Source organism: Bacillus sp. EKM206B (assembly GCF_011066015.1).
In the GTDB taxonomy this organism is placed as follows: Bacteria; Bacillota; Bacilli; order Bacillales; family Bacillaceae; genus Bacillus; species Bacillus velezensis.
Map to the genome: position 1 here is coordinate 604,383 of NZ_JAAMNL010000001.1, position 55,560 is coordinate 659,942.

Here is a 55,560-nt window from a genome sequence, read left to right on the forward strand (position 1 = left end):
AAAACACGTAAAACTTATGATATTCACTTTAAGAAAAAAGTTGTTGATCTTCGCCTAAATGATAGGATGGGTTATCAGACAGCTGAAGCAGTTCAAGAAGCAGTATGTAAATATATTCATTTTTACCAATCATCAACGGTTCCAAAAGAAGTGAAACAACCTGAGCCCATATCAATACAGGACTCAGGCTGCTTCGTGTCTTTTTAACACTGTCTGCTTGACAGGGGTCACTTCATTCGGCCGGGGTTTGTTTTTATATAAACGCGTTAATGATCATGATAAAACAGATCGCACTGACAGAAATAATCGTTTCCATCGCCGTCCATGTCAGGAACGTTTCTTTTACCGTCATTCCGAAATACTCTTTAATGAGCCAGAAACCGGAGTCATTGACATGTGACAGAATCAAAGAGCCCGCTCCCGTTGCCAAAACGAGAAGCTCACTGCTGACGCCCGGCATGACAGATGCAATCGGTGCAACAATGCCGGCCGCCGTCATCATGGCGACAGTCGCTGAACCCGTGGCGACACGGATGACCGCCGCGATCGTCCAGCTTAAAAGAACGGGAGAGAAGCTTGAATGCTTCGCCATGTCAGCGATATACGTGCCGACGCCTGAATCAATCAGGACGTTGTTAAAAGCGCCGCCGGCTCCGATCACAAGCAGAATGGAAGCGATCGGCCCGAGACAGTCATTGCTGAATTTTAAAATGCTTTCTCTGTCAAAGCCCTGATAAAAACCAAGGCTGAAAAAGGAGTAAACCGTGGCGATCAAAAGCGCCGTGACAGGGTCGCCGATAAATTTAAAAGTTTCATAGAGCGCGCTTTTTTCCGGAAGCGCAATTTCGGCAAGCGTTGCCATAAGCATCAGGATCACCGGTACCAATATCGTAAACAATGTATTTGCGAATCCCGGAAGCTTGCGTTTTTCATTCCGTTCAATAAATTGTTTTTTCAATAGTTCGGGAACGGGTTTATGAATGCGCTTACCAATCCATTTTCCGTAAAGCGGCCCCGCGATGATGGCAGTCGGAATGCCGACGATTAAAGAAAACAAAATCGTTTTTCCGACATTGGCGTGATAAATGCCGACAGCCGCCATCGCCGCCGGGTGGGGCGGAACCAATCCGTGCACGACGGAAAGTCCCGCAAGGAGCGGAATCCCGATCGTCACTAATGAAACGCCGGTTTCAATCGCAATCGTAAACAAAAGCGGCACGAGCAGGACGAAACCGACCTGGAAAAAGACCGGGATGCCGACGATAAAAGCGACGGCCATCATCGCCCAATGCACTTTCTTTTTGCCGAAGCGGCCGATCAGGGTGTGGGCGATACGCTCCGCACCGCCTGATTCAGCCATCATTTTTCCGAGCATCGTACCGAGGGCCAGCACGATCGCAAGCAGCGACAGCGTATTGCCGAGACCGGTTTTCATCGAAGCGATAATGTCCGGCAGATTCATGCCCGTTGCGAAACCGACAAGGATGGATGTAATCAAAAGACTGATAAACGGATTTAATTTAGCGACCGTAATCAATAAGAGTAAAACGATAATAGCGGCAATGACAATAAACAGTAACATGACCTTTTCACCCTTTCAAAGAAGAATTAACGGCTTTGTTTGAGCTGAAATTCACTGATGACGTCAAATTCATCTTTGAGCTTGTCATACAGCCGCTCGTATAAGTAAAACAGCTCAATATATGTTTCGCTGTTTTTGACGTTCGGTTCATGGCGGTGAGAAATTCTGATCCAGTCCTGAACATCCTCGATCCGTTCCATTTCGCCAAGGCTGTGCAACGCGAGAACGGCCGCTCCGAGCGCCGAGGCTTCGTAACTTTCCGGAACGAGGACTTCCCGTCCCATCGTATCGGACAAAATCTGCCTCCACAGCGGCGATCTCGCAAATCCTCCCGAAGCCCGCACGTCTTTTGCGGGGCCCGCCAAATCTCTCAGTGCGACACCGATTGAAAAGACGCTCATGATGACGCCTTCCAGCACCGCTCTGATAAAATGCTCCCGTTTATGGCGGAGGCTGATGCCGAAAAACGTTCCGCGGGCATTCGGATTCCAAAACGGCGCGCGCTCCCCAGATAAAAACGGCAGAAACAGCAATCCCTCAGAGCCTGCGGGCACTTTATCAGCGATATCAATCATTAAATCATACGGATCAATGCCGAGCCGCTTCGCCGTTTCGACTTCCGGAGAAGCGAATTCGTCTCGAAGCCAGCGCAGCATAATGCCTCCGTTATTCGTCGGGCCTCCGATGACCCAATGCTTGTCAGTCAGCGCGTAACAGAATGTCCGCGCTTTTTCATCCGTAATCGGCGCATCCGTCACCGAACGCACGGCTCCGCTTGTTCCGATCGTAACGGCCACTTCGCCTTTGCCGATGGCGCCGACTCCAAGGTTGGCGAGCACGCCGTCATTTGCGCCGATAATAAACGGTGTATCCGCATGAATGCCCATCCGTGCAGCGATTTCCGGCGCAAGGCCGCGCAGCTGATGAGTGGTCGGCACGATGTCCGACAGCTGATCTTCCCGGATTCCGGCAATCCGGAGCGCTTCTTCATCCCAGGAAAGCGTATCTAAACGGAACAGCCCCGTTGCCGAAGCGATCGAATAATCGACGACATAAGTTCCGAAAAACTCGTGCAGAATATATTCTTTAATACTGATGAATTTGGCGGTTTTCGCGAATGTCTCCTTGTCCTGTTCTTTCATCCACACAATTTTGGAAAGCGGAGACATCGGGTGAATCGGCGTACCCGTTCTTTTATAAATATCAAAACCGTTCATTTCTTTTAAAATCCGTTTTGATTGCTCGGCGCTGCGGTTGTCCGCCCAAATGATGCTTTTGGTCAGCAGGCCGCCGTTTTGATCGACAGCTATCAATGAGTGCATGGCGGTGCTGATGCCGATTGCAAGCAGATTGTCAGGGCTCAGTCCGGCCTTTGTGACGGTGCCCCTGATGCTTCCGATAACCGCTTCCAGAATGTGCTCAGGATCCTGCTCGGCCCATGCCGGCTTTGGCTGTATTAAATCATAGTGAACCGAATGCTTGGCTAACACTTTGCCTCTTGGTCCGAACAGAACGGCTTTCGTACTGGTCGTGCCGATATCCAGACCGATAACAGCTTGGGTTTCCTTCATAATATATCCCGCCTAATCTGATTGAATAATAAGATAGATTGATAATGTATGCCCTTACAAAGTCAATTATAGGAATAATTTTTTTATAAATCAACGATGAAGAAGAAAATTTTTTTCATAAAATTGCCTCAATTCCCGCTGTATCGGCATTCTCTCTTTTGAAAAATAAATATTACAAACGTTTGTGCGCGATCATTTTTCTGATTTGCTGCAAGTTGGCGAGCGTTTTCTCCTGCCGCAGCCGGGCCGTGGCGAAATACAGTGTATCAATGACCGAAAGCTGGGCAAGCCTTGCGGACATTGCTTCCGTTCTGAAAGCCGTTTCCCTTGTTGATGTATACAGCACCACGTCGGAAATCTGGGTGAGCGGCGACTTTTGGTAGCTTGTAATGCCGATCGTGCCGGCGCCGAGCGATTTGGCCGTTTTCACCGCGTCGAGCACGTCCTTGTTGCTTCCCGAATGAGAAATGCCGATGACTGCGCTTTCGGGACCGAGAAGACCCGCTGACATCGCCTGAAAGTGAGAATCCGTGTGCGCGATGCAATTTATACCCGTACGCATAAATTTATGATATGCGTCTGTGGCGATCAGCCCGGAACCGCCGTTTCCGTAAAATTCGATTCTGTCTGCACGGTGGATCATTTCTACCGCTTTTTCAACGTCGGCCGGATCTAATAAATGAAAGGTATCGGTCAGACCGGAAATGTTTGTGCGGAAAACTTTCCGGATGATGACTTCGATATCGTCGTCGGGGCTCATTTCTTCATGAATGTGCTGCACCGGCTCCTGAACGATCTCCTGAGCAAGCGCGATTTTTAAATCCTGATAGCCGGAAAAACCGAGCCGTTTGCACAGCCTGAAAATCGTCGCTTCAGAGCTTTTCGTTTTTTCCGCCAGCTGAATGATGGAAAGGTGAATCACGTCTTTCGGTTCCTTCACGATATGGTCTGCAATCGCTCTTAATTTTGGCGACAAACCTTTGCTGGCCGCCTGAATCTTCCCGATGCTGCTTGAATTCACAGGGGTCATGCTATAACCTCCCTACTCGAATGTAAACGCATACTTTTATGATAAAGCAAGTTTCAATATAAGGAAAACAGAATTTTAAAATTGTTTTTTCAATTTGGCGTATAAAAAAAGAGAAAAAGCCGCCGATGATAGAAAGTGAGGAGGCATCTGGATGAAAAAAGCATGGATTCTCGTCATATCATTCGGCATTGCGCTTGCGCTGTTTTTATACGCAAACACAAAGGTGAAAGCGGAAAGCGCGGCGCCCGGAAAGCAAAGCCTTGTGTCCGGATTTCAGCTGAGACTTTCGAATGACCGGGAAGGACAATAGACGGCAAAAATTAGTATTGACTTTGAAAATAGAAGACTGTATATTATGTTACTATATTCAGAAAATAAAAACTCAAGAGATTCATTTAACATAAAACACTGTGAACGGGAGCAGTAAAAGAATCCAATCAGAAAAAGAGAGCCGCGGGTTGGTGCAACGCGGACTGATTGTTCTTTGAACTCGCCCGGAAGTGGCAGGGCGGAACGGAATTATCGGAATATTCCCTATGTCCTAACGGCTGACCTTCGTTAAAAGGTTTTTAAGCTGGATTCCGGATATTCGGGATCAACAAGAGTGGTACCGCGGCTGCCTGAGGCACGCCGTCTCTTTTCTAAAAAGAGGCGGCGTGCTTTTTTATGTGATGAACACTTTTTGCGAGAGGGCGTGTGATAGATGGAAAAGGACAAGCAAACGTTAAAACGGACGATGTCGTCCAGACACATTATGATGATGGCGCTTGGAGGCGCAATCGGGGCCGGGCTCTTTAAAGGCAGCAGCACGGCGATTGATGAAGCGGGGCCGTCCGTGCTGCTGGCCTACCTCCTCGGCGGAATCATACTGCTGTTTATTATGCAGGGGCTGGCCGAAATGGCAGTCAGAAACAAACATGCAAGGACGTTCCGTGATTTGGTTCAGCAGTCTCTCGGGTCGTACGCTGCATACTTTTTAGACTGGATCTATTGGAAAATGTGGGTGCTCAATATTGCCGCGGAGGCGGTCGTAGCCGCCATTTTCATTCAATATTGGCTGCCGGAATGTCCGATATGGATATTGGCTTTGATCATTTCCATTGTGGTGACGGTCGTAAACATGCTTTCTGTGAAACTGTTTGCCGAGACGGAGTACTGGCTCGCGCTCATTAAAATTACAGTGATTGTCATCTTTATTTTATGCGGGATTCTGCTATTATTTTTCTCATTCGGCAATCACACGGCGCCGGGGCTGTCTCATTTAACGGATCACGGAGGGTTTTTCCCGCATGGAGCGGGGGGTGTCATTACGGCGATGCTCGTCGTGATCTACTCATACGGCGGAACGGAAATCATCGGCGTCACGCTGGCGGAGACAAAAAACCCCGAAAAAGTGATCCCGAAAGCTGTCCGAAGCACGTTAACGCGGATTGTCGCTTTTTACTTGCTGCCGTTTTTCATCATCGTCAGCCTGATTCCTTGGAATCAAGTCAACAGTGTTCCCGAAAGCCCGTTTGTCATAGTATTTAAGATGATCGGAATTCCGGGTGCCGACCATATTATGAATGCCGTCATTCTTCTTGCGATTATCTCGTCTATGAACTCGGGACTGTACGGATCATCCCGCGTCTTGTTTACGCAGGCTTCTGACGGCCGGCTGCCGAAAATCTTTTCAAAACTATCGAAGAAAAAGGTTCCTGTCTATGCGATTCTGACTTGTACGTCATTTTTATATGTAGGCGTCCTGATTTCATTATTCGCAGGAAGCCAGACGTTTAATTATTTGATGGGTTCCCTTGGCTATACCGTGCTGTTCATCTGGCTGATTATCGGATTCGCCCATTTGAAATCAAGAAAACATTCAACAGAACAGCCGGCTTATTACGTCAAATGGTTCCCGTACACGACATGGTTTGCGGTGCTTGCGCTTTTGGCCATCCTGATCGGCGTAATTGCGACGACATCCATCGTCATCACATGCATCACTGCGGCCATCTATCTCCTCATTACGGCTGCGTATCTCGTGAAAGGGAGACGACAATAAATAAAAAAACTCTTGCCCCGCGGCAAGAGTTTTTTTAATGAACGGCCTTTTTTTCTGCGGCCAGAGCAGGTGTTTTCAGTTTCTTCGGTGTTATATTCACAAAACAAATGCTTGTGACGATCAGAAGCAGTCCGGCTAAAAGGCTGACGGTCAGCGGCTCATGCAGGAATATCGAGCTGACGACAATGGATATGAGCGGGATCAGGAAGGTGTAAGAGGCAACCTTGCTTGCTTCCCCTGAACCGACAAGCGTAAAAAAGGCGAGCCAGCCGAGCGCGATAACAAAAACTGAAATGAACAGAAGGCTGAGAATGAACGGAGCTTTCCATTGAATCGCTGAAAAGCTTTCTGAAAAACTGCCGGAGCTGACAAGCAGCACGCCGCCGATCAGAAGCTGAAGAGCGACCATCCAGATAGAGTCCGCGCGTCCCCCCGTTCTTTTCACATATACCGTGCCAAGCGCCCAGCTGACCGCGGAGCCTAAGGCCAAAAGAATGCCGGCGATGGAAATATGGCCTCCGAAACCGGCTGCGCTGATGACGGCGACACCGGCAAAGCCCAGAATAAGACCGGCTATTTTTAAAGGATACATCGATTCCCCGAGCCACAGCCAAGAAAAAACGCCCATTAAAACCGGCTGGAAAAACACGATAGCTGAAAATAGGCCGGCAGGCAGGTAATTCAAGCCGACCGTTTGCAGGCCGTAAAATAAAGTAATATTTAAAATGGCAGAAATAAGATAGATCGGCCACGTTTCTTTAAAACGCAGCTTTTTAAAACGGGGCAGCGCCACCATTAATAATAGAAGTCCGCCGATCAGCGTGCGGATTCCGGCAAACAGAAGAGGCGGCGAATAGGCAAGCGCGGCCTTTGTCAGCGGCCAGTTAATTCCCCACACCGTGACTAGAAACGCCAGCATAAGAGCCGTCTGTATTTTCGAAAGCTGTTTCACGTCGTTCACTCCTTGTAGAACAATTCCATCATATGATACGGTAATCAGTAAGATAAATAAAATGAATCTTTTTTATAAGGAGCATAAGTAAAACGTTATGACAGTTACACAACTGCGGGTTTTTGTTCAAATCGCTGAAACGGGAAGCTTTACAAAAGCGGGGCAGGCGCTGAATATGACGCAGCCCGCCGTCAGCCATGCCATCTCTGCGCTTGAGTCAGAGCTCGGCATCAAGCTGATCATCCGCGAGCGCCGCAACGGCGTAAGGCTCACGGACACGGGCGGAAAAATTCTCGTCCATATCAGAGAGGTGCTCAAAGGCATAGAAAAAGCCGAGCAGCTGGCGGCCGCGGAAAGAGGGCTTGAACAGGGAACGATTCACATCGGCACATTTCCGGCCGCTTCCGCTTATTTCATTCCAAAGCTGATCAGCGTCTTTAAAAAACGGTATCCGAAGCTTGAGCTGGTGCTTCATGAAGGAACGGCGGACGAAGTAAAAGAATGGCTGCAATCCCGGTTGATTGACGCGGGCATTCTGCTGTTCCCGACAGAGGATATGGATTACTTTCTGCTGAAAAAAGACAAAATGGCAGCGGTTATGCATAAAGATCATCCTCTCGCCTCACGCTCAACCGTAACGATAAAAGATCTGGACGGTGAACCGATGGTGGTTTGCGAAGGCGGTTACACGTCACCTTTTGCAGGCCTGTTTAAACAAGCCGGTGCCGAACTTTGCGCCGCCTTTACCGTGTTTAATGTCAGCACGTCCATCAATATGGTGCGGGAGGGGTTGGGCATGGCAATCTTATCCGATATGTCCATGGCTGGCAATCCCCTCCCGGAAGAAGTGATGATTAAAGAGTTTACGCCGGATGTATTCAGGGAGGTACAGCTGGCGGTTCCTTCCATGAAAGACGCATCACTTGCCGCCAAGCTTTTTATTGATGTCGCCGAGGAGCTGTTCATCCGTAAGAAAACCGCCGCTGACTGATTGTTCGAAGATCATCGAATCAAATTGTTTAACTCACGGGAAAAGCTGTGGTAAGGTGTGTGGTAGAGACCTTGTTTAAGATCTGCTTACACTAAACCATAAAGGAGAAAACGATGGCTGAACATACATTGAAAGATACTGCGTTTTCCGTATTGAATTTATCGCCGGTCGTACAGGGGGGAACGGTTGCTGAATCGTTCCGCAACAGCATGGATTTAGCGCGCCGCGCCGAGGAGTGGGGCTATAATCGCTATTGGCTTGCGGAGCATCATAATATAGAAGGAGTTGCCAGCTCGGCAACGGCGGTGCTGATCGGCCACATCGCCGGCGGCACGAAAAAAATCCGCGTCGGCTCTGGGGGTATTATGCTGCCGAATCATTCTTCACTTGTGATCGCGGAGCAATTCGGAACCCTTGAAACGTTGTATCCGGGCCGGATTGACCTGGGGCTCGGACGCGCGCCGGGGACCGACCAATTAACGGCGAGAGCCTTACGAAGAAACATAAACAGCGGGGAAGATTTTCCGGAGCAGCTTGAAGAATTGAGAAATTACTTCAAACCGACAGGCAATGTGCGCAATCAAGTCCGCGCCATTCCGGGCGAAGGGCTGGACGTGCCGATCTGGCTTTTGGGCTCAAGCGGCTTCAGCGCGCGTCTTGCGGGAGAGCTCGGGCTTCCGTTCGCCTTTGCGGCTCACTTTTCACCGAAAAACACCGTGCCCGCCCTTGAGCTGTACCGCAGCTCCTTCCGTCCATCAGACGTACTGGATCAACCGTACGCGATGGTCGGCGTCACCGTCATTGCCGCCGATACGGACGAAAAGGCGGAGCATCTGGCAACATCGCATTATCAAAGATTTTTAGACCTCGTCCGCGGCACGCCGAACCAGCTGAAGCCTCCTGTTGAAGACATGGATCAAATCTGGTCGCCGTATGAAAAAGCGATGGTCAATGAACAGCTCAGTTCAACGATCGTTGGCGGACCGGAGCGTGTGAAGGAAAAGCTGGAAAGCTTCATCCGGACAACACAGGCGGATGAAATCATGGTGAATTCAGAAAGCTTTGAGCATGCCGACAGAATGAGATCATTTGAAATCATCGCCGAATTAAAAAACAGCTGAGCAAAAAAAGCAATGTGCCGTGCACATTGCTTTTTTTATTCACCGATCCGCCTGACTGAATTCCGGATGACGAGTTCCGGTTCATACACGACGTCATCCTTCTTCGGTTTTTTATGCTCTAAGCAGTCGATGACGTATTTTGCCGCCGCTTTCCCCATAATGGATTTCGGATGCTTGACAGAGGTGAGCTTCACCTCGGAAATCTGGGCGAAATGTGAATCGTCATAGCCCATGACCGATACGTCATCAGGCACCTTTAACCCGAATTCCCTGAGAAGATTAATCGTCTTCAGCGCAATTTCGTCATTGTAGCAAAGAATGGCCGTCGGGTGTGATCCGCTGTTTTGCTCAAGGGTATGCTTAATTTTTTGGAGAAGCACGGTTTCTTTTTCTTCAGTCGTGTAAGTGACGATCATGTCCGGAGACGGGAAAATCCCGCGCTCCCGATGCGCCTGCAGATAGCCGTTCATCCGTTTGACGCCCTGCGTGTCATCTGCTTTAAAGATTCCCATAATGTGCGTGTGGCCGAGGGACATGACGTATTCGCAAGCCATCATGCCGCCTTTGACATCATTGACGGAAAAGCTTGGTGCGGCCAGCTCCGCATAAGAGGCGTTAATCATGGCAAACGGAATGCCGTTTTTCTCCAGATTGAGATAGTAGCCGATGTTGGGCGTCTGCAGCGCGCTTTTCGTAGGCTCGACAATCAGCCCGTCTATATTTTTGGACAGCAGGTTTTCAAGACCGCGCCGTTCACTTTCTGTATTGTTGTTGGTGCTCGTCAGCAGCATGGAATAGCCCTGTTCGCTTAAATAAGATTCGATTCCCCTGATGATGCTCGGGAAAATATAGTCTGATATGTACGTTGTAATGACACCGATCGTTTTGTTTGAATGCATGGCTGATTTCGCCGTGCGTGAAGCGACAAAGGTGCCTCCGCCCTGAACGCTGTACAGCAGCCCTTGCGAGACCAAATCTCCGATCGCCTTTCTGATGGTATGGCGGCTGACGCCGAACTGCTGCATCAGCTCATTTTCCGTAGGCAGCTTTTCGTCCGGCTGTATTTTTCCTTGATTCAGCCATGAACAAATTTCTTCTTTTACTTGAGCATATTTCGGTAGCATATCAATTCCTCCAAAATGTATACGGACAAATTCCAGTATAACATAGTAAGCCCTTTCATCAAGCTGTAAAAATAATTGACAGATTATGAAAAACTGCTTATTCTTTATTTGTACGTACTAATTTTCCTCATTTTTAGATAAAATTCTTCATAAGTACGTACAAATGTGGCGGTTCTGAAGAAAACAAAGCAACATCAAGCGCCGCACTCAGATTTGTAAGCGTTTTTATTCTATTATTCGCGGGAGGGTAAAATTCATGAAGAATCACCCGGCACCAATTGGCTCAAATGTACCTGTCACTCGGCAGCATTCCAAGTGGTTTGTCATTCTCATCTCATGCGCGGCCGGACTGGGAGGGCTTTTGTACGGTTATGACACGGCGGTGATTTCCGGCGCTATCGGTTTCCTGAAAGATTTGTACCGCTTAAGTCCTTTTATGGAAGGGCTCGTGATTTCAAGCATTATGATCGGCGGTGTTTTCGGCGTCGGGATTTCCGGATTTTTGAGTGACCGTTTCGGACGGAGAAAGATTTTGATGGCAGCGGCGCTGTTGTTTGCGGTGTCAGCGGTTGTCTCTGCGCTTTCTCAAAGTGTGTCTTCCTTAGTGATCGCCAGAGTCATCGGCGGTCTGGGAATCGGCATGGGCTCCTCGCTTTCTGTCACGTATATTACCGAAGCGGCTCCGCCGGCCATACGCGGCAGTCTGTCTTCACTGTATCAGCTGTTTACGATATTAGGGATATCCGGCACTTATTTTATTAACCTCGCCGTCCAGCAATCCGGCTCATATGAATGGGGAGTGCACACCGGCTGGCGGTGGATGCTCGCTTACGGCATGATTCCGTCCGTCATCTTTTTTATCGTGCTGCTTATCGTGCCGGAAAGTCCGCGCTGGCTTGCGAAAGCGGGGCGCCGGAATGAAGCCCTCGCCGTGCTGACGCGCATTAACGGCGAGCAGACCGCGAAAGAAGAAATCAAACAAATCGAAACGTCTTTACAATTAGAAAAAATGGGTTCATTGTCTCAGCTGTTTAAACCGGGGCTGAGAAAAGCGCTTGTGATCGGGATTCTGCTGGCTTTATTCAATCAGGTCATCGGCATGAACGCAATTACGTATTACGGGCCGGAAATTTTCAAAATGATGGGCTTCGGACAGAATGCGGGGTTTATCACGACATGCATCGTCGGTGTCGTTGAAGTGATTTTCACCATTATCGCGGTTCTTTTAGTCGATAAGGTGGGCCGGAAAAAGCTGATGGGGGTCGGATCTGCCTTTATGGCGCTGTTCATGATCTTAATCGGGGCATCCTTTTATTATCAGCTGGCGAGCGGTCCGGCTTTAGTCGTCATCATATTGGGATTCGTCGCCGCTTTCTGCGTATCAGTCGGGCCGATTACGTGGATCATGATTTCGGAGATCTTTCCGAACCACCTCCGCGCACGCGCCGCCGGTATTGCGACGATATTCTTATGGGGGGCCAACTGGGCGATCGGCCAGTTCGTGCCGATGATGATCAGCGGGTTAGGGCTCGCGTACACCTTCTGGATATTCGCCGTCATTAATATTCTCTGTTTCTTGTTTGTCGTGACGATTTGCCCTGAGACGAAAAATAAATCATTAGAAGAAATAGAAAAACTCTGGATAAAATGAAAGCGTTTTACGACAAAAGTCCGCTCCGGCGGGCTTTTGTCTGTCACCTTCATTCCGTTTCTGTATATAATGACTGTATCAAGGAGATACTGGAAAATCCTGCGAAGAATGTCGAGGAATTGACCTTTAACAGTTGAATTAACAATGTCATCCTGTTAAAATAATTAAAGAAAGCAGACATAATTTTTTTTGGCTATGATGGGACGTTTTTTGTCATAGCGGGACATTTTCTGTCCAGTATGAATAGGAAGGAACGTTTGAGTCATGAACCAGTTAATACAAGCTCAAAAAAAATTATTGCCTGATCTTTTGCTTGTGATGCAGAAAAGATTTGAAATCTTGCAGTATATCAGGCTTACCGAACCGATCGGCCGCAGAAGTCTTGCAGCCAGTCTCGGATTGACCGAGCGCGTTCTCAGAAGCGAGGTTCAGTTTTTGAAAGAACAGAATCTCATCGATATTAAAACAAACGGCATGACAATGACGGAAGAGGGCTATTCACTGCTTTCGATTCTGGAAGATACGATGAAGGATGTTTTAGGGTTGACGCTTTTGGAAAAGACATTAAAAGAGCGGCTTAATCTGAAAGACGCCATTATCGTTTCCGGAGACAGCGACCAATCTCCTTGGGTCAAAAAAGAATTAGGGAGAGCGGCCGTTGCATGTATGAAAAAGAGATTTTCAGGCAAAAATATCGTCGCTGTAACCGGCGGTACGACAATTGAAGCCGTCGCCGATATGATGACGCCGGATTCAAAAAACCGCGAGCTCCTGTTTGTGCCCGCAAGAGGCGGTTTAGGCGAAGATGTGAAAAACCAGGCGAACACCATATGCGCACATATGGCGGAAAAGGCTTCAGGCACTTACCGGCTTTTGTTCGTTCCCGGGCAGCTGTCACAAGGCGCCTACTCATCTATTATTGAAGAGCCTTCCGTAAAAGAGGTGCTTCACACGATTAAATCAGCGAGTATGCTCGTTCACGGAATCGGCGAAGCTAGAACAATGGCGGAGCGAAGAAACACGCCTTTGGAAGATTTGAAGAAAATAGATGACAATCATGCGGTGACAGAGGCATTCGGCTACTACTTTAATGCGGACGGAGAAGTCGTTCACAAGGTGCATTCAGTCGGAATGCAGCTTGATGACCTCGATGCCATTCCCGACATTATCGCAGTAGCGGGCGGATCATCAAAAGCAGAAGCAATCGAAGCTTATTTTAAAAAGCAGCGAAACACGGTCCTCGTCACGGACGAAGGAGCCGCAAAGAAGTTATTAAGGGATAACAGTCCCTCAATATAAATATCTCTCACTTATTTAAAGGAGGAAATAATCATGGCAGTAAAAGTCGGTATTAACGGTTTTGGTCGTATTGGACGTAACGTATTCCGCGCAGCATTAAACAATCCTGAAGTTGAGGTAGTAGCGGTTAACGATTTAACAGACGCTAACATGCTTGCTCATCTTTTACAATATGATTCCGTACACGGAAAATTAGATGCAGAAGTTAAAGTTGACGGCAGCAACCTTGTTGTTAACGGCAAAACAATCGAAGTTTCTGCTGAGCGCGATCCTGCGAAACTCAGCTGGGGCAAACAAGGCGTTGAAATCGTAGTTGAATCTACTGGTTTCTTCACAAAACGCGCAGACGCTGCGAAACACTTAGAAGCAGGCGCGAAAAAAGTTATCATCTCTGCACCTGCTAACGAAGAAGATATCACAATCGTTATGGGTGTTAACGAAGACAAATACGATGCGGCTAACCACGATGTTATCTCTAACGCATCTTGCACAACAAACTGCCTTGCGCCGTTTGCAAAAGTACTTAACGACAAATTCGGCATCAAACGCGGTATGATGACAACTGTTCACTCTTACACAAACGATCAGCAAATTCTTGATCTTCCGCACAAAGACTACCGTCGTGCGCGTGCAGCAGCTGAAAACATCATTCCTACATCAACTGGTGCTGCTAAAGCAGTTTCCCTTGTTCTTCCTGAACTGAAAGGCAAGCTGAACGGCGGAGCTATGCGTGTGCCGACTCCAAACGTTTCTCTTGTTGACCTAGTTGCTGAACTGAACAAAGACGTAACGGCTGAAGACGTAAACGCAGCTCTTAAAGAAGCGGCTGAAGGCGATCTTAAAGGAATCCTTGGCTACAGCGAAGAGCCATTAGTATCCGGAGACTACAACGGCAATGCTAACTCTTCTACAATCGATGCTCTTTCTACAATGGTTATGGAAGGCAGCATGGTAAAAGTAATCTCTTGGTACGATAACGAAAGCGGCTACTCTAACCGCGTTGTTGACCTTGCAGCTTACATCGCAAAACAAGGTCTTTAATTCATAGCTCCCGGAAAGGGCCGGACTTGGTTCTTTCGGACAGAAACGCTATAATGAAAGCGGACAAGGGAAGGGGACGGACTCCCTTTCCCTTTTTCCATGAGAACCGGCTTTCAGAAAGCGCCGGATTGCTGCAGAACGTCCGCGTTTTGAAGTTTCCGCGGCACTTTCGTTTTCTGAGCCGCCTGCCCTGGCTCAGAAAACGATCTGCCCCGTGCCCGGAAGTTGCAATCTGCCCCGCGGCGGAAGCATCATGAGGCGGTTTCACGTTTCACGTTTTTCGTGCTATGCAAACCATTTTGAAGGAGGATCTCCTAAGGCATGAATAAAAAAACAGTAAAAGACATCGACGTAAAAGGCAAAGTCGTATTCTGCCGCGTTGACTTTAACGTTCCAATGAAAGACGGGGAAGTAACAGACGATACTCGTATCCGCGCTGCGCTTCCAACAATCAAACACCTTGCAGACCAAGGCGCGAAAGTCCTTCTTGCGAGCCACTTAGGCCGCCCGAAAGGCGAAGTGGTTGAGGAGCTTCGTTTAACTCCTGTCGCTGCACGCTTAGGCGAACTGCTCGGCAAAGAAGTGAAAAAAGCGGATGAAGCTTACGGCGATGCTGTAAAAGCACAAATTTCTGATATGAAGGACGGAGACGTTCTTGTATTGGAAAACGTACGTTTCTACGCTGGTGAAGAGAAAAACGATCCTGAGCTTGCTAAAGCATTTGCTGAGCTTGCGGATGTATATGTCAATGACGCATTCGGTGCTGCCCACCGTGCTCACGCATCTACAGCCGGAATTGCCGAGCATCTGCCGGCGGTTGCAGGATTCCTGATGGAAAAAGAGCTTGACGTTCTCGGCAAAGCCGTGACAAATCCTGAGCGCCCGTTTACGGCAATCATCGGCGGCGCGAAAGTAAAAGACAAAATCGGTGTAATCGAAAGTCTGCTTGATAAAGTGGACAACTTGATCATCGGCGGAGGTCTTGCTTACACATTCGTAAAAGCGCTTGGTTATGAAGTCGGTAAATCTCTTCTTGAAGAAGATAAAATCGAACTTGCAAAATCATTCATGGACCGCGCGAAAGAAAAAGGCGTTAAATTCTATATGCCGGAAGACGTTCTCGTTGCTGATGATTTCTCTAACGATGCAAACGTCCAAATCGTGCCGATCTCTGAGATCCCAAGTGATTTAGAAGCGATCGACATCGGAACGAAAACCCGCGAAACGTACGCTGAAGTTATCAAAAACAGCAAACTTGTCGTATGGAACGGACCGATGGGCGTATTCGAAATCGACTTGTTCGCTCAAGGCACAAAAGCAGTGGCTGAAGCATTGGCAGAGGCAAACGATACATACTCTGTCATCGGCGGAGGAGACTCTGCGGCAGCCGTTGAAAAATTCGGCCTTGCTGACAAAATGAGCCATATCTCAACAGGCGGCGGCGCATCCCTTGAATTCATGGAAGGCAAAGAGCTTCCGGGTGTAGCTGCGCTGAACGATAAATAAAAACTGCTATAAGGAAGTGGAACAGATGAGAAAACCAATTATAGCCGGTAACTGGAAAATGAACAAAACACTCGGCGAAGCTGTCAGCTTCGTTGAAGAAGTGAAATCTTCCATTCCAGCAGCAGACAAAGCGGAAGCCGTTGTTTGCGCACCAGCTCTTTTCTTAGAAAAGCTGACTTCTGCTGTTAAAGGAACTGACCTGAAAGTCGGCGCCCAAAACATGCATTTTGAAGAAAACGGTGCGTTCACAGGTGAAATCAGCCCGGTCGCTCTGAAAGACCTTGGCGTGGATTACTGCGTCATCGGCCACTCTGAGCGCCGTGAAATGTTCGCTGAAACTGATGAAACAGTTAACAAAAAAGCGCATGCCGCTTTCAAACACGGCATTGTGCCGATCATTTGCGTAGGTGAAACGCTTGAAGAGCGCGAAGCCGGAAAAACAAATGATCTTGTTGCCGATCAAGTGAAAAAAGGTCTTGCGGGTCTTTCTGAAGAGCAAGTTGCTGCTTCTGTTATTGCGTACGAGCCAATCTGGGCAATCGGAACAGGCAAATCTTCTACAGCGAAAGATGCTAACGACGTCTGCGCGCATATCCGTAAAGTCGTTGCTGAAAGCTTCAGCCAGGAAACTGCTGACAAGCTCCGCATTCAATACGGCGGCAGCGTAAAACCTGCAAATATTAAAGAATATATGGCAGAGTCCGATATTGACGGTGCTTTGGTCGGCGGCGCAAGCCTTGAACCGCAGTCATTCGTTCAATTATTGGAGGAAGGTCAATATGAGTAAAAAACCAGCTGCACTCATCATTCTTGATGGGTTCGGATTACGCAATGAAACAGTCGGAAACGCAGTCGCACAAGCGAAAAAACCGAATTTCGACCGTTATTGGAACCAATACCCTCATCAGACGCTGACGGCATCAGGCGAAGCAGTCGGACTGCCTGAAGGACAGATGGGGAACTCTGAAGTCGGTCATTTGAATATCGGCGCAGGACGTATTGTGTACCAAAGCTTAACACGCGTGAACGTTGCCATCCGCGAAGGCGAATTCGAACGCAATCAAACGTTCCTTGACGCCATCAAAAACGCGAAAGACAACGACAAAGCGCTGCACCTGTTCGGCCTTCTTTCTGACGGAGGCGTACACAGTCATATCAATCATTTATTCGCGCTGCTGAAGCTTGCGAAAAGTGAAGGACTGACGAAGGTGTATATTCACGGTTTCCTCGACGGCCGCGATGTAGGTCCGCAAACAGCGAAAACTTACATTCAGCAGCTGAATGAGCAAATCGAAGAAATCGGTGTCGGCGAAATCGCCAGCATTTCCGGACGCTACTACTCCATGGACCGCGACAAACGCTGGGACCGTGTGGAAAAAGCGTACCGCGCAATGGCTTACGGCGAAGGCCCGTCTTACCGCAGCGCGATGGATGTAGTCGACGATTCTTATGCGAACGGCATTCATGATGAATTCGTCATTCCGTCCGTCATCACAAAAGAAAACGGTGAACCCGTTGCGAAAATTCATGACGGCGATTCTGTGATTTTCTATAATTTCAGACCAGACCGCGCCATCCAGATTTCAAACACGTTTACCAACAAAGATTTCCGCGATTTCGACCGCGGTGAAAATCATCCGAAAAACCTGTATTTCGTCTGCCTGACTCACTTCAGTGAATCTGTTGACGGATATGTGGCTTTTAAACCGGTAAACCTTGACAATACGGTCGGTGAAGTATTGGCACAGCACGGGTTAAAACAGCTTCGCATTGCAGAAACTGAAAAGTATCCGCACGTTACGTTCTTTATGAGCGGCGGCCGCGAAGAAGAATTCCCGGGCGAAGAGCGCATCCTCATTAACTCGCCGAAGGTCGCGACATATGACCTGAAGCCTGAAATGAGCGCGTATGAAGTGAAGGATGCTCTTGTAAAAGAAATCGCGGCTGACAAGCACGACGCGATCATCCTGAACTTTGCAAACCCTGACATGGTCGGCCACTCCGGAATGGTCGAACCGACGATTAAAGCAATTGAAGCAGTGGACGAATGCTTAGGCGAAGTGGTTGACGCCATCATCGCTAAAGGCGGACATGCCATCATTACCGCTGATCACGGTAATGCGGACATTCTGATTACAGAAACAGGCGAACCGCACACTGCCCATACGACAAACCCAGTCCCTGTCATTGTGACGAAAGAAGGCGTGACGCTGCGCGAAGGCGGAATCCTAGGCGACCTCGCACCAACGTTATTAGACCTTCTCGGTGTTGAAAAACCGAAAGAAATGACCGGAACATCTTTAATTCAAAAATAAGCGTAAATCAAAAGGAGAGACAAACTCATGCCATACATTGTTGATGTTTATGCACGCGAAGTCCTTGACTCCCGCGGCAACCCAACAGTTGAAGTTGAAGTATATACAGAAACAGGAGCTTTCGGCCGCGCATTAGTGCCAAGCGGAGCTTCTACAGGTGAATACGAAGCGGTTGAGCTTCGTGACGGCGACAAAGACCGTTACCTTGGAAAAGGCGTGTTAACTGCTGTTAACAACGTAAACGAAATCATTTCTCCAGAGCTTCTCGGCTTTGACGTAACTGAACAAAACGCAATCGATCAGCTTTTAATCGAGCTTGACGGAACTGAAAACAAAGGCAAACTCGGTGCGAACGCAATCCTTGGCGTATCTATGGCTTGTGCGCGCGCAGCTGCTGATTTCTTACAGATTCCTCTTTACCAATACCTTGGAGGATTCAACTCAAAAACGCTTCCTGTACCGATGATGAACATCGTAAACGGCGGAGAGCATGCTGACAACAACGTAGACATTCAAGAATTCATGATCATGCCTGTAGGCGCGCCTAACTTCCGTGAAGCGCTTCGCATGGGCGCTCAAATCTTCCACAGCCTGAAATCAGTTCTTTCTGCTAAAGGAATGAACACAGCTGTAGGTGACGAAGGCGGATTCGCTCCGAACCTTGGTTCTAACGAAGAAGCGCTTCAAACAATCGTTGAGGCGATCGAAAAAGCCGGCTTCAAACCTGGCGAAGAAGTGAAACTTGCGATGGATGCTGCATCTTCTGAGTTCTACAACAAGGAAGACGGCAAATACCATCTGTCTGGCGAAGGCGTTGTGAAAACATCTGCTGAAATGGTTGACTGGTACGAAGAAATGGTTTCTAAATACCCAATCATCTCTATCGAAGACGGACTTGACGAGAACGACTGGGAAGGCCACAAACTTCTTACAGAGCGTCTTGGCAAAAAAGTTCAGCTTGTCGGTGACGACCTTTTCGTTACAAACACGAAAAAGCTTGCTGAAGGTATCAAAAACGGCGTAGGCAACTCTATCCTGATCAAAGTAAACCAAATCGGTACATTGACTGAAACATTCGATGCGATCGAAATGGCGAAACGCGCAGGCTACACTGCTGTTATCTCTCACCGTTCAGGTGAAACTGAAGACAGCACAATCGCTGACATTGCTGTGGCAACTAATGCAGGACAAATCAAAACAGGTGCTCCGTCCCGTACGGACCGTGTTGCGAAATACAACCAGCTTCTTCGCATCGAAGATCAGTTGGCTGAAACTGCTCAATACCACGGTATCAACTCTTTCTATAACTTGAATAAGTAATGGAATGGACGCCGGGAGATATTCTCCCGGCGTTTTTTTATGCTCCCGGGCTTTTCCCTCCTTTTTCATCATCTTCATTTGGTCAATAATATTCATTTTTCCCCTTTTTAAAGGAATCAGTGTACTTCAATCGAAAGGGAAGAGGTGTTAATAAGAGGAGGGATTATGATGAAATTTTCATTTATGTCAGCCGCGGTGGCAGCAAGCGTCATATGGGGCGCGTCTGCCGGGCCGCTGTCCGAAACTCATGCTTATTCAACTGTGACCGCGCCGGTTTTTGATGCTGATGAGGCATTGGACACTATGCATGATCTGAGTGAAACCATCGGTCCGCGGGAAACCGGAACTGCGAAAGAAAAGGAAGCGGCTGAATACATATCGAATCGTCTGCGGGCTCAAGGCGCTAGTGTCAAAGTACAATCATTTCCGTTGAAAAAGTACTTTTCAGGTTCAGTCACAGCGGGAGATCATGAATTCCCGCTCCGCTCCGCTGATCAATCCGCTGTTGAAAAAGAGCTCAAAATAGAAGGCGGGATTTTTGACGGCGGCTGCGGATCACGCAATGACGTAACAGGAGCCAAAGGAAAAATTGCAGTGATACGCGAAGGAAAGATCCCCGTTTCTCAAAAGATCAAACATGCCGAACAAGCGGGAGCCAAAGCAGTCATTATTTATAATCAGACAACAAAACCGCTCGCCGTCCGTCCGCATACCGATAAAGGAATCACGATACCGGCGGCGGGTATGAAAAAAGAAGACGGTGAAGCACTGCTGCAGGAAAAGCAGGCAGTCATTCAATTTAAAAACTATAAAAACCGCACCTCACAAAATATTATAGGAACGCGCAAAGCGGCACAGGCCAACTCTTCTGATGCTGATATTATTTATGTCACAGCGCATTATGACAGCGTAAAAGGCGCGCCCGGAGCGGATGATAACGCCTCAGGCACATCTGCCGTTCTGGAAATCAGCAAGCAATTCACACACATACCGAAAGACAAAGAGATCCGCTTTATCCTGTTCGGTGCAGAAGAATTATGGTCTGCGGGTTCATCTTATTACGTCAGTACACTCACGAACAATGAAAGAAAGCACAGTCAGGCCAATTTTAATGCCGATATGATTGCGACTGACTGGGAAGAAGCGAGTCAAATGTGTGTCACGACTCCTGACGGCAAGGAAAACCCGAGCGTCCGGTATGCTGAAAAAGCCGCTGAAAAATTCCGGTTGGTCAAGCCCAACCTGATTCAGCTTGGTTACTCAGACCATGTCTCTTTTTATGAAGCGGGGATTCCGTCGGCTAACTGGATTTGGCTCAGCCCCGATACACAGGAGCCGGGGCCCTGGTATCACACTGAGAATGATAATATGAAACACATCAGCAAAGAACGATTAGAGAAAGCGGGATCACTCGTTTCCGCGGCTGTAACTGAGGCAGTGAAAGAATAAAAAACAGGCTTCGGCCTGTTTTTTTATATTGTTTTCTGTATATTCTCTTAATTAAGGGAGATTTTCTCACTCGTTACCAGATATATACCATTTGACAGGATTTTATTTTACAAATAAAAGAAAAATAAATAGATAATACCTAATTTATAAAAGGATGTAAAACTCATTTATCAAATTTTAACTTTTGTTATAATTGCGATATCGATCGATATTTGTTTTAAATTGTAAAAAACAATACTCTTTTCTATCTATTAGGGGGCGAAAAATGAATACTGTCACAAAAGAAGCCAGCAACCTTGGTCAAAAACGGCTGTTACATCTGATTGAAACGAAGCAGGCGATTGTAGGCGTGTTAGGCATGGGATATGTGGGATTCCCTCTTGCGCTGGAATGTGTCGATAAAGGATACAATGTTATCGGATTCGACAAAAACAGTGAAAAGGTTTCCTTGTTAGCCGCCGGAAGCAGCCATATTCAAGATATAGAGGACGACAGACTGAACTCGGCTTTACAAACAAAACGCTTTCAAATCAGCGCCGACATGTCGCTCATCCAAAAATGCGACATCATTGTGATATGTGTGCCGACACCCCTGAACAAAAAAGACAAGATCCCCGATTTAACCTACATCGACAGTGCAGTTGACAGCATGATTGCTTATGGAAGGCAGCATCAGCTTTTAATTTTAGAAAGCACCACCTATCCCGGAACAACGAAAAAAAAGATTGCCGACAGAATGGCATCAAGCCGCGGCATGAAAATAGGAACAGACTTTTTTACGGCTTATTCTCCGGAAAGAATCGATCCGGGCAACAGGCAATATGAAGTTTCAGATATTCCTAAAGTAGTCGGCGGTACCACACAGACTTGCACAGAACTTGCCTCAGCGTTTTACAGTACCATTGTTACAAGCATTCACCCGGTCACCTCACCCGAAGTAGCTGAAACAGCTAAACTCCTAGAGAATACTTATCGTTATGTCAATATAGCTCTTATCAATGAAATGGCGCTTAATTGCCGTGAACTTGATATTGATATATGGGAAGTCATCTGCGCGGCGGACACGAAGCCGTTCGGCTTTCAAAAATTTATCCCGGGCCCCGGAGTCGGAGGCCATTGTATCCCGATTGATCCTTTTTACTTCAAATGGATCGCGAATGAAAAAGGGCTGCAGACAAAATTAATTGATCTCGCGGACGAAATCAATTCCAACATGCCGATTTCTGTCTCTGACTATGCTTTGAAACTGGCGGGCAAAGACAAATGCAGCATCTTAATAATAGGGGCCGCTTATAAAAAAAATACAAATGACCCGCGTGAATCCTCAGTGTTTACGATAATGGAAGAATTGATGGACAAGGGATGCGCGATTGATTATCATGATCCGTTTATCAGCGAGATCCGCTTGAATGACGGAAGCTGCAAACAATCTGTCCCATTCACAAAAGAACAAATCAATCAGTACGACGTCATCATCATTCATACAGATCACGATGTCATCGACTACAGTATTTTGAAGGATGCCTCACCGATTATCTTTGACACAAGAAATGTATGCAAGGAAAAATCAGCCGACAATTGCAGAGTTGTCACTTTATAGGAGGGAACCGTCATTAGTAATCGATTTATCTCTTTTCACAGACCTGATATGACAAACGAAGAAATCGCAAGCGTAACCGAAACGATTCAATCGGGCTGGATTTCGAAAGGCCCGAAGGTAATCGATTTTGAAAAAAAGCTGGGAGAATGTATAGGAGCTGAACACGTCATCAGCTGTAATTCAGGCACCGCTGCATTACATATGGCTTTATTGGCGCTCGGGGTGGGAGAAGGCGATGAAGTCATCGTGCCGAGCTTCACGTTCTGTTCCAGCGTCAATGTCATTCTGCACGCCGGAGCCGTTCCGGTGTTTGCGGATATATGCGAGAAAAGTCTATGTGCCGATCCTGAAGATGTCAGGAAGAAAATAACGCCGCGCACAAAAGCGTTAATTGCGGTTCATTTTGCCGGCTATCCGGCTGATCTGGAAAACTTGCAATCCATTTGTAAAGAAAACGGATTGTATCTGATTGAAGACGCCGCTCATGCGCTCGGTACAAAATATAACGGAAGCATGATCGGCACTCACGGCGATGCCGTGTGCTTCAGCTTTTATGCCACCAAAAATATTACAACGGGGGAAGGCGGAGCCCTCGTCATGAAAGACGAACAGGCCGCAGAAAGAGCGAGGCTGTACGGATGGCACGGCATCACAAAAAATGCCTGGAACCGGTACGGTGAAAAAGGCAGCTGGAGATACGACGTTTTACTGCCGGGCTTTAAATATAATATGACGGATATTCAGGCCGCGCTCGGTCTGGTTCAATTGAAACGCGCAAACGACATTCAAGAAAAACGGGAACAGATCGCTCAATTTTATATACGTGAACTGTGGGGTCAATCTGATAAAGCGGCGCTTCCGCTTTCTGACATTCCAAACGGCATAACGCACTCATGGCATTTATTTATTTTGCGCATTCGAGAAAACGGCGGTATGGACAGAGATCTGTTTATTGAGAAAATGAAAGAAAAACAAATCGGGCTGAGCGTGCACTTTATTCCCGTGCATTTGCATCCTTACTATAAAAAACATTTTCCTGCGGAGCTTCCGGTAACTGAACGTGTTTTCCGGGAGATCGTATCACTGCCTCTTTACAGCCAGTTATCAGATGAGGATTGCAGCTATATTGTCAAGTCTATAAAAGAAGTTTTGACTATCAGCCAGGAGGTAGGATCATGAAACACATTGCGATTATCGGAGGGGCCGGTTTTATCGGAAGTGAACTGGCGGCATTATTACAGGATAAAGGTTATCACACCATCATTGCAGACCAAAAGAAGCCGGCTTTTGACACTGAATACCGCCAAACGGATATCCTTGACCGGACGTCCCTCCGCGAATCACTGCGGGGAGCGGATGCGGTTGTCCATTTGGCGGCAATGGTCGGAGTAGACAGCTGCCGAAGCAATGAAGAAGACGTCATACGGGTCAATTTTGAAGGAACGAAAAACGTCACCGAGGTATGCGGTGAATTGGGAATCAGCACACTTCTTTTCTCATCGAGTTCAGAAGTGTTCGGAGATTCACCGGATTTTCCTTATACCGAGACAAGCAGAAAGCTTCCGAAATCGGCTTACGGAAAAGCCAAACTGCAATCAGAGGAATATTTGAGAGAACAGGCTTCCGACGAACTTCATATTCGGGTCGTCCGGTACTTTAATGTATACGGGCCGAAACAGCGCGAGGATTTTGTCATCAACAAGTTTTTCAGCCTGGCCGAGAATGGCTCTGAGCTGCCTCTTTACGGGGACGGCGGACAAATACGCTGCTTCAGCTACATCAGTGATATCGTCACCGGAACTTATCTCGCTCTCATTCATGAAGGAGCCGTCTTTGAAGACTTCAATATCGGGAACGACCAGCCGATCACGATAAAAGAACTGGCTGAAAAAGTCAATGTGCTCTCAGGCAGAGAGAAGGATAACTATCTGTTTAAAAAACTGGGCGAAGACGGCGTGAGGGGAAAAGACATCGAAATTTTTAAGCGGGCGCCGTCAATCGAGAAGGCGAAACGTTTGCTCGGTTACGCTCCGAAAGTAAGTCTGAATGAAGGCCTGGAGATCATAAAAGATGAAAGACAAAAGCACAAACTTTCACTTTCCTAAAAACCCGGAAGTGGTCAAATATCCCGTTTATCCCGGACAGTTTTCCGTCAGCGGCCGTCTGCGCGCAGTGAAACACTTGCTTACTGCCGGACAAAGCGGACTGACTGAAAAACTGGAAAAACGTTACGGAAAAGGGGTTGTGCTTACATCCAGCGGCAGTGCGGCACTGGTGCTCGCATTAACTTATTCGGGGGCCGGGCCGGGGAAAGAAGTGATTTTCTCATCCTTCAGCTGCCCGAATGTCATTGATGCCGTACTGCAATCCGGTGCGACGCCTGTGTTTGCGCAGCTGGATGAGCATCTATCCTTATCTTTTGAGGATGTCAAAAAAAAAGTGACAAGGCAGACGTGTGCGGTTATCCTCACGCATGTATACGGCCGGAGAGAAAATACCGCTATCATTGACTGGGCGAAGGAAAACGGAATTGCTGTCATTGATGATGCCGCTCAAGCCATGTTTACAAAACAAGCGGATACATTTGCCGGCGGTTTGGGCGATTTCGGCATTTTAAGCTTCGGCCCCTCAAAGCCGCTTGCGAGTATCGGAGGCGGCGCGTTAATCGCGCCGAAAGAATGGCTTCGGCAAAAAGCAAATCTCCCGATGGAACAGCGCAGCCAAGTGGCAGCTGACTATCGAATCTATATCAGAAATCAAAGAATCCAAGCTGTAATGAAACGGAAACGGCATCATCCTATTTCATATATGTTTAGAAAAGCGGGCGCCATGCCTTCCATGAAAGCCACAAAGCTCGAAGCTCTGCCGGATAAACCGGCTGTTGTACCCGTGCTTCGCATGCATCCGGCAAGGGAAGCCATTATTGATGATCAGCTTTCACGTATGGATCAGCTTGTAACAGCTTCGCTCCGAAACTTAGAGACGGCGGGAGAAATCTTTGCAAAGGCGGGAGAAACAAACGGCATAAGAATGATCCAGCCCCAAGAAGGAGAACATCTGAATTATTTAACAATTGTATTTCCCCGGGATGAAGAGCGGTACGGGTGTTCCGTTTATTTAGCCGAAAGAGGCATCCAAACATGCTGGAACTACCTTCCCCTCGGACGTATTCCGATTTATGAAACATACGCGGGGGAAGGCGGGGAAGACCCGCTTTGGAAGAGAGTTCTTTCCCTGCCGTTTAAACCTCCTCTTCAAAAGGAGCAAGTCAGATATATAGCCGAATCCGTTTTATCATATTGTGAGCAACAGAATAAGACTGAATAGTGGTGATAAATATGCAAAAAACAGCAGTATGCACGACCCGCCAGGCATGGGATCGGGCCGCTGACATGTATCAGGCGGGATTGTTTCAAAGCTATGATTGGGGAATCCTCATGGAAGAGCTTCCCGGCACGTCATTTCACCCTGTCAGACTGACAACGGACGGAGGACAGGTCATCTATCTTCCGCTTTTTGAACAGAAGGGCGTATTATCCGGCAATATGATCGGATACGGCGGCGTTATTTCAGATCGCCCCATCTCATTTGAATGGCTTCAAAGTGAAATCCAGGCCATATTCGGCCGGAACATATCCCGGATGCTGCTGCCGTACGGTCAGACTTCTTTTACAGAAGAAATCAGGGAAGGATGGACGGAAAAGGCGACACGGATTCTTTCGCTTCCGGACACGTTTGACGAGCTTTGGACGGGTATTTCCGGAAAAGCCCGGACGGCAGTCAGATACGCTGAAAAAGAGAATATTGTCACCCGGCTGATCGGGCGAAAAGAACTTAGCGCGTTTTATGACCTCTACAAAGAGCATACAGCGTCAATCGGCGCGGCTTATGTGCTGAGCCTGGGCTTTTTCCAAAAGCTGCTTGACACGTTTGCGGACCGGATGTTTTGGATCGGAGCTTATCAGGATGAGACGCTGATCAGCAGCAGTATTTTTCTCTATGACCGCTCTCATTTCTATTATTGGCAGAATGTAAACAGCCTGGCGGGAAAAAAAGCGCAGGCCTCTTACTTATTGATGCGTGACGCCCTGCAATTCGCCATTTGCCGCAAGCTTCAATGGGCTGATTTTGGCTATTCACACAGTAAAGAAATCGCGAGACCGAAACGATATTGGGGAGCTGAAGAAAAACAATGCCGACTTTTTACGAAACCGGAATGAACACAATAAGCGGCCATCAATCCAGTTATCTGCCGTGGTACGGTTTTTTTGAAAAAATGTATAAGTCGGATCTGTTTGCCATTCATGACACAGCCCAATTTGAGAAAAAAGGATTTCTCAACCGCAACAGAATCAAAACGCCGCAAGGCCCCAGATGGCTGACAGTGCCTTTGCAGATGAAACAATATAAAGACATAGAGCTTCGGCATATGAAAATCGACCAGACACAGGATTGGCGGAAAAAACATTGGATGGCGATTAAGATGAACTATGCGAAAGCTCCCTATTTTGAGCGATACCAGCATTTTTTTCAAGATGTCTATCAGCGGGAGTGGGAATATCTCCATGATTTGAATATGCACATCATTGAATTTTTCCGAAAAGAGCTCCGAATTGAAACGCCGTTCTGTTATGTCTCTGAGCTTGAATGCCGGAAGGAGAAAAAAAGCGATTTTGTTTTAGCGCTTTGTCAGGAGCTGGGGGCGGACCGTTATTATTCAGGCAGTCAGGGTTCCGACTATTTAATAGAAAGCGATTTTGAAAGAAACGGAATTGTCATTGAGTATCAGCAGATCCGACATTTTGGCTATCCTCAATTATTCGGGGAGCATATCCCTCACCTCTCCATGCTCGATATGCTGATGAACTGCGGAGCGGATACAGCTGAAATGTTAGTTAAAGGAGGGCAATATGATGAAAGTAATGGTATTTGCAGCGCATCCCGACGATGAAATTATCGGCGTCGGCGGCACGCTCGCCAAACATATCCGCCAAGGTGACAGCGTGTCGGCAGTCATTATGGCGGAAGGCAAGTCATCAAGAAAAACGGATTACAAAAAGCCTGAAGATTCCGTTATGGAGCATTCTAATCAAGAAACGGAGCAGGCGCTCAGCACTTTGGGCATCCATGATTTTGTCAGGCTGAACCTTCCTGATAACAGAATGGATTCAATGGATTTGCTGGATGTCGTGAAGGAAGCGGAGAAACAAATCAATCGTTTTCAGCCTGACATTGTGTATACCCAGTACGGCGGTGACATTAATATTGACCACTCTGTCGTATTCAGAGCGGTCATGACGGCAACCCGTCCGCTTCCCGGTCATACGGTAAAACGGGTTTTTGCCTATGAAACATTGTCTTCGACGGAATGGAATTACTGTCAGAAGGATCAGTTTCATGCCAATTTCTTCGTTAATATTGAAGACGAGCTTGAAACGAAATTGAAATCGATGGCGTGTTACGGTTCCGAGCTCAGAGACTTCCCTCATCCCCGCTCTTTGCAGGCGATCGAACATAATGCCCGTGTGTGGGGAGCAAAAGCGGGTTTTTCGGCTGCGGAAGCGTTTATGCTTGTGAGAGGAACATGGTGACTGTCCTATGATTGCTCAAATTCCGTTTTTCGGACTTGATCCGAAGCAAATCGATGAGAAATGGGTGGAAGCGGGATACGGTCTGGAAGCGAATATTTTTGACGGCCATTCCTTTGGGGAAGCGGATTATCTCAAAACATTCAATCAGACGCTGGAATATGCGAAACAGCTTGATCCTTCATTATTGACGCTGCATTTCCCGACAGATCATGCCGATTATGTGCATGAAGATCACATCAAAAAACAGCTTTATCACTTTGCGGAGCTCGCTGTGAAATACGGCGCCAAAGGCATAACCGTTCATGCGAATCAATTTATGACGGTTGAGGAATTTCAAGTCTATGACCTGGAAGGAAACCGTAAAAAAATCGTTGAGTTTTTCGCGGAGTTTGATGAGCGGCTGAAAGGGACAGACATTTGGATCGGTGTGGAAAACCTTCCGATCATCGGGAATCTGGGAGAGGATTTTGATCCGATTTTCATTTATCCTGAGGATTTTACAGAGCTGGTGCAGCTGGATCTGAAGCATGTCGGTATTACGTGGGATCTGTGCCACTGGGCGATTACCTATCAGACTCACTTATCTTCCGCTCTTATGTTCAGAAATGATCAGCTGAAATATCCCGATTTCTTTCAGTTTCTGTCGATAAAAGAGAGCATTAAGCATTATCACTTCAGCTCATTTCGCCAGCTTGCGTTCCCGCATGGGGGTGTCCGCTGTTTTGAGGGCCGCCATCCGAGTGAAGGGACGATCGCTGAGGAGCTGCTGAGACGGGCTGCCGATACTTTGCAGGAGCTTTATCGGAATCAAGATACCGGCATTGTATTTGAGGTGATGGAAGAGGATTATACGGAAAGACGGGAATCATGGAGAACGCTGGAATGGTTCGGCGGTGTTTCTGATGACGAGGATCAAGAAAGGGCCTGATATGACATATCGAACACCGAACTATGCAAAGCTTTGGTGTGCACAGGTGTTTTCTTCAGCGGCGGACGGGGTCTGGCTCATTGCTCTGCCGCTGTTAGTGTTAGAATTGACCGGCAGCAAAATTCTTGTCGGCGTTATTTCTTTTATCGAACTCGTGCCCTTGACATTTGGCGTGCTGGCGGGGCCGCTGATTGATTTATTCCGAAAAAAGTCGATCTTGTATTTGTGCAATACGGGCCGGGCCGCCATTATGATCCTCTTGGCGGTGCTCAGCGCGAACGATTTATTAACCGTGTGGATAGCCGGGGTGTGCGCCTTTTGTCTATCTCTGCAATCGATGCTGTTTGCGCCGGCGAAAGTCGCGATCATTCCGCTGCTCGTCCGCAAACAGCATCTTGATCAGGCGACATCTCTGATCAATACGAGTGACTTGATCGGACTCATCGTCGGAAAATTGATCAGCGGGATCATGATTGCGGCTATTCCGTTCGGGCTGCTGTTTGCCATAAACGGAACTGCTTTTTTGATCTCTGCGGCATTTATCGCGTTCATTCGTATTTCAGAACAGCCCGATGAAAAAAGCAACGGAACTGAAGATGTAAAAGCCGGTTACAGAATGCTGAAAGGAAATGCGGCATGGCTGACATCGGTCGGATACTTTTTCGTCGTAAATCTCGTCATTGCCGGCCTTATTTCAGTAATGGGGCCGATTCTTGCTGTGGAGCGTTTTCAGCAGAACTATTCTGTATGGTTTGCCGTCATGTATTCAATGTTTCAGGCGGGGATGCTTTTGGGCAATCTGGCCGTATTTTTCAAATGGAATACAAAACGCTTGAACCGGCTGTACCCGCGGACGTTAACGGCAGCGGGACTGCTCATTATGCTCCTGTTTTTTCCCCTTCATGGGTTTGAGTGCATCATTTTCCTGGTGCTTGGCATCATCATCTCGTATATTGATGTGCAAACGGTGCTGTATTTCCAAAAGACGGTTCCGGCCGCATATTTCGGAAGGGTCTTTGCACTGATTTTTTCCATTGTCAAAATGGGTGAACCGCTGTCGGCCGCTGTCTACACAGGGCTTCTGCTGTTGATGAATGCGGATTATATTTTTGCGGCGGTCGGACTGACCCTTACGATCGTTTTTGCTATTTTTTCAGTCAGACAAGGGAGTCAAAGAAATACAGAGAAACAAGCGGATCAATCCGTCTGAATGGTAAACGAAGGGGCGCCGCTGTCAGCCGGCGCCCTTTTTATCATAAATCCAAATAAAGCCGTATCATATCCCGGCATTGAATGCCGTTTTCAAAAATGTCTTCATCATAATGTCTGATAAAAAAATCATGGTCGACAGCCTGAATGCGGAATCCGCATTTTTGATAGAGTGACAGCTGATGAATACTGGAATTTCCGGTGCCGATTTCAATTGTGTCAGCCCCCGATTGTCTCGCTTTTTCAATGGCATCCCGCACCAGCTGTTTTCCGAATCCCCTGTTCTGCAGCGATTCTTTTACCGCGATGTTTACGATTTCTATCGTTTTAGGCCTTGTTTGCAATAAAACGTAAACCCCTGCAAGCTCGTCTGACGTCCAAGCCGTATAGCATTCTCCTCTTATAAGATAATCATCGACAATCTCTTTCGACGGATCGGCCAGCAGCAATAGTTCATACAGCGCTTCATCCGGCTCCGCGGCTTTTCGGATGCTCAGTTTTTGCATGTCCGTTTCTCCTCCTCCGTTATGATCGACAGCTATTTTTGAAAATAACTCCAAAATCATTCTACTTTATTATAAAATATGAAACATAGGAAAAGTTATACAAGTTTTGCAGATTGAATAGGAGGAAAGTCATGTTTTTTTGTAAGCATTGCGGCCAGCAGAACAATGAAGAAGCGCATTTCTGTAAAGAATGCGGAAAACCGATCGGGAAAGGAAGCCGGCTGGAGCGGCAGGCGGCTGTAAAAGCGGCTGAACCTGCTTCACAAATGAGAAAGCCGATCCCTAAAAAAACACTCTTCATGTGGGGCGGCATTGCCGCAGCGCTGATCTTATTGATTGCCGCATATAAAACCGGAGCCTGGCTGACATCTGAAAAAAGGCTCACGGATCAATTCGAACAGGCGGTTCATGACGGGGACACGAAAAAGCTCGCAGCCCTGCTCACTCCTTCAGACAAAAAACTGAAGCTGAATGAGACCAATGTCAAACCGCTCCTTGCATACGCAAAGAAACACGATGAACTGCTGGCAGCGCTTCGCGGCAATTCATCAGAAAAAGATGCGGTATACGTCAAAAAAGAGGGAAAAACCCTTCTTTTGTTTGACCATTACGAACTGAAAGTCGATCCGGTTTATTTCCGCGTCACAAGCAATTATAAAGGCGCCGATCTTTATATTAACAGCGAGAAAACAGGTACGGTCAAAAAAGCCGATGAAACCCAAATCTTCGGCCCGTATGCACCCGGTGTCTACACGGCGGAAGCCAAGCTTAAAAATGAGACGGTTGACGTTGTCAAAAAGCAAGAGGCAGAGGCGGCCGGCAGCCGGAATGTTGAGTTTGACCTGCCGTTAGACGCCGAGGATGTGACATTCACTCCGGCAGACAGCTTCAAAAGCGCGAAAGGCGATCTGCTGATAAACGGCAAGTCCGTCCATAAAGATCCGTTTACATCCGTTACATATGGTCCGCTCTTAACTGACGGTTCCATGACAGCCGCCGTGGAGGCTGATTTTCCTTGGGGGAAAATGAAAACTGCCGATGTCCCGATCAACAGTACTGATGTGGACTTAACGCTTATCCCGGATCAAGATACACAACAAACAATCATGGACACGATTGTCAAAACAACGAAGCAGTATACAAAAGCGATGGCAGACGGAAATACCGATCAGATGACCGAGGCTGGTTCCGCCTGGAAAGAGCAGACGAAAGAAGTGGTATCCGGCATGAAGAGTTCCGGCACCTTTTTGAAGGATCAGTATAAAGAGACAAGCTTTGATCTGGATTCATTTGCGATTTCTCAAGAGAACGGCCGCTGGCAAGTAACTGTTACAGGTAAAGAGCTTCATGAGTCTGCTTATTTCGACGGGAATACGAAGCCTGATATGGAAGAGGCTGAGCCGAGCTTTCACTATGTACTCTCATATGATACAAAACATAAAAAATGGGTTTTCGAAAAAGCTGACCCTGCCTCAGATTCTTCTGGGACAAATGTAAAAAAAATAAAAAACGACCAGCCGAAAACCTATACATCCGCATGGGCATCATCCAAAGGAAATACAGCTTCAGGCAGCCTCACGAATGAACAAGTCACATCGTTTATGACTGATTACCTGACAAATCAATCAAGCGCCGTCAGCCTTAACAATTTTGCCATCATGGCGGGTAATTTAGAAGAGGGAAGCCCTTTGTATGCTGATCAGCAGAAACTGGTCAAAAAACTGCACAGCGAGGGGACGACCGAAGTATTTAATGAAGTGAATGTCAAAAGCTTTTCACAGAAAGGCTCTCATCTGACGATTCATACGTACGAGGAGTTTTATATTACGAAAGCCGGCGGCAGTCCGAAGCTCAGAACATACAATTGGACGTATGGCGGCATTGTTAAAGACGGAAGAATTTATTTAACATCCATTCAATAAAAAAAACCCCCGCGCCAATCAGGCGGCGGGGGTTTCCGTTTTTAAAAGAAGAAATAATTCATGAGTTCTTTTATATAATGCTTGATCGTGAATTGAAACGTTACGCAAATGATCAAATAGATGACGATAACAGAATAAATGATATCCGCCTTAGTAGTGAGCTGATGCTGATAGCTCGCCAGCATGAGCGGAGGCACGGCAAACGCCGCTCCTAAAAGACCGACAGCCAGAATGGTGAAGCAAACGGTTGTATGAAGCAGCATAAAAATGAGGGCAAGAAGCAAAATAGCTGTAAACGGAATCAAAAATGCCCCGAACCTGGACAGCGAATCTTTAAATGACACCTGCGCGCCGCCGGCCTTCAAAGCGATAAAAATCAAGAGATACAGGCAAAAAACGCATAATGCAAAGGTAAGCGCCGGTTTGACCACAATCGCGGTAAAACTGACGTCACGAAAGCCGTCTGTTAAGAGAATATAAAACATAATCGGCGTCACCAGGCAGAAAAGCACCATGTTGATGATGCTGCTGACAAGCTGTTCGCCTCCTGTCGTTTTACATGTTTGATACGGTCGCTTTAACACATCAAGCACGAATAAGGCAAATTGCTTTGAAGCCTGCTTAGCCGCGGCGCCGGCCTGAGCGGCCTGGCCTTGCGTTTGGCCTGCGCCTCCCTGCCCGGGCTGGGGCGCCCCGCACTTTTCACAAAACTTTCCGCCATCAGTATGATGGCCGCATTGAGAACAATACATTCTAAAACTCCTTTTACAAGTAATATAGGGATTTTGTTCAATATTTACATTATAAAAGAAAATAGGACGGATGTAACGGAGTTTTCTAAAGATATACAAATCACCTTCTCTATGAATTGATAATAGAGAAAAAGTACCCTTTATGGTAGAATTTTATTGGAGCTGATAGATATCATGTCTCTCGGCGCATTGATTCAGAGTGAAAAAGGAAATTAACGCATGCTAAAAAAATTGAAAATGCTTTATCGGCTGTTGAAATTCGGAAAAGGCTTATGGAGATAGCAAACAGAAAAAACCGTCCTTACAAGGACGGTTTTTTCTGTTTCCAGATTGTCCGGCTGAGGTTATAAAAAGCAGACCCCGGGGTAAAAACCATGCATAAGAAACAGCGGAGAACAAAACATAACTCAATAACGGCAAGTCATAAGGAGGTACGCATGTTTTCATTCATCATTCATGTCTTCATTTCACTGTTCGCAGTCTCCAATCCCATCGGAAACGTGCCGATTTTCCTATCACTGACGGAAGGGTACTCGGAGAAAGAACGGACAGCGATCGCGCGCAAGGCTTCCGTGCTGTCGTTTATCATCTTGGCGGCTTTTTTAATCTTCGGCCATCTGATCTTTAAACTGTTTGACATTAACATTCATGCCTTACGTATCGCGGGCGGCATTTTTATTTTCGGCATCGCTTATAATCTTCTGAACGCGAAGAAATCTCATGTACAGTCTCTCCATCATGAAGAGAAAGGGGAGAGCAAGGAGAAAGCCGATATATCTGTGACACCTTTGTCGATTCCGATTATCGCCGGACCCGGTACGATCGCGACGGTGATGAGTCTGTCGGCCGGCCATGGCGGCATCTTCCATTACATCAGCGTGCTTATCGGCATTGCGGCCGTCATCGCGATGACGTTCATCTTCTTTCACTATTCATCTTTCATCAGCAATAAGCTCGGGAAAACCGAAATGAACGTCATTACCCGACTGATGGGGCTGATTTTGGCGGTGGTGGCCATCGGCATGATCGGCGCCGGTCTGAAAGGCATGTTCCCGATATTGGTTTCCTGACTTAAAAAAGCAGCGCCCGGTTATCTTCGGGTGCTGCTTTTTTCTATTTTCGGCACATGCTGAAACACTTCTTCACTCTCAAAAAATTCTATCAAACGGCTCAGCCAGTCATAATAATGGAGCCAATCCGTCAGTTCATCCAAAAGCTGACGGGCTTTTTCTTCAATATCGGGACTGAGATTTTCCGATTCCAGAAGCTCAGTCAGCTCGCGGTTCAGCTTTTTATAGAGCATTTTGTTTTTGCTGACCGCCTTTGTCCAATTTGCCGTAAACAGGGAGATAAACGTCTGGTAATAATCACGCTCCACGTCATAAAGGTCTTTCCGAACGCCTTTTTCAAACACTTTTTCAGCCAGATTGACATCGGTCATTTCGCGGACCACCTGGCTCATCCTCGTTTTGCTCATCCCGGTCGCCTCTGACAGCTCATTTAACGTCATCGGCTTGCGGTTCATATAAATAATACCGAGCACACGTCCAAGTGTGGCCGGCATTCCGAATGTATGCATATTCTCGGCGATTCTCTCAATGAGATGCTCTTCAGCATGCCCGATGATATCAAGAGCGTTTTTTTCCACGGCTGATCATCCCTTCACTGGCTTTTCATGCTGACAATATATCATATTTTTTACAGTTGATGAAAAAGATGATGCGGCAGGATATGCGAGCTATCTGGAGCGATTGTAAGAACATCCGCATTGTCAGCGGGATAACATGAAAAAATACGTATATTGTATATAATTTCAACACATTGTAAACTTTTTATTTTACAAATTTCATCTTATAATAAAGATTATACTTTTCAGAAAAATAACGGAACCCTTCGGAGGTGCACGGATTGCTGAGATTAGAAAATGTATCGAAAGTCTATAAAGGCGGAAAAAAAGCTGTCAACAGCATTGATTTAAATATCGAAAAAGGCGAGTTTATTTGTTTTATCGGGCCGAGCGGCTGCGGAAAAACGACGACGATGAAAATGATTAACAGACTGATTGAGCCGTCATCCGGAAAGATTTTTATCGATGGCGAAAACATTATGGAGCAGGACCAGGTGGAGCTGAGACGGAAAATCGGCTACGTCATTCAGCAGATCGGACTTTTCCCTCATATGACCATTCAGCAGAACATTTCCCTCGTGCCGAAACTGCTGAAATGGCCGGAACAAAAGCGGAAGGAACGGGCGCGGGAGCTTTTGAAGCTCGTCGATATGGGCCCGGAATATTTAGACCGCTATCCTCACGAGCTGAGCGGGGGACAGCAGCAGAGAATCGGCGTGCTGCGCGCCCTTGCAGCGGAACCTCCCCTTATTCTCATGGATGAACCGTTCGGAGCGCTTGACCCGATTACGCGGGATTCCCTTCAGGAAGAATTCAAAAAACTGCAAAGAACATTGAATAAAACGATTGTGTTTGTAACCCACGATATGGATGAAGCTATTAAGCTGGCTGACCGGATCGTCATTTTAAAAGCGGGAGAGATCGTTCAGGCCGGCACTCCTGATGACATTCTCCGGAATCCGGCTAATGAGTTTGTCGAAGAATTTATCGGCAAAGAACGGTTATTGCAATCAAGACCGGATATTGAACGCGTCGAGCAGATGATGAACAAAAAACCTGTCACCGTTACGGCGGACAAAACGCTTTCACAGGCGATACAGGTGATGCGGGAGCACCGTGTCGATTCCCTGCTTGTCGTTGATGATCTGAATGTGCTGCAAGGGTATGTGGATGTCGAGATCATTGATCAGAACCGGAAAAAAGCGAGCCTTGTCGGCGACGTGCTCCGCTCTGATCTGTATACAGTCGAGCAGGGGACACTGCTGCGCGATACCGTACGCAAAATTTTAAAGCGCGGAATGAAATATGTACCCGTCGTTGATGAACAAAGGCATTTAGTCGGAATTGTCACGAGAGCGAGCCTTGTCGACATCGTTTACGATTCAATCTGGGGCGAGGAAGACCAGCTGGTGACAGGCTGACAAGGGGAGGAACGCTTACAATGAATGAAATGATTAAGTTTTTGCAGACGAACGGCGGAGAACTGTTATATAAAACGTGGGAGCACTTATACATTTCGATCATCGCCGTCATATTAGGCATTGTCGTCGCCGTTCCGCTCGGAGTGGCGCTGACGAGAATGAAAAAGGGCGCAGGCGCCGTCATCGGCGCCGTCAACATTGTGCAGACCTTGCCGAGTCTCGCGATACTGGCGTTTTTTATCCCGCTGTTAGGCGTGGGAAAGGTGCCCGCGATCGTCGCGCTGTTTTTCTATTCGGTGCTGCCGATTCTCCGGAACACGTATACCGGCATTCAAGGCGTAAACAAAAATCTGCTGGAATCGGGAAAAGGCATCGGCATGACGGTCTGGGAGCAGATCAGGCTTGTGGAACTGCCGCTTGCGGTTCCGGTGATCATGGCGGGCATCCGCACATCCACCATTTATCTGATCGGCTGGGCGACGCTTGCTTCCTTTATCGGGGGCGGCGGGCTCGGAGACTATATTTTTATCGGCCTGAATCTCTATCAGCCTGAATATATTATCGGCGGCGCCGTGCCGGTCACCATTTTAGCCATTATCATTGATTATCTGCTAGCGGCGACGGAACGGAAGGTGACGCCGAAAGGGCTGAAAGGACTGAAGGAAGTATCATAAGGAGTTGGCTGTTTTGAAAAGAAACCAAAAGAGATGGATGTGCGCACTGGCGCTGTCAGCTGCTCTGCTTCTAGGCGGCTGTTCCCTTCCCGGCCTGAGCGGGGCTTCCGATGATACGATTAAAATCGGGGCGCAAAGCATGACGGAATCAGAAATTATCGCCAATATGATCGCACAGATGATTGAGCACAATACAGACTTGAATACGGCATTAATTAAAAACCTCGGATCGAACTATGTCCAGCAGCAAGCGATGCTCGGCGGTGAAATCGATATCGCCGCGACGCGCTACTCGGGAACGGATTTAACGAGCACCCTCGGCATGGAAGCGGAAAAAGACCCGAAAAAAGCATTATCCATCGTCCAGAAAGAATTTGAGAAACGCTTCCATTACAAATGGTTTGATTCTTACGGATTTGAGAACACATACGCTTTTACCGTCACGAAAGAGCTTGCGGAAAAAGACCATTTAGACAAAGTGTCCGATATTAAGAAGCATGCGGATCAATTTAAGCTCGGTGTTGACAATGCGTGGCTGAAAAGAAAAGGTGACGGCTATAAAGGCTTTACTGATACGTACGGTTTTGAATTCGGCACAACCTATCCGATGCAGATCGGACTTGTATACGATGCCGTGAAAAACGGGAAAATGGACGCCGTCCTCGCTTATTCAACGGACGGACGGATTAAAGCGTACGATCTGAAAATTTTAAAAGACGACAAGCAGTTTTTCCCGCCGTATGACTGTTCGCCGGTCATTCCCGACAGCGTGCTGAAGCAGCATCCTGAACTGAAGGGCATTGTGAATAAACTGATCGGCAAAATCGATACGGAAACGATGCAGGAATTGAATTACGAGGTGGATGGCAAGCTGAAAGAACCGTCCGTCGTCGCTAAAGAATTTTTGGAGAAACATCATTATTTTGAATAAGAAATGAGGTGGGGCAAATGGAAGTGCTGCAGCAGCTCGGCACTTATTATTCTCAAAACGGCGCCTATGTGCTTCAGGAGTTTTACCGCCATTTTCTCATGTCGGTATACGGCGTTTTATTTGCGGCGATCGTCGGTGTCCCGCTCGGCATCTTCATTGCCAGGCACAGAACATTAAGCGGCTGGGTATTCGCGGTGACAAACGTGATTCAGACCGTGCCGGCGCTTGCGATGCTTGCGGTGCTGATGCTCGTCATGGGGCTCGGCGCCAATACGGTGATATTGTCGCTGTTTTTATATTCGCTTCTTCCGATCATCCGGAATACGTACACGGGAATCGCCAGTATTGAACACGCTTATCTTGAATCGGGAAAAGCGATGGGCATGACCAAATTTCAGGTGCTCCGCATGGTGGAGCTGCCGCTTGCGCTTTCCGTCATCATGGCGGGGCTGCGGACGGCGCTCGTCATCGCGATCGGCATTACGGCAATCGGTACGTTTGTCGGCGCGGGCGGGCTCGGTGACATCATTGTCAGGGGCTCAAACGCCACGAACGGAACCGCGATTATTTTGGCCGGCGCCATTCCGACAGCGCTGATGGCCGTTATCGCAGATCTTGTGATGGCGTGGCTGGAGCGGGCGCTGAGTCCGGTGAGAAAGAAAAAACGAACCAAAGCGCCGAATGCGGCATGAAAAAAAACGCCTTGCGGGTCAGGGCGTTTTTTTCTTATGGCTTCGGAACATGCTTGAAAATTTCTTCGCTTTCAAAAAACTCGATCAGGCGGCTGATCCAGTTGTAGTAATCAAGCCAATCCTTTAATTCTTTCAGCAGTTCGTTGATTTTTTCCTCAGCTTCTTCCGGCACGCCGTTTTCAAGGACGGCTGTCAGTTCGCGGTTCAGCTTTTTATGCATCATTTTATTTTTGCTGACGACCTTGCTCCATGTGGCCGTAAACAGCGTAATAAAGGTTTGGTAATAATCCTGCTCGACGTCGTATAAATCTTTGCGGACGCCTTTTTCAAACACTTTTTCCGCCAGATTGACGTCAAGCATTTCACGGACCGCCTGGCTCATTCTCGTTTTGCTCATGCCGGTCGCTTCTGATAATTCAGTTAAGGTCATCGGCTTGCGGTTCATATAAATAATGCCTAAAATGCGCCCCACCGTCGCGGGCATTCCGAATGTATGCATATTTTCAGCGATTCGTTCTATCAAATGATCTTCAGCTTGTTCGATTACGTGTAACGGATCTTTCTCCAACAGTTTCAATCCTTTCAGTCAGCAATTCCGATGTCAATATACCACATTTTTAAACCGGCGGAAATGCTCTTCCGAGAGAATTTGGCAGTAATCCGGAGCAATAAGAAGAACTTTGCCGGTCAATACGGGTTAATCAGTGCTTACACAACCTTTATATATAATATGGACAAATTGTAAACTTTTTAATTTACAAAGTTTAATTTATAATGGAAAACGTTCAATTGTCTGAAAAGTTAAATTTGAATTTAACGAATTGAATAAACTTAATCATGGAGGTGTGAGTGTTTGCTGACATTAGAAAATGTCTCGAAAATGTATAAAGGCGGGAAAAAAGCCGTCAACAGCATCAACCTGAATATCGCCAAAGGCGAATTTATTTGTTTTATCGGACCGAGCGGCTGCGGCAAAACGACGACGATGAAAATGATCAACCGCTTAATTGAACCGACAGAAGGCAGAATCCTGATAGAGGGCCGAAACATTATGGAACAAGACCCGGTGGAACTCAGAAGAAGCATCGGCTATGTCATCCAGCAGATCGGGCTGTTTCCGCATATGACCATTCAGCAGAACATTACGCTCGTTCCGAAGCTTTTAAAGCATCCTGCCGAAAAACGGAAGGAACGGGCGCGGGAGCTTTTAAAGCTCGTTGATATGGGGCCTGAATATTTAGACCGTTACCCTCATGAACTGAGCGGAGGACAGCAGCAGCGAATAGGTGTATTACGGGCACTTGCCGCAGAGCCGCCGCTCATCTTAATGGATGAACCGTTCGGGGCGCTTGACCCGATTACGAGAGATTCCCTTCAGGAAGAATTTAAAAAACTGCAAAAAACCTTACATAAAACCATCGTATTTGTTACCCATGATATGGACGAAGCCATCAAGCTTGCGGACAGAATCGTCATTCTGAAAGCGGGAGAAATCGTCCAGGCCGGAACGCCTGATGAGATTCTCAGATTTCCGGCGAATGAATTTGTTGAGGAGTTTATCGGCAAGGAACGGCTGATCCAATCATCCAGCCCTGATATTGAACGGGTGGAGCAGATCATGAATCCCGATCCCGTGACGGTAACACCTGAGAAAACACTGTCAGCCGCCATTCAGCTGATGCGTGCCGAGCGGGTGGATTCGCTGCTCGTCATTGATGAAAAGAACGTTCTCCAAGGTTATGTCGATGTGGAGATGATTGACCGCAAACGAAGACAAGCGGTAACCGTCGCGGAAGTGCTTGAGCGGGATCTGTACACGGTCAGAAGCGGCACTCTGCTTCGCGACGCCGTCCATAAAATTTTAAAAAGAGGCATGAAATTTGTGCCGGTCCTTGATGAAGCCGGCCGGCTAACGGGAATCGTGACAAGGGCAAGCCTCGTTGACATCGTCTATGACTCCATCTGGGGAGAAGAGAATCAGCTCGCGGTGATGTCATGAGGAGGCTTCAATTGATATGAATCAGACCGTGCAATTTTTACAGGCAAATGGAGGAGAGATGCTTTATAAAACATGGGAGCATCTGTACATCTCATTAATCGCCGTCATGGCGGGCATTCTCGCCGCCGTTCCGCTCGGCGTCCTGCTGACGAGGATGAAAAGAGGAGCCGGCGCCGTCATCGGCATCGTCAACATCATTCAAACTTTGCCGAGCCTTGCCATTCTTGCGTTTTTTATTCCGCTTTTAGGCGTAGGAAAGATCCCGGCCGTTGCGGCGCTGTTTTTCTATTCCATGCTGCCGATTCTCAGAAACACGTATACGGGGATTCTCGGCGTCAATCGGCATCTTCTGGAATCGGGAAAAGGAATCGGCATGACGGCATGGGAGCAGATCAGGCTTGTAGAGCTCCCGCTTGCCGCTCCGGTCATCATGGCGGGCATCAGGACGTCTTCGATTTATTTAATCGGCTGGGCGACGCTCGCCTCCTTTATCGGCGGAGGCGGGCTGGGAGATTATATTTTTATCGGCTTGAACCTTTATCAGCCGGAGTATATTATCGCAGGCGCCGTTCCGGTCACAGTGCTGGCGGCAGCCGTCGATTACATGCTGGGGATCACAGAACGGAAAGTCACGCCTGACGGGCTGAAGAGCATAAAGGATGCTTCATAAGGAGGAGGTCTCTCATGGGGAATAGATGCAAAAAACGGCTGCTCGCAATCGCCTGTATCGGCATACTGCTCCTTGGCGGATGCTCGCTCCCGGGATTGAGCGCCGCATCGGAGGATACCATCAAAATCGGTGCGCAAAGCATGACCGAATCAGAAATCATCGCGAGCATGCTCGGACAGATGATCGAACATCACAGCGGGTTGAAGACAACGGTTATTAAAAATCTCGGTTCCAACGCTGTACAGCAGCAATCCTTGATAAACGGTGATATTGATATCGCCGCGACGCGCTATACAGGTGACGCGCTGACCGGGACGCTTCGCATGGAGCCGGAAAAAGACCCCGGCAAAGCGCTGCGGCTCGTTCAGCGTGAATTTCAAAACAGATATGACATGAAATGGTTTGATTCTTACGGCTTTGATAATACATACGTCTTTACCGTTTCCGAACAGCTTGCCAGCAAGTATCATTTAGAAACGGTATCCGATGTCAAAAAAGAAGCGTCTCATCTGAAATTCGGCGTCGATAACTATTGGATGAAGCTGAGAGGCAACGGATATCAGGATTTTATGAACACATACGGAATGTCATTTGAAGGCACGTATCCGATGCAGATCGGCCTTGTTTACGACGCGCTGAAAAGCAGAAAGATGGATATCGCGCTCGCTTATTCTACCGACGGAAGAATCATCGCTTACGGACTGAAAACGCTGAAGGATGATAAGCGGTTCTTTCCTCCGTATGACTGTTCACCCGTCGTTCCGGATCAAGTATTAAAAGAGCATCCCGAACTGGAGGGCGTGATCAATCAAATGATCGGCGCGATTGATACAAAGATGATGCAGAAAATGAATTACGAAGTTGACGGCCGATTAAAAGAGCCGTCCGTCGTGGCCAAGGAATATTTAGAAAAACATCATTACTTTGAATAACGGAAAGGAGATGTGCGGATGGACACGATGAAGGAGCTGTTTACGTATTATGCTCAAAACGGCAGTTATGTTCTGTATGAGTGCTGGCGGCACTTTCTCATGTCGGCGTACGGCGTCGTTTTCGCCGCCATTCTCGCCATTCCGGCCGGAATTGTGACAGCAAGGCACGGGCGTCTCGCCGGCTGGGTGTTTGCTGTGGCGAACGTGATTCAAACCGTTCCGGCGCTTGCGATGCTCGCCGTCCTGATGCTCGTCATGGGACTCGGCGCTAATACGGTCATCACGGCTTTGTTTTTGTATTCACTGCTGCCGATTCTCAGAAATACGCACACGGGCATTATCAATATCGAGCACGCTTATCTCGAGTCGGGAAAAGCGATGGGCATGACGAAATACCAAATCCTTCGTATGGTGGAGCTGCCGCTTGCGCTTTCCGTCATTATGGCGGGTCTCCGAACGGCGCTCGTCATTGCCATCGGCATCACGGCGATCGGCACCTTCGTCGGGGCGGGCGGCCTCGGGGATATGATCGTCAGAGGGTCGAACGCGACAAACGGAACCGCCATTATTTTGGCGGGCGCCATCCCGACCGCGCTGATGGCGGTAGCCGCAGACCTGCTGATGGCGTGGCTGGAACGAGCCCTCAGCCCGGTGAAAAAACAAAAAAGAAAGCTGATCGTACGCTCAGCCTCATGAAAAAAAGCATTCTTCCGCGTGAAGGATGCTTTTTTTTGATTTCTTGATTAAATTTTGATAACTGCGCTGTAAAGTCTTACTTATCAAATAACAAAGCAGAGGGGTAATCAAATGAGCAACATCTTAGAAACGAGACAGCTGCAAAAATCATTCGGCAGACAACAGGCAGTGGCTGATGTGTCTCTATCGGTTAAGCGCAACAGTATATACGGCCTGCTCGGTCCGAACGGCGCGGGAAAATCAACGACACTTAAAATATTGACCGGAATCTTGCAGCAAACATCCGGCGAGGTTCTGTTCGACGGACATACATGGAAGCGCGAAGATTTGAAAAGCATCGGTTCCCTGATTGAAGCGCCGCCGCTTTACAGCAACCTGACAGCTGCTGAAAATCTGAAAGTCCGCTGCGTGATGCTCGGACTGCCTGATTCAAGAATTGCGGAAGTGCTGGAAATCACGGGATTAACGGGAACCGGAAAAAAGCGCGCCGGACAATTTTCCATGGGAATGAAACAGCGTCTCGGCATTGCGTTAGCATTATTAAACCGTCCGTCGCTCTTAATTCTTGATGAGCCGACAAACGGATTGGACCCGATGGGAATTCAGGATTTGAGGGAATTTATCCGCTCTCTGCCCGGACAGGGAATAACGGTTATTTTATCAAGCCACCTGTTATCAGAAGTCGAGCAGATCGCAGACCATATCGGAATCATCAGTGACGGCGTTTTAGGATATCAGGGAGAAATCAGCCGGGAAGACGATCTGGAGCGGCTGTTTCTGGAGGTTGTCAAATCGACACGGGAGAAAGCGGGGATTGGGAAATGATTCAGTACATGCAGGCGGAACACCTTACATCTAAAAGAACATTTATCAGAAAGCTGATCATTCTGATTCCGCTTTTGAACACGGCTTTTTCTTTTCTGCTGAATACGGCCTATTTTATGACGGTCACGTTCAATTGGTGGGCGGTTATTTTCATGCCGCTCATGATTGCTCTAATGTGCGGTTTATCTGTTAAAAAAGAGAAAAAATCAGCGAATGACCGTGCGGTGTACTCACTGCCGGCTGACTTGAAGAGCATATGGTTCTCAAAAATAAACTTGATCGCGCTGTATTCACTCCTGTCGCAAATCGTCTTTTTAGTCATCATGTTTTTGCTTGGCCTTGTATTTCCGGGAATTGCTGCGGTTCAGCTGAAAGGTATTGAAGCAAGCTCCCTTTTGTGGCTGTCTACGCTTTGGGAAATTCCGTTCTGCTTATGGATTGCCAGACAGTTCGGGTTTACGGCAGTCATTCTCGTGAATATGATCGCCGCCTTTGTTTTAGGCATTGTGCCGGCATCCGGTTCATTGTGGTGGCTGAGCCCATGGAGCTGGTCAGTCCGGGTGATGTCACCGATTCTCGGGATCCATCCGAACGGAATTCCGCTTCCCGCAGACAGCGGCTTATTAAACGGAAACGTGATCATTCCGGCTATTATTCTTTCTATTCTTTCTTTTATCGCGATAAGTTTTGTTTCCGCAGTGTCTTTTTCAAAAGGAGGAAACCGGTCATGACCGTGCTTTTACGATATATATGGGCCGATGTATTAAAAATGAAGCGCACGCCGCTCATATGGATGCATGCTGCGGCGCCGGTTTTATGCGCGGGATTTTTCCTGTTATATATGATGTATGGAAGGATTCAGGAGCCTTATGTGCTGTACAGCGTCTTCTTCAGCGCGATTGCCGTTTTATACCCTTTCATCATCAGTATTGTCTGCGGCATGTCTGCCTCCGTCGAGGAACAGGCGGGTCATTTTCAGATGATGCTGGCGGTTCCGTATTCTAAAATTATCAGTTTTGCGGGAAAGCTGCTTCTGCTGCTCCTATTGAATGTGTTATCGGCAGGTCTTGCCATCTGTCTTTATTTGGCGGGGATGAAATTTGTTCTTCACATCAATGATCTCCCGTATCTTCTCTTTTTAAAAGGAGGGGCGTGGCTGATTGCCGGCAGTATTCCGCTTTATATGATGTCTTTTTTTGTCGGCATAAAGTACGGCATGGGACCGTCCGGGCTTTTAGGGGGTGCGGGATTATTAATGGCGGCGCTCATGAATACGGGACTTGGCGATACCATCTGGCGTTTTTTCCCGTGGGCATGGAGCGTGCGGCTTTCAGGCCTTGCAGGACTGCTGCATTTTGACAAAGTCAAAAAAGAGTTCCTCCCTTATGTAAGATACGATATGAGATTCGGAGAAATAATGTTATATTTTTCTATAGTGATATTATGTCTGGCCGGCCTCTATTGGTGCAGAAGATGGGAAGGGCGGCGTTCATATGAATAAAGGCAAGGAGCGATTCGGCCGGTGGCAAACATTTTAGCAATTGATGATGAAAAAGATATTCTCGTTCTGATCAGAAACATTTTACAGCGTGATCAGCATACAGTAACGATCCTGGAAAAAGCGGAGGATCAGTCATTGGATTTTTTTCAAGGCTATGATTTGATTCTTCTTGATGTCATGATGCCCGGAACCGACGGGATTGAACTCTGCCGGAGGATTCGGCCGCTGGTGGACAGCCCGATCCTGTTTTTAACGGCAAAGTCTGACGAAGAATCCATTGTGAAAGGCCTCATGACAGGCGCTGATGATTACATCACAAAGCCGTTCGGCGTACAGGAATTGATGGCAAGGGTAAACGCGCATGTCAGAAGGGAACGGCGGGAAAAGCATCAGACGAAACGGCTGATATCAGGCTTCATGTTTGATTTTGACAATAAAGAAGTATGGATTGATGACCGGAAACTGCCTCTTACGAAAAACGAATATAAAATCGTTGAATGTCTGGCACAGCATAAAAACAGAACATTCTCACGGGAGCAGATTTACGAGGAAGTGTACGGCTTGGACGGCGATGCGCTCTATTCAACCATTACGGAGTTTATCAGAACCATCCGGAAAAAATGTAAAGAACACGGGGCTGATCCGATCAAAACGGTGTGGGGTGTCGGATACAAATGGGAATAGCAAAAGGAAAATCCAGCATCCGCAAAGAGCTTGTCAAATTTACGATCACACTGTGTCTGAGCACGATGGGGGTGGCGGCATTATGTGTCGCCTTAAATGCCATTGCTATGAATGCCGGAGCGATCCTGCCCGCAAACTACAGCGAGCATGAGGCGGAACAGATCAAACCCCGCCTGAAATCAGCGGAAAAGATAACAGAAGACATGATCCCCGCAGGTATGACATACGCCGTTTTTGATAAAAAAACAAAGCGGATGACAAAAGGAACGATGACGGAACAAGATGCAGCCAACGCCAGAAAAAAGATTCAGCATCAGCCGTATTTTAATTATGCTCAAAAAGGATTCATGGTGATAAATCGGAAAGATGAATACGGCGTTCTCCAATATTCACTCAGGTCGGAATTTCAGTCGCCGCTGTTAAGGCGCTATCTGCCGAATTATGAATGGACGGGTCTTACAATTCTGATCACTTTGCTTCTTTTGACCGTTTTTATTGTGACGACGCGTTTCGCCAATCAGCTGAGACGGCATTTCAGCACACTCAGCTCCATTACGGCAAGCATTCAAAAACAGAATTTAAATATCAATCCAAAAAGGTCGCGCATAAAAGAATTTGACGATGTCATTGACTCTCTGCTGAAAATGAAAGACGCGCTTCAGGCATCTCTGGCGGCGCAATGGGAGGCGGAGCGGATAAAGAAAGAACAAATCGGCGCGCTTGCGCATGATATTAAAATTCCGGCAACGATCATTAAAGGAAATGCCGAACTGCTTCAGTTAACAGAACCTGATGAGGAGCAGGCGGAATATGCGCAGTATATTCTGGATGCCGGAAACAAAATCGAGCATTATGTCGGACAGCTGATCCAGCTTTCTAAAGCGGAGGAGGCAGTTGCCGTTCATGTGGAATATACCGACCTCAAAGAGTGGATTCAAAACATATATCGTGACGCGGCGGCGCTTGCGGGGCCGAAACAGATTGATCTCGTCCTCAGCGAACGGGGAATTGACCGAATAGAAGCGCCGATCGATCATGAGCTGCTCCACAGGGCGGTCATGAATATCGCGGCAAATGCCGTCGACTATACGCCAGAAGGAGGGGAAATCCGTGTGGACGTCCTGTGCACCGATTCCGCCCTCCATCTCGCCGTATCCGACAGCGGAAGCGGGTTCTCGCCGGAAGCGCTGAAAAGAGCGACACAGCTTTTTTACACGGAAGATAAAAGCAGACATTCGGCGGGGCATCACGGCATGGGGCTTACATTCGCCCATCATGTCGTACATCTTCACCACGGCGAATTAATACTTGAAAATCAGGAGTCTGGAGGAGCCCGGGCGGAGATTCGAATTCCGCTGGAAGGCGTCAGACAAAAACAAGCCCTGCACGCCTGAGGGCTTGTTTTTCTGTTTAAGAAAAGCAAAAATAAAAACGGCTGTCCGTTTGAGAGATCAGCCGCTTATGCGGAAAAGAGTTTATCAGGAAGGATCAATCCATGTTGAAGACCACTTGGAAATTTCCTCTAAAATAGGGGCTAATGCGCAGCCTTTTTCCGTTAAAGAATACTCAATGCGGACAGGCGTTTCGGGGATAACATCCCGTTTGATGACACCTTCTGTTTCAAGTTCTTTCAGACGTTCTGACAAGACTCTTCCGCTTAAATTCGGAAGCGCCGCTTCAATTTCGCTAAATCGCTGCTGTCCGTTCAATAACTGAAAGACGATTAGAGCCACCCAGCGTTTACTTAGGATGTCGACCGCTTTTTCGAATCTGGGGCACATTTCTGATTGGTTCATGCTTTTTCACCTCGTCTTCTGCTATTATACCGCAAAATCGGAGGGAACGTACGTCTGGCGCTTGTTAAGTTGAGGAGAGGATCAAAAAGAGGATGAGGAATCCGGGGAGCGCTTTTTCGCTTCAGCCGCGATAAAATCAAAGTATTTGCTGACGCTTTCAATATCTTCTTTTGTGAAGTGCTGCCACTTTTTGCTGTCAAACAGCGGCAGATGCTCCGCGCCTCTGTCAACGGCGGTCTGATAGATGGCGCAGATGGATTGATAGCTTTCGGAGGTTTCGCGGATTTCTTCCTGAAATGCCTTGATGTGTCCGGCCCGCGCCATTAACTCCTCGTACGGAATTTTTAATGTGTCCGCCAATTTTCGGATGGTCGCGGGTTTAGGAATGCCGCGGTGCCCGTTTTCAATTCTGGAAATGGTCGCCGAGCTGACGCCGGAATAGACGGCAAGCTGATTGACGGTAAGCTTCCGGGCGCGGCGCAGCTCTCTTAATTGCTTTCCGAATGTGTTCAATAAGATCGCCTCACATGTGCAAAGTCATGAGTCTTCATTTGTTCTTTTTTTGGCTTCAGCCGATAAGAACGCAAAGTATTTATCAAGCAGAACCAAGTCTTCTTTCGACAGGTGCCGCCAGTTCTCCCGCTCCAATAGGGATAAATCATGCAGCTCATACGTTTCGGCTTTTTCCAGCAAGGTGCAGCCCGTGTCGTACGGGGCTCTCGTTTCCTGAACGGTCTCTATGTATCCCGCCGTCTGCATCAGTTCCTCATACGGGATTTTTAACGCATCTGCGAGCTTTTTAATGGTTGCAGGTTTCGGCACCCCGCGTTTGCCGTTTTCAATCCGCGAGATTCCCGCGGCGCTGACGCCTGAATACGTTGCCAGCTGGTTCACTGTCAGATGCCTTTTTTCCCGCAATGTCCGCAATTGTTTCCCGAAGCTTTCCACAGTCTCTCCCCCTCCCGCGGTCTATTTATATTCTAGTATGTTTATTGACTAAAGGGAATAGTCAGGCTGGAAAAGTATTGACAAAAGTTAACAAAAGCCGTATCTTATGTATAAGAAAGAAAGTATTTGACAGAACGGAAGGTGAAGAAAGTGGTCGAAAAGATACAGATCAGAAGAGATTATGTGCTGCAGTATATGGTCAATAATGACTACTCGTTAAACCAGCTCGCCCTGGAGATCGGAATATCTCCCGCCACACTGAGCCGTGTACTGAATGGAGAGCGGAGGCCGGGCCAGCTGGTCATCGGAAAAATGCTCTATTACTTTGACATGAAATTTGAAGATCTTTTTTACTACGACTTTGTTGACAAAAGTCAATGATAATGGAAGATTCAAACGCATTTCCGTTTTTCTGACATGATGTGCACCGATACGGCGTGACATGCCTTTGTTTTTCATGTAAAATAGAAGCAATGTAGGCCAGTCAGTCTGGAGGTGTATGGGATGCACACATTATTGATTACCTTATTGGTCATCGTCAGTATTGCACTTATTATTGTCGTATTGCTTCAAACCAGCAAAAGCGCCGGTTTATCGGGTGCAATTTCAGGCGGGGCGGAGCAGCTTTTCGGAAAACAGAAAGCAAGGGGCCTTGATCTGATTCTTCACCGCACAACCGTTGTGCTGGCAGTCTTGTTTTTCGTGTTGACGATTTCGCTAGCGTATATCGTATAAGGCAATGTTTGTATAAGGTCTGATTTAATATCAGGCCTTTTTCTTGTTGAGAGACGGCGTTTGTTTCTCGCAAAACTGTGGAAAACTAAATTGAATGTGCAAAAAAGGGGTTATGAGCATGAAAATTGTGACACCAAAACCATTTACATTTAAAGGCGGAGACAAAGCGGTGCTTCTGCTGCACGGATTTACGGGAAATACGGCAGACGTCAGAATGCTCGGCCGCTACTTGAATGAGCGCGGCTACACTTGTCACGCGCCTCAATATAAAGGGCACGGCGTTCCGCCGGAAGAACTGGTACATACGGGGCCTGAAGATTGGTGGAAAGACGTCATGGACGGTTATGAATATTTACGGTCTGAAGGCTATGAAAACATTGCGGCCTGCGGACTGTCGCTTGGCGGGGTTTTTTCATTGAAATTGGGTTACACTGTACCCATAAAGGGAATTGTTCCTATGTGTGCGCCGATGCACATTAAAAGTGAAGAGGTTATGTACGAAGGAGTTCTTTCCTACGCGCGCAATTATAAAAAATTCGAAGGAAAACAGCCGGAGCAGATTGAAAAGGAAATGAAGGAGTTTGAAAAAACACCGATGAATACGCTCAAATCGCTTCAGGAGCTGATTGCCGATGTGCGCAAAAACGTCGACATGATCTATTCCCCGACATTTGTGGTTCAGGCACGGCATGACCATATGATTAATACAGAAAGTGCGAACATCATTTACAACGAGGTGGAAACGGACGACAAACAGCTGAAATGGTATGAAGAATCAGGTCATGTCATTACGCTCGATAAAGAACGGGACCTCGTTCATCAGGATGTGTACGAATTTTTAGAGAAACTCGATTGGTAACAAACAGGAGGTCGAATAATGGAAAAAGAAGCGTTTATGGACCGTCTTCTCGCGTTTATGAAGGAAGAGGCGTACAAGCCCCTTACCGTTCAGGAACTTGAGGAGATGCTGAACATCACGGAAGCAGATGAATTTAAAGAGCTGGTAAAAGCGCTGGTGGCGCTCGAGGAGACGGGACAGATCGTCCGCACCAGAAGCAACCGCTACGGGCTTCCGGAAAAAATGAATTTAGTAAAAGGAAAAATTTCCGCGCATGCAAAGGGATTCGCGTTTCTATTGCCGGAGGATACCTCTTTAAGCGATGTGTTTATTCCGCCGAATGAGCTGAATACGGCCATGAACGGCGATATCGTCATGGTGCGGCTCAATTCCCAGTCAAGCGGATCGAGACAGGAAGGCACGGTCATCCGCATCTTGGAAAGAAGCATCGATCGCGTCGTGGGCACATACACAGAAACGAAAAGCTTCGGTTTTGTCATCCCGGATGATAAGAAAATCACGAGTGATATTTTTATTCCGAAACATGCCAATAACGGCGCTGCGGAAGGCCATAAAGTCGTCGTCAAACTGACAAGCTACCCTGAAGGCAGAATGAACGCCGAAGGAGAAATCGTTGAAATACTCGGCCATAAAAATGATCCGGGCATCGATATTTTATCAATTATCCATAAGCACGGCCTGCCGGGAGATTTTCCGGCTGAAGCGATGGAGCAGGCAACAAGCACGCCCGATACCATCGATGAAAAAGACATCAAAGACCGCCGTGATCTCCGCGATCAGGTCATTGTCACCATTGACGGCGCGGATGCGAAGGATCTGGATGACGCCGTCACTGTGACAAAGCTTGATAACGGCAGCTACAAGCTCGGCGTCCATATTGCGGACGTCAGCCATTACGTCACGGAGAATTCCCCGATTGACAAAGAAGCGCTGGAAAGAGGGACAAGCGTGTACTTGGTTGACCGGGTCATTCCGATGATTCCGCACAGACTGTCTAACGGAATCTGTTCTTTAAATCCGAAGGTCGACCGGCTGACGCTTTCCTGCGAAATGACAATCAACCAGCAGGGCCAGGTGACAGAGCACGAGATCTTCCAAAGCGTCATTAAAACGACGGAAAGAATGACCTATTCAGATGTCAACCAGATACTCACAGAAGACGACGCCGAGCTGAAAGAAAGATATGAGCCGCTCGTCCCGATGTTTAAAGACATGGAACGTCTGGCGGAAATTCTCCGGGCGAAACGGATGGACCGCGGCGCCGTGGATTTTGATTTCAAAGAGGCGAAAGTGCTCGTCGATGAGGAAGGCGCCGTTAAAGACGTTGTCATCAGAGAGCGCTCAGTAGCGGAAAAGCTGATTGAAGAATTCATGCTTGTCGCAAACGAAACGGTGGCCGAGCACTTCCATTGGATGAACGTGCCGTTTATTTACCGGATTCACGAAGAGCCGAACGCCGAAAAACTGCAAAAGTTCTTGGAGTTCGTCACGACATTCGGTTATATCGTTAAAGGAAAAGCCGGAGACATTCATCCGCGCGCGCTGCAAAGCATTCTTGATGAAGTGCGGGACCGTCCGGAAGAAACGGTGATTTCAACCGTCATGCTCCGTTCCATGAAGCAGGCGAAATACGACCCGCAAAGCCTGGGCCATTTCGGGCTGGCGACTGAATTTTATACGCACTTCACATCGCCGATCCGCCGTTATCCTGACTTAATCGTTCACAGGCTGATCAGAACGTATTTGATCAACGGACAATCGGACGAAGCGACTCAAGAAAAGTGGGCCGAACGCCTTCCGGAAATCGCTGACCATACGTCAACAATGGAACGGCGCGCCGTTGATGCAGAGCGGGAAACGGACGATCTGAAAAAAGCGGAATATATGCTTGATAAAATCGGCGAGGAATTTGACGGCATGATCAGTTCCGTCACGAATTTCGGAATGTTTGTCGAGCTGCCGAATACGATTGAAGGTCTTGTGCACGTCAGCTTTATGACGGATGATTATTACCGTTTTGACGAGCAGCATTTCGCCATGATCGGCGAACGCACGGGCAACGTTTACCGGATCGGAGATGAAATCACGGTCAAAGTCGTCGACGTCAATAAAGATGAGAGAAACATCGACTTTGAAATTGTCGGCATGAAAGGCACCCGCCGTCCGAGAGAAACGACAGGCGACCGCAGAAAACGCGGCAGACCGGCGCGGAAACGCGTGTTAAACAGCAATACCCCGGCTTCACCGCCGAAATCGGAGGAAAAAGGGGAATGGTTTACAAAACCGAAGAAGAAAAAGAAAAAACGCGGTTTCCAAAACGCGCCGAAACAAAAACGCAAAAAGAAGAAGTAAATGCGAAAAGCAAATGGGGCAAAATGCTCTGTTTGCTTTCTTTCGCAAGCCGCATTTTCATTGTCGCGGAACGCTCCATTTGCTAAAATAAAGCGTATCGCACACATGAACGGTTTTTGCGGAGAGAGGAGGAGAAGGCATGCCAAAAGGATCAGGCAAAGTATTATCGCAAAACAAAAAAGCAAACCATGATTACTTTATAGAAGAAACCTATGAAACAGGCATCGTGCTGCAGGGAACAGAGATTAAGTCCATCCGCGCCGGCCGCGTAAACATGAAGGATTCCTTTGCGAAAATCGAGCGCGGCGAAGTGTTCCTCCACAACATGCACATCAGCCCGTACGAGCAGGGAAACCGCTATAACCACGACCCGCTCCGGACGAGAAAGCTTTTGATGCACCGGAAAGAAATCAATAAGCTGATCGGCCTGACAAAAGAGAAAGGCTATTCCCTCGTGCCGCTTAAGCTGTATTTGAAAAACGGCTTTGCCAAAGTGTTAATCGGCCTCGGAAAAGGGAAGAAAACATACGATAAACGCGAAGATTTAAAACGAAAAGACGCCAAAAGAGAAATCGAAAGAGCGTTCAGAGACAGACAAAAAGGCTTCTGATGTCTGAGCCTTGATGTGATAACTGCCGTATGCTATACTGTTCACACATCAGATTCACAGGCTGTTTTATTGAAGACATTCCCAATTGAATTTGTCTGTGATCATGGTATAATAACAGTACAGCCAGTTGAGCAAGAGCTTGATAGATCTCCCGTATACCCTTAACAAGGGGACGTTACGGATTCGACAGGGATGGATCGAGCTTGAGCTGCGAGCCGAGAGGCGATCTCGTTAACACGCACCTAAATATAACTGGCAAAACTAAAAGTTTTAACCAAAACTTAGCACTAGCTGCCTAATAAACGCAGCGAGCTCTTCCTGACATTGCCTATGTGTCCGTGAAGAGCACATCCAAGTAGGCTACGCTTGCGTTCCCGTCTGAGAACGTAAGAAGAGACTGACAGACTAGCTCTCGGAAGGCCCGCCCGCAGGCACGAAGACGAGTGAAACACGAAATATGCAGGCTACGCTCGTAGACGCTTAAGTAATCGATGTTTCTGGACGTGGGTTCGACTCCCACCGTCTCCATACATAACACAGGAACCGCAGTGCCGTCACTTGACCGCACTGCGGTTTTTTCATGCCGAAATCAAGGAGTGAATGTGAATGGAAATCGTCATCATAGACGGAAAAGATGTTACAAGCACAGAAGCTTTACACCGAATCTTAAAAGATCAATTAGATTTCCCGGACTTTTATGGTGAAAATCTGAATGCCTTATGGGATTGTCTGACAGGCTGGATCGAATATCCGCTGACTTTGGTGGGGAAGAATTTTGAGATCAGTCAGAAGGCATTGGGTTCGGATGCTGATGATGTCTTGGAGTTGTTTCAAGAGGCTCAGGCAGAATTAGATGGTGAATTTTTCATTCAAATCGATCAGCCGTCAGCCGGGACAACGGACAGGCACTAAAAAGTGCGTACTTCCCCTCATCTATTTTTCTATCCGATAATAGGGACGGAAGGTTTCAAGCTTTCGATTTCTGTCCATATATAAGAAGAGACTTGCGATAGGGAGGAATGGATGATGGATTTGCAGTTGAAAGGGAAGACGGCGCTTGTGACGGGATCTACGTCAGGCATCGGGAAGGCGATTGCGGCTTCGCTGATTGCAGAAGGTGCGGCCGTGATCATTAACGGCCGCCGTGAAGAAAAGGTGAACGAAACGATCCGGGAACTAGAAAAACAGACGCCGGATGCCCGTCTCTATCCGGCCGCATTTGATTTAGGCACGGCGGAAGGATGCGGCGCGATTTTTCAGCAGTACCCTGATGTGGATATTCTCGTCAACAATTTAGGAATCTTTGAACCTGCGGAATACTTTGATATTCCTGACGAAGAGTGGCTCCGGTTTTTCGAGGTGAATATCATGAGCGGCGTGAGGCTGACACGCCGGTATGCAAAGCGGATGATTGAACGGAAGGAAGGGCGGGTGATTTTTATCGCGAGTGAAGCGGCCGTCATGCCTTCTCAGGAAATGGCCCATTACAGCGCTACGAAAACAACGCAGCTGTCGCTGTCACGCAGTCTGGCCGAGCTCACGGAAGGGACGAATGTGACGGTGAATACGGTCATGCCCGGCTCCACGAAAACAGAGGGCGTCGAAACGATGCTCGAGTCGCTTTACCCCGGTGAAAACCTGAACGCGGCGGAGGCGGAGAAACGATTTATGAAGGAGAATCGTCCGACGTCGATCATTCAGCGGTTGATCCGTCCGGAAGAAATCGCTCACTTTGTCGCCTTTTTAAGCAGCCCGCTGTCGTCTGCCATTAACGGATCTGCATTGCGGATCGACGGCGGCTTGGTGCGGAGCATTATATAAGATGAACGTAAAAAAACCCCCGTAAAGGGGACTGACCCCATAAGATGAGACAAATAAAAACACCTTCAAGTTTGAATACGGATGAATGTTATCCGAAATTAGACTTGGAGGTGTTTTTTCTATGGGGACAAGAGTGAGTTATCCGGTTGAAGCGAAACAGAAGGCTGTAGAAATGAGATTGGCAGGCGTACCTATGAAAGAGATCATGCAGGAGTTGAATATTAAGAATAAGACACAGGTTCAGACATGGGTTAGATGGTATAAGGCTGGTGATACACATCGA

Annotated in this window: 56 protein-coding genes, 1 other RNA gene, 1 pseudogene and 1 other annotated feature; of the genes and pseudogenes, 46 read left to right on the forward strand and 12 right to left on the reverse strand. The window is 47.6% G+C overall.

What is annotated here, in order from left to right; all coding sequences use genetic code 11:
• Positions 1-207 (forward strand): annotated as a pseudogene (locus tag G9F50_RS20450) (hypothetical protein); the annotation flags it as partial.
• 46 nt (positions 208-253) lie between these two features.
• On the opposite strand, the gene G9F50_RS03030 reads toward G9F50_RS20450, so the two are convergent.
• The 3 genes from G9F50_RS03030 to G9F50_RS03040 form a co-directional block, all read right to left on the reverse strand.
• On the reverse strand, positions 254-1,582 hold the full coding sequence (locus G9F50_RS03030; RefSeq protein WP_025649301.1) for a GntP family permease: 1,329 nt from the start codon (positions 1,580-1,582) through the stop codon (positions 254-256).
• Positions 1,583-1,608: 26 nt separating this feature from the next.
• Positions 1,609-3,153, reverse strand: a complete 1,545-nt coding sequence (gntK, locus tag G9F50_RS03035) for a gluconokinase (RefSeq protein WP_165417688.1) — start codon at positions 3,151-3,153, stop codon at positions 1,609-1,611.
• Between the two features lie 172 nt (positions 3,154-3,325).
• Positions 3,326-4,183 carry a MurR/RpiR family transcriptional regulator gene (locus G9F50_RS03040; protein ID WP_015240624.1) on the reverse strand — a complete coding sequence of 286 codons (858 nt, stop codon included), beginning with the start codon at positions 4,181-4,183 and terminating at the stop codon, positions 3,326-3,328.
• A 151-nt stretch (positions 4,184-4,334) separates the two neighbouring features.
• Between G9F50_RS03040 and G9F50_RS03045 the strand changes: the two genes are divergently transcribed.
• The gene (locus tag G9F50_RS03045) at positions 4,335-4,493 is read left to right on the forward strand and encodes a hypothetical protein (protein ID WP_007613883.1); all 159 of its coding nucleotides are present in this window, start codon (positions 4,335-4,337) and stop codon (positions 4,491-4,493) included.
• 91 nt (positions 4,494-4,584) lie between these two features.
• Positions 4,585-4,824: a binding site (T-box leader), on the forward strand.
• A 62-nt stretch (positions 4,825-4,886) separates the two neighbouring features.
• Positions 4,887-6,227: an amino acid permease gene (locus tag G9F50_RS03050; RefSeq protein WP_007407366.1), complete on the forward strand. Its 1,341-nt coding sequence runs from the start codon at positions 4,887-4,889 to the stop codon at positions 6,225-6,227.
• 34 nt (positions 6,228-6,261) lie between these two features.
• Here the strand turns inward: G9F50_RS03050 and G9F50_RS03055 are convergent, their stop codons facing one another.
• Positions 6,262-7,179 (reverse strand): DMT family transporter, encoded by a 918-nt coding sequence (locus G9F50_RS03055; RefSeq protein WP_007409950.1) that lies wholly within the window; start codon positions 7,177-7,179, stop codon positions 6,262-6,264.
• Between the two features lie 97 nt (positions 7,180-7,276).
• Between G9F50_RS03055 and G9F50_RS03060 the strand changes: the two genes are divergently transcribed.
• Together G9F50_RS03060 and G9F50_RS03065 are read left to right on the forward strand one after the other, a co-directional pair.
• Positions 7,277-8,170 (forward strand): LysR family transcriptional regulator, encoded by an 894-nt coding sequence (locus G9F50_RS03060; RefSeq protein ID WP_060562546.1) that lies wholly within the window; start codon positions 7,277-7,279, stop codon positions 8,168-8,170.
• A 113-nt stretch (positions 8,171-8,283) separates the two neighbouring features.
• Positions 8,284-9,291: an LLM class flavin-dependent oxidoreductase gene (locus tag G9F50_RS03065; protein ID WP_007409952.1), complete on the forward strand. Its 1,008-nt coding sequence runs from the start codon at positions 8,284-8,286 to the stop codon at positions 9,289-9,291.
• A gap of 35 nt (positions 9,292-9,326) precedes the next feature.
• Here G9F50_RS03065 and araR read toward each other — a convergent pair whose 3' ends face one another.
• Complete coding sequence (araR, locus tag G9F50_RS03070) at positions 9,327-10,415, reverse strand: arabinose utilization transcriptional regulator AraR (RefSeq protein WP_020956364.1); 1,089 nt, start codon at positions 10,413-10,415, stop codon at positions 9,327-9,329.
• Between the two features lie 256 nt (positions 10,416-10,671).
• Here araR and araE point away from each other — a divergent pair, with 256 nt between their 5' ends.
• From araE to G9F50_RS03155, 17 genes are all read left to right on the forward strand, one after another.
• Complete coding sequence (gene araE, locus G9F50_RS03075; RefSeq protein ID WP_063094162.1) at positions 10,672-12,066, forward strand: arabinose-proton symporter AraE; 1,395 nt, start codon at positions 10,672-10,674, stop codon at positions 12,064-12,066.
• A gap of 264 nt (positions 12,067-12,330) precedes the next feature.
• Positions 12,331-13,365: a gapA transcriptional regulator CggR gene (gene cggR / locus G9F50_RS03080; protein WP_003151607.1), complete on the forward strand. Its 1,035-nt coding sequence runs from the start codon at positions 12,331-12,333 to the stop codon at positions 13,363-13,365.
• 33 nt (positions 13,366-13,398) lie between these two features.
• A complete protein-coding gene (gene gap / locus G9F50_RS03085) occupies positions 13,399-14,406 on the forward strand; it encodes a type I glyceraldehyde-3-phosphate dehydrogenase (RefSeq protein ID WP_007409954.1) in 1,008 nt (335 codons plus the stop codon).
• Between the two features lie 321 nt (positions 14,407-14,727).
• The gene (locus G9F50_RS03090) at positions 14,728-15,912 is read left to right on the forward strand and encodes a phosphoglycerate kinase (protein ID WP_059367771.1); all 1,185 of its coding nucleotides are present in this window, start codon (positions 14,728-14,730) and stop codon (positions 15,910-15,912) included.
• A 25-nt stretch (positions 15,913-15,937) separates the two neighbouring features.
• The gene (gene tpiA, locus G9F50_RS03095; protein ID WP_003151618.1) at positions 15,938-16,699 is read left to right on the forward strand and encodes a triose-phosphate isomerase; all 762 of its coding nucleotides are present in this window, start codon (positions 15,938-15,940) and stop codon (positions 16,697-16,699) included.
• Positions 16,692-18,227: a 2,3-bisphosphoglycerate-independent phosphoglycerate mutase gene (gene gpmI / locus G9F50_RS03100; RefSeq protein ID WP_003151620.1), complete on the forward strand. Its 1,536-nt coding sequence runs from the start codon at positions 16,692-16,694 to the stop codon at positions 18,225-18,227. The genes tpiA and gpmI overlap by 8 nt, the downstream gene beginning before the upstream one ends.
• 27 nt (positions 18,228-18,254) lie before the next feature.
• Positions 18,255-19,547, forward strand: coding sequence for a phosphopyruvate hydratase (gene eno / locus G9F50_RS03105; RefSeq protein WP_007409956.1), 1,293 nt, complete (start codon positions 18,255-18,257; stop codon positions 19,545-19,547).
• 168 nt (positions 19,548-19,715) lie between these two features.
• The gene (locus G9F50_RS03110; RefSeq protein WP_060562548.1) at positions 19,716-20,996 is read left to right on the forward strand and encodes a M28 family peptidase; all 1,281 of its coding nucleotides are present in this window, start codon (positions 19,716-19,718) and stop codon (positions 20,994-20,996) included.
• A gap of 265 nt (positions 20,997-21,261) precedes the next feature.
• A complete protein-coding gene (locus tag G9F50_RS03115; RefSeq protein WP_007409958.1) occupies positions 21,262-22,596 on the forward strand; it encodes a nucleotide sugar dehydrogenase in 1,335 nt (444 codons plus the stop codon).
• 48 nt (positions 22,597-22,644) lie between these two features.
• Positions 22,645-23,775: a DegT/DnrJ/EryC1/StrS family aminotransferase gene (locus G9F50_RS03120; RefSeq protein ID WP_060562549.1), complete on the forward strand. Its 1,131-nt coding sequence runs from the start codon at positions 22,645-22,647 to the stop codon at positions 23,773-23,775.
• A complete protein-coding gene (locus tag G9F50_RS03125) occupies positions 23,772-24,701 on the forward strand; it encodes an NAD-dependent epimerase/dehydratase family protein (RefSeq protein WP_015418245.1) in 930 nt (309 codons plus the stop codon). Before G9F50_RS03120 ends, G9F50_RS03125 begins: the two co-directional genes overlap by 4 nt.
• Positions 24,667-25,923: an aminotransferase class V-fold PLP-dependent enzyme gene (locus tag G9F50_RS03130; RefSeq protein WP_060562551.1), complete on the forward strand. Its 1,257-nt coding sequence runs from the start codon at positions 24,667-24,669 to the stop codon at positions 25,921-25,923. Before G9F50_RS03125 ends, G9F50_RS03130 begins: the two co-directional genes overlap by 35 nt.
• Positions 25,924-25,934: 11 nt before the next feature.
• Positions 25,935-26,816 carry a GNAT family N-acetyltransferase gene (locus G9F50_RS03135; RefSeq protein ID WP_165406510.1) on the forward strand — a complete coding sequence of 294 codons (882 nt, stop codon included), beginning with the start codon at positions 25,935-25,937 and terminating at the stop codon, positions 26,814-26,816.
• Positions 26,789-27,547, forward strand: a complete 759-nt coding sequence (locus G9F50_RS03140) for a WbqC family protein (protein WP_165406511.1) — start codon at positions 26,789-26,791, stop codon at positions 27,545-27,547. Before G9F50_RS03135 ends, G9F50_RS03140 begins: the two co-directional genes overlap by 28 nt.
• On the forward strand, positions 27,510-28,187 hold the full coding sequence (locus G9F50_RS03145; protein WP_080130099.1) for a PIG-L deacetylase family protein: 678 nt from the start codon (positions 27,510-27,512) through the stop codon (positions 28,185-28,187). Before G9F50_RS03140 ends, G9F50_RS03145 begins: the two co-directional genes overlap by 38 nt.
• 7 nt (positions 28,188-28,194) lie before the next feature.
• The gene (locus G9F50_RS03150; RefSeq protein WP_080130098.1) at positions 28,195-29,115 is read left to right on the forward strand and encodes a sugar phosphate isomerase/epimerase family protein; all 921 of its coding nucleotides are present in this window, start codon (positions 28,195-28,197) and stop codon (positions 29,113-29,115) included.
• A complete protein-coding gene (locus G9F50_RS03155) occupies positions 29,090-30,325 on the forward strand; it encodes an MFS transporter (RefSeq protein ID WP_080130097.1) in 1,236 nt (411 codons plus the stop codon). Before G9F50_RS03150 ends, G9F50_RS03155 begins: the two co-directional genes overlap by 26 nt.
• 43 nt (positions 30,326-30,368) lie before the next feature.
• Here G9F50_RS03155 and G9F50_RS03160 read toward each other — a convergent pair whose 3' ends face one another.
• A complete protein-coding gene (locus G9F50_RS03160; RefSeq protein WP_098081763.1) occupies positions 30,369-30,830 on the reverse strand; it encodes a GNAT family N-acetyltransferase in 462 nt (153 codons plus the stop codon).
• A 131-nt stretch (positions 30,831-30,961) separates the two neighbouring features.
• On the opposite strand from G9F50_RS03160, the gene G9F50_RS03165 reads away from it, so the two are divergent.
• On the forward strand, positions 30,962-32,752 hold the full coding sequence (locus G9F50_RS03165) for a zinc ribbon domain-containing protein (protein ID WP_165406512.1): 1,791 nt from the start codon (positions 30,962-30,964) through the stop codon (positions 32,750-32,752).
• 41 nt (positions 32,753-32,793) lie between these two features.
• Here G9F50_RS03165 and G9F50_RS03170 read toward each other — a convergent pair whose 3' ends face one another.
• The gene (locus tag G9F50_RS03170) at positions 32,794-33,504 is read right to left on the reverse strand and encodes a hypothetical protein (protein WP_060562556.1); all 711 of its coding nucleotides are present in this window, start codon (positions 33,502-33,504) and stop codon (positions 32,794-32,796) included.
• A 437-nt stretch (positions 33,505-33,941) separates the two neighbouring features.
• Between G9F50_RS03170 and G9F50_RS03175 the strand changes: the two genes are divergently transcribed.
• Positions 33,942-34,574: an NAAT family transporter gene (locus tag G9F50_RS03175; protein ID WP_007409973.1), complete on the forward strand. Its 633-nt coding sequence runs from the start codon at positions 33,942-33,944 to the stop codon at positions 34,572-34,574.
• Between the two features lie 20 nt (positions 34,575-34,594).
• Here G9F50_RS03175 and G9F50_RS03180 read toward each other — a convergent pair whose 3' ends face one another.
• Positions 34,595-35,152 carry a GbsR/MarR family transcriptional regulator gene (locus G9F50_RS03180; protein WP_007409974.1) on the reverse strand — a complete coding sequence of 186 codons (558 nt, stop codon included), beginning with the start codon at positions 35,150-35,152 and terminating at the stop codon, positions 34,595-34,597.
• A gap of 260 nt (positions 35,153-35,412) precedes the next feature.
• Here G9F50_RS03180 and opuCA point away from each other — a divergent pair, with 260 nt between their 5' ends.
• The 4 genes from opuCA to opuCD are packed head-to-tail and all read left to right on the forward strand — an operon-like array spanning position 35,413 to position 38,849.
• On the forward strand, positions 35,413-36,552 hold the full coding sequence (gene opuCA / locus G9F50_RS03185; RefSeq protein WP_060562557.1) for an osmoprotectant ABC transporter ATP-binding protein OpuCA: 1,140 nt from the start codon (positions 35,413-35,415) through the stop codon (positions 36,550-36,552).
• Between the two features lie 20 nt (positions 36,553-36,572).
• The gene (locus G9F50_RS03190) at positions 36,573-37,226 is read left to right on the forward strand and encodes an ABC transporter permease (RefSeq protein WP_003151654.1); all 654 of its coding nucleotides are present in this window, start codon (positions 36,573-36,575) and stop codon (positions 37,224-37,226) included.
• A gap of 37 nt (positions 37,227-37,263) precedes the next feature.
• The gene (opuCC, locus tag G9F50_RS03195) at positions 37,264-38,157 is read left to right on the forward strand and encodes an osmoprotectant ABC transporter substrate-binding lipoprotein OpuCC (protein ID WP_087920808.1); all 894 of its coding nucleotides are present in this window, start codon (positions 37,264-37,266) and stop codon (positions 38,155-38,157) included.
• A gap of 17 nt (positions 38,158-38,174) precedes the next feature.
• On the forward strand, positions 38,175-38,849 hold the full coding sequence (gene opuCD / locus G9F50_RS03200; protein ID WP_012118473.1) for a glycine betaine/carnitine/choline/choline sulfate ABC transporter permease OpuCD: 675 nt from the start codon (positions 38,175-38,177) through the stop codon (positions 38,847-38,849).
• Positions 38,850-38,883: 34 nt separating this feature from the next.
• On the opposite strand, the gene G9F50_RS03205 is transcribed toward opuCD, so the two are convergent.
• Entirely contained in the window at positions 38,884-39,417 is a 534-nt protein-coding gene (locus tag G9F50_RS03205; protein WP_003151660.1) for a GbsR/MarR family transcriptional regulator, read from the reverse strand.
• A 285-nt stretch (positions 39,418-39,702) separates the two neighbouring features.
• Here G9F50_RS03205 and G9F50_RS03210 point away from each other — a divergent pair, with 285 nt between their 5' ends.
• From G9F50_RS03210 to G9F50_RS03250, 9 genes are all read left to right on the forward strand, one after another.
• Positions 39,703-40,848: a betaine/proline/choline family ABC transporter ATP-binding protein gene (locus G9F50_RS03210; protein WP_014418902.1), complete on the forward strand. Its 1,146-nt coding sequence runs from the start codon at positions 39,703-39,705 to the stop codon at positions 40,846-40,848.
• Between the two features lie 16 nt (positions 40,849-40,864).
• On the forward strand, positions 40,865-41,518 hold the full coding sequence (locus tag G9F50_RS03215; RefSeq protein ID WP_060562558.1) for an ABC transporter permease: 654 nt from the start codon (positions 40,865-40,867) through the stop codon (positions 41,516-41,518).
• Between the two features lie 14 nt (positions 41,519-41,532).
• Positions 41,533-42,450 carry an osmoprotectant ABC transporter substrate-binding protein gene (locus G9F50_RS03220; RefSeq protein WP_060562559.1) on the forward strand — a complete coding sequence of 306 codons (918 nt, stop codon included), beginning with the start codon at positions 41,533-41,535 and terminating at the stop codon, positions 42,448-42,450.
• Between the two features lie 18 nt (positions 42,451-42,468).
• On the forward strand, positions 42,469-43,146 hold the full coding sequence (locus tag G9F50_RS03225) for an ABC transporter permease (protein WP_040238875.1): 678 nt from the start codon (positions 42,469-42,471) through the stop codon (positions 43,144-43,146).
• Positions 43,147-43,257: 111 nt separating this feature from the next.
• Positions 43,258-43,971, forward strand: coding sequence for a lantibiotic protection ABC transporter ATP-binding protein (locus G9F50_RS03230; RefSeq protein WP_060562560.1), 714 nt, complete (start codon positions 43,258-43,260; stop codon positions 43,969-43,971).
• A complete protein-coding gene (locus G9F50_RS03235) occupies positions 43,968-44,702 on the forward strand; it encodes a lantibiotic immunity ABC transporter MutE/EpiE family permease subunit (protein WP_060562561.1) in 735 nt (244 codons plus the stop codon). The genes G9F50_RS03230 and G9F50_RS03235 overlap by 4 nt, the downstream gene beginning before the upstream one ends.
• On the forward strand, positions 44,699-45,472 hold the full coding sequence (locus tag G9F50_RS03240) for a lantibiotic immunity ABC transporter MutG family permease subunit (RefSeq protein ID WP_060562562.1): 774 nt from the start codon (positions 44,699-44,701) through the stop codon (positions 45,470-45,472). The genes G9F50_RS03235 and G9F50_RS03240 overlap by 4 nt, the downstream gene beginning before the upstream one ends.
• Positions 45,473-45,493: 21 nt before the next feature.
• On the forward strand, positions 45,494-46,156 hold the full coding sequence (locus G9F50_RS03245; protein WP_007613820.1) for a response regulator transcription factor: 663 nt from the start codon (positions 45,494-45,496) through the stop codon (positions 46,154-46,156).
• Positions 46,147-47,550, forward strand: a complete 1,404-nt coding sequence (locus tag G9F50_RS03250; RefSeq protein WP_015387701.1) for a sensor histidine kinase — start codon at positions 46,147-46,149, stop codon at positions 47,548-47,550. The genes G9F50_RS03245 and G9F50_RS03250 overlap by 10 nt, the downstream gene beginning before the upstream one ends.
• A gap of 84 nt (positions 47,551-47,634) precedes the next feature.
• Here G9F50_RS03250 and catR read toward each other — a convergent pair whose 3' ends face one another.
• The 3 genes from catR to rghR all read right to left on the reverse strand — a co-directional run bounded on the left by catR (position 47,635) and on the right by rghR (position 48,900).
• Complete coding sequence (catR, locus tag G9F50_RS03255) at positions 47,635-47,952, reverse strand: catDE operon transcriptional regulator CatR (RefSeq protein ID WP_003151672.1); 318 nt, start codon at positions 47,950-47,952, stop codon at positions 47,635-47,637.
• Positions 47,953-48,033: 81 nt separating this feature from the next.
• Positions 48,034-48,465: a helix-turn-helix domain-containing protein gene (locus G9F50_RS03260; RefSeq protein WP_003151674.1), complete on the reverse strand. Its 432-nt coding sequence runs from the start codon at positions 48,463-48,465 to the stop codon at positions 48,034-48,036.
• Positions 48,466-48,489: 24 nt separating this feature from the next.
• The gene (rghR, locus tag G9F50_RS03265; RefSeq protein WP_003151677.1) at positions 48,490-48,900 is read right to left on the reverse strand and encodes a transcriptional repressor RghR; all 411 of its coding nucleotides are present in this window, start codon (positions 48,898-48,900) and stop codon (positions 48,490-48,492) included.
• Between the two features lie 195 nt (positions 48,901-49,095).
• Here rghR and G9F50_RS03270 point away from each other — a divergent pair, with 195 nt between their 5' ends.
• The 9 genes from G9F50_RS03270 to G9F50_RS03310 form a co-directional block, all read left to right on the forward strand.
• Positions 49,096-49,281 (forward strand): helix-turn-helix domain-containing protein, encoded by a 186-nt coding sequence (locus G9F50_RS03270; protein WP_087920807.1) that lies wholly within the window; start codon positions 49,096-49,098, stop codon positions 49,279-49,281.
• Between the two features lie 123 nt (positions 49,282-49,404).
• Complete coding sequence (gene secG, locus G9F50_RS03275; RefSeq protein ID WP_003151681.1) at positions 49,405-49,635, forward strand: preprotein translocase subunit SecG; 231 nt, start codon at positions 49,405-49,407, stop codon at positions 49,633-49,635.
• A gap of 118 nt (positions 49,636-49,753) precedes the next feature.
• Positions 49,754-50,494 (forward strand): alpha/beta hydrolase, encoded by a 741-nt coding sequence (locus G9F50_RS03280; protein ID WP_007409986.1) that lies wholly within the window; start codon positions 49,754-49,756, stop codon positions 50,492-50,494.
• 18 nt (positions 50,495-50,512) lie between these two features.
• Positions 50,513-52,846, forward strand: a complete 2,334-nt coding sequence (gene rnr, locus G9F50_RS03285; RefSeq protein WP_031378334.1) for a ribonuclease R — start codon at positions 50,513-50,515, stop codon at positions 52,844-52,846.
• A 139-nt stretch (positions 52,847-52,985) separates the two neighbouring features.
• A complete protein-coding gene (smpB, locus tag G9F50_RS03290) occupies positions 52,986-53,456 on the forward strand; it encodes an SsrA-binding protein (protein WP_003151688.1) in 471 nt (156 codons plus the stop codon).
• 168 nt (positions 53,457-53,624) lie between these two features.
• Positions 53,625-53,987: a transfer-messenger RNA gene (ssrA, locus tag G9F50_RS03295) on the forward strand.
• A 75-nt stretch (positions 53,988-54,062) separates the two neighbouring features.
• A complete protein-coding gene (locus tag G9F50_RS03300; protein WP_060562563.1) occupies positions 54,063-54,368 on the forward strand; it encodes a barstar family protein in 306 nt (101 codons plus the stop codon).
• A 114-nt stretch (positions 54,369-54,482) separates the two neighbouring features.
• A complete protein-coding gene (locus G9F50_RS03305; RefSeq protein ID WP_060562564.1) occupies positions 54,483-55,277 on the forward strand; it encodes an SDR family NAD(P)-dependent oxidoreductase in 795 nt (264 codons plus the stop codon).
• 121 nt (positions 55,278-55,398) lie between these two features.
• The coding region (locus G9F50_RS03310) for a helix-turn-helix domain-containing protein (protein ID WP_144490604.1) at positions 55,399-55,560 on the forward strand (162 nt) is incomplete at its 3' end.

What these genes read in the sequence shown, in the direction of transcription:
- G9F50_RS03030 (WP_025649301.1), bottom strand. Translation starts at nt 1,582, where the DNA reads ATGTTACTGTTTATTGTCATTGCCGCTATTATCGTTTTACTCTTATTG.
- gntK (WP_165417688.1), bottom strand. Translation starts at nt 3,153, where the DNA reads ATGAAGGAAACCCAAGCTGTTATCGGTCTGGATATCGGCACGACCAGT.
- G9F50_RS03040 (WP_015240624.1), bottom strand. Translation starts at nt 4,183, where the DNA reads ATGACCCCTGTGAATTCAAGCAGCATCGGGAAGATTCAGGCGGCCAGC.
- G9F50_RS03045 (WP_007613883.1), top strand. Translation starts at nt 4,335, where the DNA reads ATGAAAAAAGCATGGATTCTCGTCATATCATTCGGCATTGCGCTTGCG.
- G9F50_RS03050 (WP_007407366.1), top strand. Translation starts at nt 4,887, where the DNA reads ATGGAAAAGGACAAGCAAACGTTAAAACGGACGATGTCGTCCAGACAC.
- G9F50_RS03060 (WP_060562546.1), top strand. Translation starts at nt 7,277, where the DNA reads ATGACAGTTACACAACTGCGGGTTTTTGTTCAAATCGCTGAAACGGGA.
- G9F50_RS03065 (WP_007409952.1), top strand. Translation starts at nt 8,284, where the DNA reads ATGGCTGAACATACATTGAAAGATACTGCGTTTTCCGTATTGAATTTA.
- araR (WP_020956364.1), bottom strand. Translation starts at nt 10,415, where the DNA reads ATGCTACCGAAATATGCTCAAGTAAAAGAAGAAATTTGTTCATGGCTG.
- araE (WP_063094162.1), top strand. Translation starts at nt 10,672, where the DNA reads ATGAAGAATCACCCGGCACCAATTGGCTCAAATGTACCTGTCACTCGG.
- cggR (WP_003151607.1), top strand. Translation starts at nt 12,331, where the DNA reads ATGAACCAGTTAATACAAGCTCAAAAAAAATTATTGCCTGATCTTTTG.
- gap (WP_007409954.1), top strand. Translation starts at nt 13,399, where the DNA reads ATGGCAGTAAAAGTCGGTATTAACGGTTTTGGTCGTATTGGACGTAAC.
- G9F50_RS03090 (WP_059367771.1), top strand. Translation starts at nt 14,728, where the DNA reads ATGAATAAAAAAACAGTAAAAGACATCGACGTAAAAGGCAAAGTCGTA.
- tpiA (WP_003151618.1), top strand. Translation starts at nt 15,938, where the DNA reads ATGAGAAAACCAATTATAGCCGGTAACTGGAAAATGAACAAAACACTC.
- gpmI (WP_003151620.1), top strand. Translation starts at nt 16,692, where the DNA reads ATGAGTAAAAAACCAGCTGCACTCATCATTCTTGATGGGTTCGGATTA.
- eno (WP_007409956.1), top strand. Translation starts at nt 18,255, where the DNA reads ATGCCATACATTGTTGATGTTTATGCACGCGAAGTCCTTGACTCCCGC.
- G9F50_RS03110 (WP_060562548.1), top strand. Translation starts at nt 19,716, where the DNA reads ATGAAATTTTCATTTATGTCAGCCGCGGTGGCAGCAAGCGTCATATGG.
- G9F50_RS03115 (WP_007409958.1), top strand. Translation starts at nt 21,262, where the DNA reads ATGAATACTGTCACAAAAGAAGCCAGCAACCTTGGTCAAAAACGGCTG.
- G9F50_RS03120 (WP_060562549.1), top strand. Translation starts at nt 22,645, where the DNA reads ATGACAAACGAAGAAATCGCAAGCGTAACCGAAACGATTCAATCGGGC.
- G9F50_RS03125 (WP_015418245.1), top strand. Translation starts at nt 23,772, where the DNA reads ATGAAACACATTGCGATTATCGGAGGGGCCGGTTTTATCGGAAGTGAA.
- G9F50_RS03130 (WP_060562551.1), top strand. Translation starts at nt 24,667, where the DNA reads ATGAAAGACAAAAGCACAAACTTTCACTTTCCTAAAAACCCGGAAGTG.
- G9F50_RS03135 (WP_165406510.1), top strand. Translation starts at nt 25,935, where the DNA reads ATGCAAAAAACAGCAGTATGCACGACCCGCCAGGCATGGGATCGGGCC.
- G9F50_RS03140 (WP_165406511.1), top strand. Translation starts at nt 26,789, where the DNA reads ATGCCGACTTTTTACGAAACCGGAATGAACACAATAAGCGGCCATCAA.
- G9F50_RS03145 (WP_080130099.1), top strand. Translation starts at nt 27,510, where the DNA reads ATGAAAGTAATGGTATTTGCAGCGCATCCCGACGATGAAATTATCGGC.
- G9F50_RS03150 (WP_080130098.1), top strand. Translation starts at nt 28,195, where the DNA reads ATGATTGCTCAAATTCCGTTTTTCGGACTTGATCCGAAGCAAATCGAT.
- G9F50_RS03155 (WP_080130097.1), top strand. Translation starts at nt 29,090, where the DNA reads ATGACGAGGATCAAGAAAGGGCCTGATATGACATATCGAACACCGAAC.
- G9F50_RS03160 (WP_098081763.1), bottom strand. Translation starts at nt 30,830, where the DNA reads ATGCAAAAACTGAGCATCCGAAAAGCCGCGGAGCCGGATGAAGCGCTG.
- G9F50_RS03165 (WP_165406512.1), top strand. Translation starts at nt 30,962, where the DNA reads ATGTTTTTTTGTAAGCATTGCGGCCAGCAGAACAATGAAGAAGCGCAT.
- G9F50_RS03170 (WP_060562556.1), bottom strand. Translation starts at nt 33,504, where the DNA reads ATGTATTGTTCTCAATGCGGCCATCATACTGATGGCGGAAAGTTTTGT.
- G9F50_RS03175 (WP_007409973.1), top strand. Translation starts at nt 33,942, where the DNA reads ATGTTTTCATTCATCATTCATGTCTTCATTTCACTGTTCGCAGTCTCC.
- G9F50_RS03190 (WP_003151654.1), top strand. Translation starts at nt 36,573, where the DNA reads ATGAATGAAATGATTAAGTTTTTGCAGACGAACGGCGGAGAACTGTTA.
- opuCC (WP_087920808.1), top strand. Translation starts at nt 37,264, where the DNA reads ATGTGCGCACTGGCGCTGTCAGCTGCTCTGCTTCTAGGCGGCTGTTCC.
- opuCD (WP_012118473.1), top strand. Translation starts at nt 38,175, where the DNA reads ATGGAAGTGCTGCAGCAGCTCGGCACTTATTATTCTCAAAACGGCGCC.
- G9F50_RS03215 (WP_060562558.1), top strand. Translation starts at nt 40,865, where the DNA reads ATGAATCAGACCGTGCAATTTTTACAGGCAAATGGAGGAGAGATGCTT.
- G9F50_RS03220 (WP_060562559.1), top strand. Translation starts at nt 41,533, where the DNA reads ATGGGGAATAGATGCAAAAAACGGCTGCTCGCAATCGCCTGTATCGGC.
- G9F50_RS03225 (WP_040238875.1), top strand. Translation starts at nt 42,469, where the DNA reads ATGGACACGATGAAGGAGCTGTTTACGTATTATGCTCAAAACGGCAGT.
- G9F50_RS03230 (WP_060562560.1), top strand. Translation starts at nt 43,258, where the DNA reads ATGAGCAACATCTTAGAAACGAGACAGCTGCAAAAATCATTCGGCAGA.
- G9F50_RS03235 (WP_060562561.1), top strand. Translation starts at nt 43,968, where the DNA reads ATGATTCAGTACATGCAGGCGGAACACCTTACATCTAAAAGAACATTT.
- G9F50_RS03240 (WP_060562562.1), top strand. Translation starts at nt 44,699, where the DNA reads ATGACCGTGCTTTTACGATATATATGGGCCGATGTATTAAAAATGAAG.
- G9F50_RS03250 (WP_015387701.1), top strand. Translation starts at nt 46,147, where the DNA reads ATGGGAATAGCAAAAGGAAAATCCAGCATCCGCAAAGAGCTTGTCAAA.
- catR (WP_003151672.1), bottom strand. Translation starts at nt 47,952, where the DNA reads ATGAACCAATCAGAAATGTGCCCCAGATTCGAAAAAGCGGTCGACATC.
- G9F50_RS03270 (WP_087920807.1), top strand. Translation starts at nt 49,096, where the DNA reads ATGGTCAATAATGACTACTCGTTAAACCAGCTCGCCCTGGAGATCGGA.
- secG (WP_003151681.1), top strand. Translation starts at nt 49,405, where the DNA reads ATGCACACATTATTGATTACCTTATTGGTCATCGTCAGTATTGCACTT.
- G9F50_RS03280 (WP_007409986.1), top strand. Translation starts at nt 49,754, where the DNA reads ATGAAAATTGTGACACCAAAACCATTTACATTTAAAGGCGGAGACAAA.
- rnr (WP_031378334.1), top strand. Translation starts at nt 50,513, where the DNA reads ATGGAAAAAGAAGCGTTTATGGACCGTCTTCTCGCGTTTATGAAGGAA.
- smpB (WP_003151688.1), top strand. Translation starts at nt 52,986, where the DNA reads ATGCCAAAAGGATCAGGCAAAGTATTATCGCAAAACAAAAAAGCAAAC.
- G9F50_RS03300 (WP_060562563.1), top strand. Translation starts at nt 54,063, where the DNA reads ATGGAAATCGTCATCATAGACGGAAAAGATGTTACAAGCACAGAAGCT.
- G9F50_RS03305 (WP_060562564.1), top strand. Translation starts at nt 54,483, where the DNA reads ATGGATTTGCAGTTGAAAGGGAAGACGGCGCTTGTGACGGGATCTACG.